The 55,882-nt window shown below is 64.3% G+C and carries 54 protein-coding genes (1 of these 54 cut by a window edge); 27 read left to right on the top strand and 27 right to left on the bottom strand.

Translation table 11 applies throughout. The features are described from left to right. Positions 1–988, top strand: the 3' portion of a protein-coding gene (gene dgoD, locus HBH1_RS12720; protein ID WP_102663046.1) for a galactonate dehydratase. It extends 161 nt beyond the left edge of the window; 988 of the gene's 1,149 nt are visible here — the last part of the coding sequence; the start codon falls outside the window, past its left edge; its stop codon occupies positions 986–988. Between the two features lie 29 nt (positions 989–1,017). Here dgoD and HBH1_RS24910 read toward each other — a convergent pair whose 3' ends face one another. Next, positions 1,018–1,206 (bottom strand): hypothetical protein, encoded by a 189-nt coding sequence (locus HBH1_RS24910; RefSeq protein WP_146012852.1) that lies wholly within the window; start codon positions 1,204–1,206, stop codon positions 1,018–1,020. Here HBH1_RS24910 and HBH1_RS12715 point away from each other — a divergent pair. The 3 genes from HBH1_RS12715 (at position 1,205) to HBH1_RS12705 (ending at position 4,190) form a co-directional block, all read left to right on the top strand. After that, positions 1,205–2,383, top strand: coding sequence for an MFS transporter (locus HBH1_RS12715; RefSeq protein ID WP_102663045.1), 1,179 nt, complete (start codon positions 1,205–1,207; stop codon positions 2,381–2,383). The two genes, HBH1_RS24910 and HBH1_RS12715, sit on opposite strands and share 2 nt — an antisense overlap. 120 nt (positions 2,384–2,503) lie before the next feature. After that, entirely contained in the window at positions 2,504–2,857 is a 354-nt protein-coding gene (locus HBH1_RS12710) for a VOC family protein (RefSeq protein ID WP_102663181.1), read from the top strand. A gap of 25 nt (positions 2,858–2,882) precedes the next feature. Further along, positions 2,883–4,190 carry a glycosyltransferase gene (locus tag HBH1_RS12705; RefSeq protein WP_102663044.1) on the top strand — a complete coding sequence of 436 codons (1,308 nt, stop codon included), beginning with the start codon at positions 2,883–2,885 and terminating at the stop codon, positions 4,188–4,190. A 1-nt stretch (position 4,191) separates the two neighbouring features. On the opposite strand, the gene HBH1_RS12700 is transcribed toward HBH1_RS12705, so the two are convergent. Further along, a complete protein-coding gene (locus HBH1_RS12700; protein WP_006713087.1) occupies positions 4,192–5,103 on the bottom strand; it encodes a LysR family transcriptional regulator in 912 nt (303 codons plus the stop codon). A gap of 240 nt (positions 5,104–5,343) precedes the next feature. Here HBH1_RS12700 and map point away from each other — a divergent pair, with 240 nt between their 5' ends. The 5 genes from map (at position 5,344) to HBH1_RS12675 (ending at position 10,001) form a co-directional block, all read left to right on the top strand. After that, positions 5,344–6,141, top strand: coding sequence for a type I methionyl aminopeptidase (gene map, locus HBH1_RS12695; protein ID WP_102663043.1), 798 nt, complete (start codon positions 5,344–5,346; stop codon positions 6,139–6,141). 268 nt (positions 6,142–6,409) lie between these two features. After that, positions 6,410–6,886, top strand: a complete 477-nt coding sequence (locus tag HBH1_RS12690) for a DUF3455 domain-containing protein (RefSeq protein ID WP_233207608.1) — start codon at positions 6,410–6,412, stop codon at positions 6,884–6,886. 80 nt (positions 6,887–6,966) lie between these two features. Beyond that, positions 6,967–7,512: a sigma-70 family RNA polymerase sigma factor gene (locus HBH1_RS12685; RefSeq protein WP_102663042.1), complete on the top strand. Its 546-nt coding sequence runs from the start codon at positions 6,967–6,969 to the stop codon at positions 7,510–7,512. Next, on the top strand, positions 7,509–8,216 hold the full coding sequence (locus tag HBH1_RS12680; RefSeq protein ID WP_102663041.1) for an anti-sigma factor: 708 nt from the start codon (positions 7,509–7,511) through the stop codon (positions 8,214–8,216). The genes HBH1_RS12685 and HBH1_RS12680 overlap by 4 nt, the downstream gene beginning before the upstream one ends. A 228-nt stretch (positions 8,217–8,444) precedes the next feature. Then, a complete protein-coding gene (locus tag HBH1_RS12675; protein WP_233207597.1) occupies positions 8,445–10,001 on the top strand; it encodes an EAL domain-containing protein in 1,557 nt (518 codons plus the stop codon). 26 nt (positions 10,002–10,027) lie between these two features. Here HBH1_RS12675 and HBH1_RS12670 read toward each other — a convergent pair whose 3' ends face one another. The 10 genes from HBH1_RS12670 to HBH1_RS12625 form a co-directional block, all read right to left on the bottom strand. Then, positions 10,028–10,993: an NAD-dependent epimerase/dehydratase family protein gene (locus HBH1_RS12670; protein ID WP_102663039.1), complete on the bottom strand. Its 966-nt coding sequence runs from the start codon at positions 10,991–10,993 to the stop codon at positions 10,028–10,030. Continuing rightward, the gene (locus tag HBH1_RS12665) at positions 10,990–11,973 is read right to left on the bottom strand and encodes a fumarylacetoacetate hydrolase family protein (RefSeq protein WP_102663038.1); all 984 of its coding nucleotides are present in this window, start codon (positions 11,971–11,973) and stop codon (positions 10,990–10,992) included. Before HBH1_RS12665 ends, HBH1_RS12670 begins: the two co-directional genes overlap by 4 nt. Then, positions 11,970–12,557 (bottom strand): cupin domain-containing protein, encoded by a 588-nt coding sequence (locus tag HBH1_RS12660; protein WP_102663037.1) that lies wholly within the window; start codon positions 12,555–12,557, stop codon positions 11,970–11,972. Before HBH1_RS12660 ends, HBH1_RS12665 begins: the two co-directional genes overlap by 4 nt. A 10-nt stretch (positions 12,558–12,567) precedes the next feature. After that, positions 12,568–13,383, bottom strand: a complete 816-nt coding sequence (locus tag HBH1_RS12655; protein ID WP_006713100.1) for a cyclase family protein — start codon at positions 13,381–13,383, stop codon at positions 12,568–12,570. Continuing rightward, positions 13,380–14,534: an MFS transporter gene (locus HBH1_RS12650; RefSeq protein ID WP_102663036.1), complete on the bottom strand. Its 1,155-nt coding sequence runs from the start codon at positions 14,532–14,534 to the stop codon at positions 13,380–13,382. The genes HBH1_RS12655 and HBH1_RS12650 overlap by 4 nt, the downstream gene beginning before the upstream one ends. A gap of 71 nt (positions 14,535–14,605) precedes the next feature. Then, positions 14,606–15,736 (bottom strand): FAD-dependent oxidoreductase, encoded by a 1,131-nt coding sequence (locus HBH1_RS12645; protein WP_102663035.1) that lies wholly within the window; start codon positions 15,734–15,736, stop codon positions 14,606–14,608. A gap of 29 nt (positions 15,737–15,765) precedes the next feature. Continuing rightward, positions 15,766–16,104: a Rieske (2Fe-2S) protein gene (locus HBH1_RS12640; RefSeq protein ID WP_102663034.1), complete on the bottom strand. Its 339-nt coding sequence runs from the start codon at positions 16,102–16,104 to the stop codon at positions 15,766–15,768. A gap of 20 nt (positions 16,105–16,124) precedes the next feature. Next, positions 16,125–17,051 carry a VOC family protein gene (locus HBH1_RS12635; RefSeq protein ID WP_102663033.1) on the bottom strand — a complete coding sequence of 309 codons (927 nt, stop codon included), beginning with the start codon at positions 17,049–17,051 and terminating at the stop codon, positions 16,125–16,127. A gap of 49 nt (positions 17,052–17,100) precedes the next feature. Continuing rightward, positions 17,101–18,261 carry an alpha/beta hydrolase family protein gene (locus tag HBH1_RS12630; protein ID WP_102663032.1) on the bottom strand — a complete coding sequence of 387 codons (1,161 nt, stop codon included), beginning with the start codon at positions 18,259–18,261 and terminating at the stop codon, positions 17,101–17,103. A 53-nt stretch (positions 18,262–18,314) separates the two neighbouring features. Beyond that, positions 18,315–19,187 (bottom strand): SphA family protein, encoded by an 873-nt coding sequence (locus tag HBH1_RS12625; RefSeq protein WP_199181585.1) that lies wholly within the window; start codon positions 19,185–19,187, stop codon positions 18,315–18,317. Positions 19,188–19,525: 338 nt separating this feature from the next. Between HBH1_RS12625 and HBH1_RS12620 the strand changes: the two genes are divergently transcribed. Beyond that, positions 19,526–20,446, top strand: a complete 921-nt coding sequence (locus HBH1_RS12620) for a LysR family transcriptional regulator (protein WP_102663031.1) — start codon at positions 19,526–19,528, stop codon at positions 20,444–20,446. Positions 20,447–20,657: 211 nt separating this feature from the next. On the opposite strand, the gene HBH1_RS12615 is transcribed toward HBH1_RS12620, so the two are convergent. The 4 genes from HBH1_RS12615 to HBH1_RS12600 all read right to left on the bottom strand — a co-directional run bounded on the left by HBH1_RS12615 (position 20,658) and on the right by HBH1_RS12600 (position 25,987). Next, a complete protein-coding gene (locus HBH1_RS12615; protein WP_102663030.1) occupies positions 20,658–23,036 on the bottom strand; it encodes a TonB-dependent receptor in 2,379 nt (792 codons plus the stop codon). 82 nt (positions 23,037–23,118) lie between these two features. Then, entirely contained in the window at positions 23,119–24,117 is a 999-nt protein-coding gene (locus HBH1_RS12610) for a FecR domain-containing protein (RefSeq protein ID WP_102663029.1), read from the bottom strand. After that, positions 24,107–24,625, bottom strand: a complete 519-nt coding sequence (locus HBH1_RS12605; protein WP_102663028.1) for a sigma-70 family RNA polymerase sigma factor — start codon at positions 24,623–24,625, stop codon at positions 24,107–24,109. Before HBH1_RS12605 ends, HBH1_RS12610 begins: the two co-directional genes overlap by 11 nt. Before the next feature lie 216 nt (positions 24,626–24,841). Then, positions 24,842–25,987, bottom strand: a complete 1,146-nt coding sequence (locus HBH1_RS12600; RefSeq protein WP_102663027.1) for a branched-chain amino acid ABC transporter substrate-binding protein — start codon at positions 25,985–25,987, stop codon at positions 24,842–24,844. Between the two features lie 749 nt (positions 25,988–26,736). Between HBH1_RS12600 and HBH1_RS12595 the strand changes: the two genes are divergently transcribed. The 4 genes from HBH1_RS12595 (at position 26,737) to groL (ending at position 29,790) form a co-directional block, all read left to right on the top strand. Further along, on the top strand, positions 26,737–27,015 hold the full coding sequence (locus HBH1_RS12595) for a type II toxin-antitoxin system RelB/DinJ family antitoxin (protein ID WP_102663026.1): 279 nt from the start codon (positions 26,737–26,739) through the stop codon (positions 27,013–27,015). Next, positions 26,987–27,316 carry a type II toxin-antitoxin system YafQ family toxin gene (locus tag HBH1_RS12590; protein WP_102663025.1) on the top strand — a complete coding sequence of 110 codons (330 nt, stop codon included), beginning with the start codon at positions 26,987–26,989 and terminating at the stop codon, positions 27,314–27,316. The genes HBH1_RS12595 and HBH1_RS12590 overlap by 29 nt, the downstream gene beginning before the upstream one ends. Before the next feature lie 402 nt (positions 27,317–27,718). Then, complete coding sequence (gene groES, locus HBH1_RS12585) at positions 27,719–28,009, top strand: co-chaperone GroES (protein WP_006713122.1); 291 nt, start codon at positions 27,719–27,721, stop codon at positions 28,007–28,009. A gap of 131 nt (positions 28,010–28,140) precedes the next feature. Continuing rightward, positions 28,141–29,790, top strand: a complete 1,650-nt coding sequence (gene groL / locus HBH1_RS12580; RefSeq protein WP_039876549.1) for a chaperonin GroEL — start codon at positions 28,141–28,143, stop codon at positions 29,788–29,790. A 252-nt stretch (positions 29,791–30,042) separates the two neighbouring features. On the opposite strand, the gene HBH1_RS12575 is transcribed toward groL, so the two are convergent. From HBH1_RS12575 to HBH1_RS12565, 3 genes are all read right to left on the bottom strand, one after another. Continuing rightward, positions 30,043–31,254: a porin gene (locus tag HBH1_RS12575; protein WP_102663024.1), complete on the bottom strand. Its 1,212-nt coding sequence runs from the start codon at positions 31,252–31,254 to the stop codon at positions 30,043–30,045. A 229-nt stretch (positions 31,255–31,483) separates the two neighbouring features. Continuing rightward, the gene (locus HBH1_RS12570) at positions 31,484–31,741 is read right to left on the bottom strand and encodes a type II toxin-antitoxin system YoeB family toxin (protein ID WP_146012851.1); all 258 of its coding nucleotides are present in this window, start codon (positions 31,739–31,741) and stop codon (positions 31,484–31,486) included. Continuing rightward, on the bottom strand, positions 31,738–31,980 hold the full coding sequence (locus HBH1_RS12565) for a type II toxin-antitoxin system Phd/YefM family antitoxin (RefSeq protein ID WP_102663022.1): 243 nt from the start codon (positions 31,978–31,980) through the stop codon (positions 31,738–31,740). Before HBH1_RS12565 ends, HBH1_RS12570 begins: the two co-directional genes overlap by 4 nt. A gap of 427 nt (positions 31,981–32,407) precedes the next feature. Here HBH1_RS12565 and HBH1_RS12560 point away from each other — a divergent pair, with 427 nt between their 5' ends. The 3 genes from HBH1_RS12560 (at position 32,408) to HBH1_RS12550 (ending at position 34,973) form a co-directional block, all read left to right on the top strand. Then, the gene (locus tag HBH1_RS12560) at positions 32,408–33,445 is read left to right on the top strand and encodes a methionine ABC transporter ATP-binding protein (RefSeq protein ID WP_102663021.1); all 1,038 of its coding nucleotides are present in this window, start codon (positions 32,408–32,410) and stop codon (positions 33,443–33,445) included. Next, positions 33,435–34,088, top strand: a complete 654-nt coding sequence (locus HBH1_RS12555) for a methionine ABC transporter permease (RefSeq protein ID WP_006713129.1) — start codon at positions 33,435–33,437, stop codon at positions 34,086–34,088. The genes HBH1_RS12560 and HBH1_RS12555 overlap by 11 nt, the downstream gene beginning before the upstream one ends. 87 nt (positions 34,089–34,175) lie before the next feature. Beyond that, positions 34,176–34,973, top strand: coding sequence for a MetQ/NlpA family ABC transporter substrate-binding protein (locus HBH1_RS12550; RefSeq protein ID WP_077236679.1), 798 nt, complete (start codon positions 34,176–34,178; stop codon positions 34,971–34,973). A 137-nt stretch (positions 34,974–35,110) separates the two neighbouring features. On the opposite strand, the gene ylqF is transcribed toward HBH1_RS12550, so the two are convergent. Next, complete coding sequence (gene ylqF, locus HBH1_RS12545) at positions 35,111–36,073, bottom strand: ribosome biogenesis GTPase YlqF (protein WP_102663020.1); 963 nt, start codon at positions 36,071–36,073, stop codon at positions 35,111–35,113. 139 nt (positions 36,074–36,212) lie between these two features. Next, entirely contained in the window at positions 36,213–37,643 is a 1,431-nt protein-coding gene (locus HBH1_RS12540; protein ID WP_255411887.1) for an MFS transporter, read from the bottom strand. A gap of 174 nt (positions 37,644–37,817) precedes the next feature. Between HBH1_RS12540 and HBH1_RS12535 the strand changes: the two genes are divergently transcribed. Next, the gene (locus HBH1_RS12535; RefSeq protein WP_102663018.1) at positions 37,818–38,699 is read left to right on the top strand and encodes a LysR family transcriptional regulator; all 882 of its coding nucleotides are present in this window, start codon (positions 37,818–37,820) and stop codon (positions 38,697–38,699) included. A gap of 40 nt (positions 38,700–38,739) precedes the next feature. Here the strand turns inward: HBH1_RS12535 and HBH1_RS12530 are convergent, their stop codons facing one another. Further along, positions 38,740–39,681 carry a histone deacetylase family protein gene (locus HBH1_RS12530; RefSeq protein ID WP_102663017.1) on the bottom strand — a complete coding sequence of 314 codons (942 nt, stop codon included), beginning with the start codon at positions 39,679–39,681 and terminating at the stop codon, positions 38,740–38,742. 367 nt (positions 39,682–40,048) lie between these two features. On the opposite strand from HBH1_RS12530, the gene mltB reads away from it, so the two are divergent. From mltB to HBH1_RS12515, 3 genes are all read left to right on the top strand, one after another. Next, positions 40,049–41,227, top strand: a complete 1,179-nt coding sequence (gene mltB / locus HBH1_RS12525; protein WP_199181577.1) for a lytic murein transglycosylase B — start codon at positions 40,049–40,051, stop codon at positions 41,225–41,227. A 75-nt stretch (positions 41,228–41,302) separates the two neighbouring features. Then, entirely contained in the window at positions 41,303–43,474 is a 2,172-nt protein-coding gene (locus HBH1_RS12520) for a TonB-dependent siderophore receptor (RefSeq protein ID WP_102663015.1), read from the top strand. Between the two features lie 15 nt (positions 43,475–43,489). After that, positions 43,490–44,701, top strand: a complete 1,212-nt coding sequence (locus tag HBH1_RS12515) for a phosphotransferase enzyme family protein (RefSeq protein WP_102663014.1) — start codon at positions 43,490–43,492, stop codon at positions 44,699–44,701. A gap of 36 nt (positions 44,702–44,737) precedes the next feature. Here the strand turns inward: HBH1_RS12515 and HBH1_RS12510 are convergent, their stop codons facing one another. After that, positions 44,738–45,280 carry a YaeQ family protein gene (locus tag HBH1_RS12510; RefSeq protein WP_102663013.1) on the bottom strand — a complete coding sequence of 181 codons (543 nt, stop codon included), beginning with the start codon at positions 45,278–45,280 and terminating at the stop codon, positions 44,738–44,740. Positions 45,281–45,443: 163 nt separating this feature from the next. Between HBH1_RS12510 and HBH1_RS12505 the strand changes: the two genes are divergently transcribed. Both HBH1_RS12505 and HBH1_RS12500 read left to right on the top strand, forming a co-directional pair. Beyond that, a complete protein-coding gene (locus HBH1_RS12505) occupies positions 45,444–46,040 on the top strand; it encodes a DUF1415 domain-containing protein (RefSeq protein ID WP_102663012.1) in 597 nt (198 codons plus the stop codon). 339 nt (positions 46,041–46,379) lie between these two features. Next, positions 46,380–46,727 carry a hypothetical protein gene (locus HBH1_RS12500; protein WP_006713143.1) on the top strand — a complete coding sequence of 116 codons (348 nt, stop codon included), beginning with the start codon at positions 46,380–46,382 and terminating at the stop codon, positions 46,725–46,727. Positions 46,728–46,819: 92 nt separating this feature from the next. Here the strand turns inward: HBH1_RS12500 and cysM are convergent, their stop codons facing one another. After that, a complete protein-coding gene (cysM, locus tag HBH1_RS12495; RefSeq protein ID WP_006713144.1) occupies positions 46,820–47,722 on the bottom strand; it encodes a cysteine synthase CysM in 903 nt (300 codons plus the stop codon). Positions 47,723–48,034: 312 nt separating this feature from the next. On the opposite strand from cysM, the gene HBH1_RS12490 reads away from it, so the two are divergent. Next, entirely contained in the window at positions 48,035–49,684 is a 1,650-nt protein-coding gene (locus HBH1_RS12490) for an isovaleryl-CoA dehydrogenase (protein WP_102663011.1), read from the top strand. An 18-nt stretch (positions 49,685–49,702) separates the two neighbouring features. On the opposite strand, the gene HBH1_RS12485 is transcribed toward HBH1_RS12490, so the two are convergent. Then, positions 49,703–51,544 carry a hypothetical protein gene (locus tag HBH1_RS12485; RefSeq protein WP_102663010.1) on the bottom strand — a complete coding sequence of 614 codons (1,842 nt, stop codon included), beginning with the start codon at positions 51,542–51,544 and terminating at the stop codon, positions 49,703–49,705. Between the two features lie 197 nt (positions 51,545–51,741). Between HBH1_RS12485 and HBH1_RS12480 the strand changes: the two genes are divergently transcribed. After that, positions 51,742–52,119, top strand: a complete 378-nt coding sequence (locus HBH1_RS12480; protein WP_102663009.1) for a hypothetical protein — start codon at positions 51,742–51,744, stop codon at positions 52,117–52,119. Here the strand turns inward: HBH1_RS12480 and HBH1_RS12475 are convergent. Continuing rightward, a complete protein-coding gene (locus HBH1_RS12475; RefSeq protein ID WP_102663008.1) occupies positions 52,113–52,955 on the bottom strand; it encodes an AraC family transcriptional regulator in 843 nt (280 codons plus the stop codon). The genes HBH1_RS12480 and HBH1_RS12475 overlap by 7 nt on opposite strands. A 91-nt stretch (positions 52,956–53,046) precedes the next feature. Here HBH1_RS12475 and HBH1_RS12470 point away from each other — a divergent pair, with 91 nt between their 5' ends. Beyond that, on the top strand, positions 53,047–54,279 hold the full coding sequence (locus HBH1_RS12470) for an MFS transporter (RefSeq protein ID WP_102663007.1): 1,233 nt from the start codon (positions 53,047–53,049) through the stop codon (positions 54,277–54,279). A 112-nt stretch (positions 54,280–54,391) separates the two neighbouring features. Here HBH1_RS12470 and HBH1_RS12465 read toward each other — a convergent pair whose 3' ends face one another. Continuing rightward, complete coding sequence (locus HBH1_RS12465; RefSeq protein ID WP_102663006.1) at positions 54,392–55,075, bottom strand: PEP-CTERM sorting domain-containing protein; 684 nt, start codon at positions 55,073–55,075, stop codon at positions 54,392–54,394. 578 nt (positions 55,076–55,653) lie between these two features. On the opposite strand from HBH1_RS12465, the gene HBH1_RS12460 reads away from it, so the two are divergent. Continuing rightward, positions 55,654–55,882: DUF3391 domain-containing protein (locus tag HBH1_RS12460; protein WP_146012850.1), on the top strand; the 229-nt coding region annotated here is incomplete at its 3' end.

Here is a 55,882-nt window from a genome sequence, read left to right as displayed (position 1 = left end):
CAAGGACCCGCGCAATATCGAAGACCACTGGACGGTGCTCTATCGCGGTGGTTTCTACCGTGGCGGCGCCATCCACATGAGCGCCCTGGCCGGCATCGACCAGGCCCTGTGGGATATCAAGGGCAAGGCCCTGGGCGTACCGGTACACCAGTTGCTGGGTGGCGCGGTGCGTGACTCCATCCGCGTGTATTCCTGGATCGGCGGCGACCGCCCGGCCGATACCGCTGCAGCGGCCAAGAATGCGGTGGCACGCGGCTTCACCGCCGTGAAGATGAACGGTACCGAAGAACTGCAATTCATCGACAGCCAAGACAAGATCGAACTGACCCTGGCCAACGTCCAGGCCGTGCGCGAAGCGGTCGGCCCCAACGTGGGCATCGGTGTGGACTTCCACGGCCGCGTACACAAGCCCATGGCCAAGGTATTGATCAAGGAACTGGAGCCGTACAAGCTGATGTTCATCGAAGAGCCGGTGCTGTCGGAGAACTACGAGGCCCTCAAGGAAATCGCCCACCTGACCTCGACCCCGATCGCCCTGGGTGAACGCCTGTATTCGCGCTGGGACTTCAAGCGCATCCTCTCCGAGGGTTACGTGGACATCATCCAGCCCGACGTCTCGCACGCCGGCGGCATCACCGAGACCCGCAAGATCGCCATGATGGCCGAGGCCTACGACGTGGCGCTGGCGCTGCACTGCCCGCTGGGCCCGATCGCCCTGGCCTCCTGCCTGCAGGTGGACGCCGGCAGCTACAACGCCTTCATCCAGGAACAGAGCCTGGGCATCCATTACAACGAAAGCAACGACTTGCTGGACTACATCCGCGACAAGAACGTGTTCGCCTATGAAGACGGCTACGTCAAGATCCCGCAAGGCCCGGGCCTGGGCATCGAGATCAACGAAGAATATGTCCGTCAGCGTGCCGAAGTCGGCCACCGCTGGCGCAACCCGATCTGGCGCCACAAGGACGGCAGCTTTGCCGAGTGGTAACAAGCCAAACCCTCCTCCTCGGTAGTCCCTCAGCCCGGTCCGGCGCAAGCTGGCCGGGCTTTTTTCCGGTCGTCCGCCTGCCGACCGGATGACATCGGCTGGCATGGGTGGGCAGATTCATCTGTCTGATCGATGGAGTTGATCTGAATATTCCATTTAACAGATGAATCAAATACTGGCAAAGTCACGCTTTTTGATTTTTCCTGCAGGTTCTTCATGACGCCCGGCACCTCTCCCCGCTCCACTTCCCCTGCCGAATCCGTCCGCAGCCGTAACGCCACCCGCGCCACGATGGCGCAGTTCTTCGTCAACGGCGCCACTTTCGCCACCTGGGGCGTGCTGATTCCCTCGGTGAAGGAGCGTTTCGCGCTGTCCGACGCGGTACTGTCGCTGGCCATGCTGGCCGTGGCCGGGGGCGCGCTGCTGACCATGGGCCAGTCCGGCAAGTGGATCGCGCGCGTCGGTAGCGCCCGTGCCCTGCGCCAGGTCGGCATCCTGTATGCGGCCACGCTGTTGCTGATCCCGCTGGCACCGCAGTTCTGGATGCTGGTGGCGCTGCTGCTGGTGTTCGGCAGCGCCATGGCCGCCTTCGATGTGGCCATGTCGGTACAGGCCGCACTGGTGGAGGGCCAGCGCACGCGGCCCATCATGTCCACCCTGCACGCCATGTTCAGTATCGGCGGCATCGCCGGCTCGGCGCTGGGCGCCCTGCCCGGGCTGTCGCCGCTGGCCCATGCGGCGCTGGTCGGGGCCGGCACGCTGGCGGTGGCCTTGTCCATCGGCCCCTTCGCCCTGCCCGACGCCGTGCATGACGAGGCCGGCGGCGCCAGCGGAACCGATGGCCGGGCGCGCCGCATGGTACTGGTGCTGGGTGGCATCGCCTTCCTGGCGCTGGTATGCGAAGGCGGCATGTATGACTGGGCGGCGGTGTATATGCGCGACGTGGCGCAGTCGCCGGCGGCCTGGGTCAGCTACAGCTATGCGGCGTTTTCCACCGGCATGGCGGCCGGACGGCTGACCGGCGACCGCATCCGTGCCCGCATCGGCGGCCTGCGCACCCTGGCCTGGAGCGGTGCGGCCGGTGCCGCCGGTATCGCCCTGGCGGCGGGCTGGCCGGTACCCCTGGCCACCATGGCCGGGCTGCTGCTGGCGGGCCTGGGCATTGCCAACCTGATGCCGATCTTCTTCCTGGCTGCGGCCCGGGTACCGGGCATGGCGGCCGCCGAGAGCATTGCCGCCGTGGCGCGCTTCGCCTATGTGGGCATGCTGCTGGGGCCGGTCTTCATCGGTGGCGTAGCCGAACATCTGGGCTTGCGGGTGAGCTTCGTGGGCGTATCGCTGGTGATGGTGGTGGTCGCACTGTTCGGCGGCAAGGCGGTACGGCGTTTCATCTGAGGGGCTGCCCGGCCGGCATGCTAAGGTGGCGGTCCCTGCCGGCTGGCGCGGGGCACCATCGCGATGTGCTGCCCGCCTTACCGGCCTACCGATTGCCACTGAATCAGGATGACGCAAACCATGAGCCCCACCCCTGCTGCACTAAGGATCGACAACATCGAATTCAATGTCACCGACATCGCCCGCAGCAAGACTTTCTACGGCAACGTATTCGGCTGGACCTTCACCGACTACGGCCCGACCTACACCGAATTCAGCGACGGTCGCCTCAAGGGCGGCTTCACCACCGGCGAAGCGGTGCGTCCGGGCGGCCCGCTGGTGATCCTCTACGGCGACGACCTGGATGCCATCCAGGGCCGCTTGCTGGCAGCCGGCGCCACCATCACCCGCCCTACCTTCTCCTTCCCGGGCGGCAGACGCTTCCATTTCAGCGACCTGGATGGTTATGAACTGGCGGTCTGGACCAGCCAATGAATGATCGCCTGATCGGAAAATGGCGATGACCCAGGCTGCACACGGCCCCCTGCTGATCCTTGCCACCACCGGCACCACCGGTGACATGCTGCCCTACCTCACCCTGGGGCGCGGCCTGCAGGCGCGTGGGCATCGTGTCCTGATGGTGGTGCCGCGTTTTCACGAAAGGATCTTTGCAGAGGCCGGACTGGACTACCTCGGACTGGGTAGCCATGAGGAATTCCAGGCGGTGCTCGGCAACCCTGACCTGTGGGATGAGCGCAAGGGTTGGCGGGTCATCTGCGAATCCGCAGCGCCCCATCTCGACTGCCTGCACCAGCTCATCGCCCGCCTGCCGGCAGCCGATCCCTGCGTCGTGCTGAGTCACCCTCTGCTGGTTCCGGCAGCGGCCATGGCACGTGCCTTGCGGCCGGATCTTCGCATCGTGGTCACCTATATGGCGCCCTCCAACCTATGCAGCAGCCACGATATGCTGGCCCTGGGTTCGCTACGGCTGCCGGCGTGGGTACCGCTGTCCTGGCGCCAGTGGGCCTGGTCCCTGGTGCATCCCTGGCTGGTCGACCCGGCTGCCCTGCCCAGTCTGAATGCCGCCCGTGCCAGAGTAGGCCTGGGACCCATACCGCATTTCTTCGAGCACGTCCTGCATGCCCCGGACGCCTCGCTGGGGCTATTTCCACCATGGTTCGGCGCGGTTCAGCCGGACTGGCCGCAACCTTTTCTGGCCGGACACTTCCCGCCAGCACCGTTGCCGTCGCTGACGCCGCAGACCCTGCCCCCGGAACTGCTGCACTTTCTCGACGCCGGCGCGGCCCCCATCGTGTTCACTCCGGGCTCCGGACACCAGCATGCGCAGCAGTTCTTCAAGAGCGCGCTGGCTGCCGCCCGAGCGCTGGGCAAGCGGGCCCTGTTGGTGACGGCTCATCCTGGCCATTTGCCGCTGCCCCTTCCCGACGATGTAATGTGGCAACCCTATGTGGCATTCGATGCCCTGCTGCCGCGGGTAGCTGCCATCGTGCATCACGGTGGCATCGGTACAACCGCAGCGGCGATGCGCGCAGGCATCCCGCAACTGGTGGTGCCATTCGCCTACGACCAGTTTGACAATGGCTATCGGGTACAGCGCATGGGAGTAGGCACGGTGCTGAAGGCAAGACGCCTGTCGGCCAGGCACATGCAGCACGCACTGGCGAAGTTGCTGGAGTCAGGAGAAGTGGCGCGGGCCTCTGGCGCAATCGCCCGGACCATGCACGCAACGCAGGAGCAGGAGGAACTGCTGGATCTGGCTGAGCAGGCACTGCTGGGGCCGCTCAAAGCAAGGCCGCTGCAGGCTTGAATCAGGCCCGCCCCTGCTCCCGCGCCTGTTCCATCAGTAATTCGAGAAACGCCGCCGGTGCTGCGTCGAGCACCGGTGCGCCATTGCGGGCGGCACCCTTGTGGGTGACCACCAGCTCCCAGCACAGCTCCACGCCGCGCAGGTTGACCGTGGCCAGCTTGCCCCGGCGCGAGCGCACCACGTCGCGCGGCAACAGGGCCACGCCCAGTCCGTGTACGACCAGGTCCAGCAAGGTCACCAGATCGCTGACCTCGAAGGCCAGGCGACGACGCAACCCGGCTTCGGCAAAGCCGCGATCCACCAGGGCCCGCGTACCCAGGCCGGTCTCGAAATCGACGAAATCCTCGCCGGCCAGCTGTTCCAGTGTCACCGAGCGCGCCTTGGCCAGGCGATGGGTCGGGGTGCAGGCCAGCACCAGGTCTTCGCAGGCGATGATGTGGCTCTGCAGACCCTCGCCACTTTCTTCGATGGGCAGGACGGCCAGGTCCAGCTGGCGCGAAGCCACCTTCTCGTTCAACTCGCCCGCCGCGCCCTGGCACAGCCGGACCTCCACGGCAGGATGACGACGATGGAAGCGTGCCAGCACGGCCGGCAGGTCGACGAAGGAAGGCAGGCTCTGCACCGTGCCGATGGACAGGCGGCCGCGTCGCATGGCATTGACATCGGCCACATCGGTGGCGCCCTGCTCCAGCGCACCCAATGCGCGCCGGGCGCTATCGAGGAAGGCTTCGCCGGCCGCAGTCAGTTCGACCCGGCGCGTGGTGCGCACGAACAGCGGTGCGGCCAGTTCCTCTTCCAGCAGCCGGATGGAAGACGACAGCGCCGATTGCACGATATGGCAGCGCGAGGCGGCCCGGGTAAAACTCTTTTCTTCCGCCAGCGCCACGAATTGGCGCAGTTGCCTCAGTTCCATACGGCCCCTGGTGAGAATCTTGTTGGGAAAATCTGGTTTATCTGTGAAATGGATGGATCAAGTCCAGATCATCGATTCTACCCATAAGTGGATCAGGCCAGGCCAGGGGCGGAAAACATCCGTTGCCTGTCGAAAAATCCCGACGATCGCGCAAACCCGAGGCGGGCGGCGCACGAGACGGATAAAATACACGGCCGAACGACCGCCACGCAGCGCGTGGCACACCGAGATCAGACAAGCATGAGAAAAGTGAAGCTGCGCAGCGCCGCAGAAATCGCCCAGGCCCGCGCGGCCGGGCAACTGGCGGCCGAAGTGCTGCACATCGTGGCCGAGCACGTCCGGGCCGGGGTGAGTACCGACGAACTGGACCGCATCTGCCACGACCATATCGTCAACGTGCAGAAGGCCACGCCGGCCAATGTGGGTTATCACGGTTTCCCCAAGACCATCTGCAGTTCCGTCAACGAAGTGATCTGCCACGGCATTCCCGGTGGCCAGGTGCTGAAGGATGGCGACATCATCAACATCGACGTGGCCGTGATCAAGGACGGCTGGTATGGCGACTGCAGCCGCATGTATTTCGTGGGTTCGCCCAATGCCACGGCGCGCAAGCTGGTCAACACCACCTACGAGGCGATGTGCGCGGGCATCCGCGCGGTGCGCCCGGGCGCCACGCTGGGCGATGTCGGCCATGCCATCCAGACGGTGGCGCAGCGGGATGGCTTTTCCGTGGTGCGGGAATATTGCGGCCATGGCATCGGCACCGTCTATCACGACGAGCCGCAGGTGCTGCACTACGGCCAACGCAATGCCGGCCTGCCACTCAAGGAAGGCATGATCTTCACCATTGAACCGATGTTGAATGCCGGCAAGCGCCATACACAGCAACTGGACGACGGCTGGACCGTGGTGACCGCCGACGGTTCGCTGTCGGCGCAATGGGAACACATGGTGGTGGTCACAGCCAAGGGCTATGAAATCCTCACGCCCTGGCCGGAGGGCAGCGGAGGCTACCCGGCCATTGCCACCCGCAGCTGAGATCCATCCAGGACGGCTTGCAGCCGCCCGAAAAAATAAATTTTCGCGGGACTGCATCCGTTCGGGCGCCTGGTGGGTAGTACTCATGTCAGCAGGAAAAGCTGATCGTGGTACGACCCATTTCAAGAACTTACAGGAGCCCATCATGCAACATTCCATCCCGTCCATCCCCTTCTCGCGCCACCTGTCCGCCCTGCGCCCCGTCCTGGGCCGGACCGCCACCGTCGCTGCCGCCGCGGCCAGCCTCACGCTGGCGGCCTGCGCACCGATGTCGACCATGTATTCGCAGGACAGCCTGCCCGACGCCGTCAAGGTGCCGGCCGGCAACAAGGTGGTGCTGCAGACGGTGGGCGCGGGCGAAATCCTCTATGAATGCCGCCCCAAGAAGGACATGCCCGGCCAGTTCGAATGGACCTTCGTCGGCCCGGATGCGGTGTTGAAGGACCGTAGCGGCATGCAGGTCGGTCGCTACTATGGACCGCCGGCCACCTGGGAGAGCAGCGACGGCTCCAAGGTGACCGCGACCCAGGTGGCGGTGGCGCCGGCCGGCACCGGCAATATCCCGTACCAGCTGGTGAAGGCCAATCCGGCCACCGGCATGGGTGCGATGACCCAGACCACCTACATCCAGCGGGTCGCCACCCGGGGTGGCGTGGCGCCGGCCGAGGCCTGCGACATGAGCAAGGCCGGTGCCAAGCAGAAGGTGGGCTACCAGGCCGATTATATTTTCTGGAAAGCCAACTAAGGCCGGCACGGGGGTCGCTATAATCGACGCCATCCCGGCCGGATGTTCCGGCCGGGCAACAAGCGCCCGGACCCTTTCGCGTGACAGACGCCCCTGCTTTCGACCATGAAGCCGCCCTCCTCGCCTGCGCCGCTGGTGAGCGCGGGGCATTGCAGAGGCTGTACCAGCAGGAGGGGCGCTATCTGCTGGGCGTGGCGCTGTGCATCGTACGCGACCGGGCGCTGGCCGAGGACGTGCTGCACGACGCCTTCCTCAACATCTGGACCCGCGCCGCCAGCTTCGACCCCTCGCGGGGTGCAGCGCGCGGCTGGATCTTCACGGTGGTGCGCCATACGGCGTTGAACCGCCTGCGCGCCCTGCAGCACGAGGTCAATGCCGGCGACGATCTGGAACAACTGGCCGACCACCATGAGCCCGCTGTCCAGGCGCCCGAGTGGCAGGCCGATCTCGGCCGGCTGGAAGACTGCCTGGGGCAGTTGAGCGATGCCAAGCGCGCCAGCATCGTCTACGCCTATGTCGATGGCTGCACCCACACGGAAATCGCCGAACGCCTCAAGGCGCCGCTGGGATCGGTCAAGGCATGGATCAAGCGGGGCCTGGCCGCGCTGCGGGAGTGCATCGGATGAACGAATCACACGACGAACTGCAATGGCTGGCTGGCCAGTATGTGCTGGGCACGCTGGACCTGGCACAGCGCCAGGCGGTGGAACGACGCCTGCCGCAAGAGCCTGCCCTGCGCGCCGCGGTCGATGCCTGGGAAGCCAGACTGCATCCACTGACCGCACTGGCGCCGCCTGAACAACCCTCGCCGGGCCTGTGGCAGCGGATCGAACGCAGCCTGCCGATGCCGGCGCCGGTGCGCCGCCAGGGCGGCTGGCGACAATGGTGGGAGAACGTCAATTTCTGGCGCTGGAGCACCGCTGCGGCGCTGACCTGCTCGGTCTTGCTGGCGCTGCTGGTACTGCGTGCCGAGCCGCCGGCCCGGGCGCCATCCTACATGGTGGTGCTGGTCGCGCCCCAGGACAAGGCCCCGGGCTGGGTGGTCCAGACCGGTGGCAGTGGGCGCCTGAATCTGATCCCCCTGGGCGTGGCCAGCATCCCGCAGGAAAAGGCCCTGCAGTTCTGGACCAAAGGCGCCAACTGGAGCGCACCGGTATCGCTGGGGCTGGTCCAGCCCGGCAGGACGCAGGAGGTGGCGCTGGAAAAGCTGCCTCCGCTGCAGGCCGACCAACTCTTCGAAATCACGCTGGAACCCGGCACCGGCTCGCCCACGGGACGACCGACCGGCCCCATCCTCTATATCGGACGCGCCGTGAAGGTCACGTCCTGAACCACACCGTGGACGTCACAAAAAGGGGAAATCACGGGGGAATGACGGAAAAATGGGGGAGGAATGGCGAGAATTGAGTCCGATACGCATCAGCAGGGGGCCAGGAGCCTACCGCCGGCCGGGAAATCGAAGCGAAATCCGATTCAAAACAACAGCATGCGAAAAAAACCAAATAAGTCATAACGGATTTAAATTAAGCTTGCGCCAGGAATAGTTATTTTTTAATCAATGAATCGCAAAGTCTTCCGTCGCGTATCGGCATGGAAAATCCTGCTCTGGGCCTGTCTTGGCATGCTCATCGGGATGGTCCTGGCACAGCTTGCGCTGACCGTTTCGGAGCTGCGCCACATCGACGCCTCGTCGATGCAGGCCCTGCAGCGCGCCGAAGACGCAGCACGCGCAACGGGGGATGCGCTGCGGCGGGCTGAGGCCAGTCCATTCCAGCAGTGCTCGGACGACGACCTGGCGGTGCTGCGCAATATCGCCTACGCCAACAGCTATGTGGCCGATCTCGGACGCGTCGACCAGGGCATGGTGCGCTGTACCGCGCTATGGGGCCAGTTGGCCCAGCCGTTTGTGCTGCCGGAGCCGCTTTACCAGGCCGGCCGCGGCTTCAAGATCTGGCTGGGGCAGGCCATCGTGCACACTCACGCCCCCAGCAACGTGGTCGGCCTGCAGCGCAGCCTGGCCCTTACCACACCGACCACCTTCGATCTCAATCGCTTCTATCAGGATGTCTCGCTGCGTATCACCAATGGCGACGGCACGCGGGTGCTGGTCGAGCGCGAGGGCGTGCGCTACAACCCGGACGGCGCCATCGGCCTGCTGCCGGGTGTCGACGTGACCCACTGCAATACCGATCTGGCGCTGTGCGCACAGGCGTCGGCGCGCCTGCACTGGTATCCGGCGCTCTATCCGCGGGGCCTCATTGCGCTGCTGGCCGGCAGCTTTGTCGCCGGCGCCCTGGCCTGCCTGCTCCACTTGCGCAGCCGGCGCCACCAGGGGGTGCTGGACCGGTTGCGGCATGGCATTGCCAATGATGAAATCGTGCTGCTGTACCAGCCCATCGTCTGCATCAACGATCTGAGCCTGAAGGGTTATGAAGCGCTGGCCCGCTGGCGCCCGGCCGACGAGCCGGAAATCGGCCCCGAGATCTTCGTGCCGCTGGCGGTGCAGAATCGGCTCTGCACGGCCCTGGCCAAGGTCGTCTTCGCGCGCGCATTGCGCGAGATGCAGGCGCTGCTGCTGGCCAATCCCGATCTCATCCTGGCGATCAATACCGAAGTTGCCGACATCGAAGACGCCAACTTCGTCCGCTTCGCACTGGAGCTCACCGCCAACCATGCGGCCCTGCGCCGGCAATTGCACCTGGAGGTGACCGAGCGCGCCGATATCCGCTCGGCCGCCTTCACCCACAATATCGACTTGCTGAGGCGGGCCGGCTTTGCGATCTGGATCGATGACTTCGGTACGGGCAGCGCCAACCTCTCGCATCTCTCCTATGCCCGCTTCGACGGCATCAAGATCGACCGGCTGTTCACCAGTGCGCTGAGTACCGGTTCGCCGCTGCGTTCGGTGGTACCCAACCTGCTGCGCCTGGCCGGCGAACTGGATCTGCAGGTGGTCATCGAAGGCATCGAGACCGAAGAACAGTTGCAGCTCATTCGCGGCATCGCCCCCGACATCCACGCCCAGGGCTGGTTGTTCAGCAAGGCGCTGGAACTGGATGAAGTGCTGCAGCAGCGCCCGCCGGAAGCCGCCAACGAACTGGGACTGGCGGCCTGACCGCCCCCTGTGGCAGCGACGAGCAGCTATAGCGTATAGGGCGCCAGGGCCCGCCTGACCAGCGTTCGGGCGTCGCCATCATCCTTCAGTCCCAGTTGCCGTGCGCTACGGTCATCGAGCACGGGATATCTGCCGAAGATCGCTTCCACCCCTTCCTGCGGTGCATAGCGCACCAGCGCATGGCCGTCCACGCCATACAGCGTCGACAGCGTGTCCACCAGTTCGCCCATGGAGAGCCGCAGCACCGGCAAGGCCCAGCAGCGTTCGCGATGGGCTTCGATATCCAGCGTCGGGTCCATGGTGGCGGCATGCAGCAGATTCCCCGCACAACACTGCGCCGACATCCACCAGGCGGTGGCCTGCGGGCCGACCGGTAGCGTCACCGGGGCGCCGCCAGCCAGCGCATGCAGCAGTTCGCTCATGAAGGCCGAGACCAGTCCGGAGGTGGCGCGGGGGCGTGCCACGATACCCGGCAGCCGCAAGGAACGACCATCGAGCCGGCCACGACGCGTGGCGTCGGCCAGCAGGATTTCGCAGGCGCGCTTGTGGGCGCCATAGACCAGTGCCGGCTGCGCGGGCGTGGACGGGGTGACCGGGTCGGGCAAGGGTGTGCCATAGACGGCGATGGTGCTGGCATACACCACCACCGGCGCAGCGGCCGCTGTCGGCCTGGCTGCCAGCACCTCGAACAGGTCGAGGGTGGCCTCCAGGTTGACGCGACGGCTCAATGCGGGATCCGCCTCGGCCGCCCCGCCGGGCACAGCGGCCAGGTGAAAGCAGAGATCGGCGCCGAAGCGGGCGATGCGCTCCAGCACCGCAGCGTCCTGCAGCTCGCCTTCGATGCGCACGATATCAGGCGACGTGGGCGGCAAGTGCCGATCCATGGCGGCCAGCTGCGTGATGCGCTGCGCCCCGATCTGCCCCACCTGCTGCAGCAGTTGCATCAGGGTCGCGCCGATGAAGCCGCCGGCACCGGTCACCAATACCTTCATGGCGCCCGCACCACGCGTTGCTGCAGGATACCGAAGGGACCTTCGCGGCCGTCGGCGTAGTGGGCCTGCATGCGCACCTCGTCACCGAAACGCATGAAACCGGTGCGGATCTCGCCCAGGTCGATCTTTTCGATCACGCGCCGCTCGGCGATGCAGGCTGAGCCAGCCGCGCGCGCCACATTGGAGACGGTACCGGAACCGATGATGCAGCCAGCGGTGAGGCGACGACTGTGGGCGGCATGCGCGATCAGCTCGCCGAAGGAGAAATTCATCTCGCCGCCATGTGGCTGGCCGAAGTCCACGCCGTTCCATTGCACCTGCAGGCGCATCTGCACCCTGCCGTCGCGCCATGCCTCGCCCAGTTCGTCGGGGGTGACCGCGATGGGCGCGAAGGCGGTGGAAGGCTTGGCCTGCAGGAAGCCGAAGCCGGTCTTCATCTCATGCGGGCCGAGCGCGCGCAGGCTCCAGTCGTTGAGCTGCAGTACCAGGCGCACGGCCTGCTGCGCCTGTTCCGGGCTGGCGCCCATGGCCACCGGACCGACCATCACAGCGAACTCGCCTTCGAAATCGATGCCTTCGGATTCCGAACACAGGGGCACATCCTGATGCGGGCCAAGGAAGTCATCACTGGCGCCCTGGTACATCACCGGCACCGTATCGAAATGCGGGATCGGGGGCGTCTTGAAGGCTTCTTCCATCAGCCTGCCGTGATTGAGGAAGGCCGAGGCATCCAGCCATTGCGGCGCGCGCGGCAGTGGCGCCATGCACCGCCGGGGGTCGAAGGCGATGGCCCCCTCCACCTGAGCTTCATTGAGGTCCCGGTAACACGCTTCCAGGGGCGCACGCACGTCTTCCCAGCGCGCCATGGCATCGATCAGGGTGGCAGCGATCTGCGGCACCGGCAGGGCACTGCGCCCATCCCGCGCCACCAGGACCAGGGTGCCATCGGCGCTGCCGTCATGCAGGGTGGCAAACTTCATGGCTTATCCCCCCGACCGAGTTGCGCGGCGATGGCCGGGTCATACCGGCCATCCACCAGAATGAAGAGCATGCGGCAGGGCTTGCCCGAGCGGTTGGCCCAGGCATGGTTGGTGCCACGCTGCACGACCACGCTGCCGGGCTTGAGGTCGACTTCGCCACGCTCCAGCACCAGAGTCATCTCTCCTTCGATGACGATGCCATAGTCCACCGATTCGGTCCGGTGCATCAGTGGATGGGGGGAGTCGGCCTGCACGGTGGAGGCAGCGGCTTCGCCGATCTGGCTGAAGGCGTCGTGCATCCTGCTGCTGGCGCTGGCCAGGAATTCTTCGGTGTCGGGCGGAATATCGACGAAGCGCATGCGCGTGCCATGCGCCGGGGGCGAGAGCACCAGAGCGCCCAGGGTGGGATCAGGGCCGTTGTCCACGGGCACGGGCGTGGCGCCGGTGCTCCAGACTTCATGGAACAGCGTGCCGGGAATGGCGGCCACTTCCACCACCGTCGGTAGCGGCCCCTCACTGCTGACGATGGAATGGCCTTGCGCATCGTGGCCGGTGACCACGCGGTAGATGGGAGGAAAATTCATCCGGGTTCCTTCAGGAAGCGTCAAAGATCGCCACCGCCCGCGTCCAGCCGGCACTGGCGCCGCGGATCTTGTGCGGGAAGCAGCTGATGGTGAAACCGTGTGGTGGCAGGGCTTCCAGGTTGTGCAGCTTTTCCAGATGGCAGTAGCCGATGTCGCGACCGGCCTTGTGACCTTCCCAGATCAGGGACTTGTCGCCGGTCTCGGCCACCCGCTGGGCGGTGTAGGAAAACGGTGCATCCCAGCTCCAGGCATCGGTGCCGGTCAGGCGCACGCCACGTTCGAGCAGGTACATGGTGGCTTCATAGCCCATGCCGCAACCGGCGCCGAGATAGTCGCGATGACCATAGCGCGAACCGGCGCGGGTGTTGACCACCACGATGTCCAGCGGCTGCAGCACATGACCGATGCGCTTGAGTTCGGCTTCGACGTCGGCGGCGCTGGCGACGTAGCCATCCGGGAAGTGGCGAAAGTCCAGCTTCACACCCGGCTGGAAACACCATTCCAGCGGCACTTCATCGATGGTGATCGAAGGACGTGCACCGCCATTCTTGGCATCCTGGGTGGAATGGAAGTGCCAGGGTGCATCCAGGTGGGTGCCGTTGTGGGTGGTCAGGGTGACCCATTCGGCCGCTGCCGCCTCGCCATCGGGATAGTCCTCGGGCCGGGTGCCGGGCAGCATGGCCATGAATTCGGGCAAGGTGTCGGCATGCTTCTGGTAGGTGATCTTGGGCGCCAGCGGCGGCGGATCGGAGAGCACGTCGTTTTCGAGATAGATGGACAGGTCGACGAAACGATGTCGGCGACGCGCCTGCAGGGATGCGGTCATGCCAGGGCCTCCTGGGGTTGGATGGCAGCTGCGCGCGGCAGCCGCGAGAAACAGAACGATGCAGCCACGCCCAGCACCACGGCCACCGGGCCCAGGCTGGCGTAGCTCCAGCCTTGCACCAGCGTGCCGCCGAGGATGGGGCCGATGGCCGCGCCCGTCATCAGCATGGCGGGGGTGGCAGCCATGGCGCGGCCACTGCGGTCCAGCCGGGCCATGAGGCCGAAGGCGAAGGTGTGGGTAAAGATCATCACGGCGGCAAACACCGAGGCGGCAGCGGCATAGGGCAGGAAGCGCGCAGACGACATGATCACCACCACCAGCAGCGCCTGGACCAGCGGACCGGCCATCAGCACGCTGCGGGCGGGCAGGCGCTTTTCCAGCAGGGCCGCCAGCGGTGCCGGCAAGAGATTGACGAAGCCCAGCGCGATGAGTACGCCGGTCACCGCCTGCAGGCCGAAGCCGCGATCACTGCCGACACGTTCCAGGAAACTGAAGGTCATCGATTGCACCAGCCCCATGCAGGCGATGCCCGCAATGCCATACCAGACCTGGCGCGGTACGGGAAGACGGGGAGCGGCGACGCGCGCCGTGCCATCGGTCTCGGCACGCGGAAAAGCCAGGGCACAGGCCAGCGCGCCCACGGCCATCACGCCGGCGAAGAGATAGAACAGCGCAGGACCACCCAGGCTGGCGATGATGGGTGGCGCACTGCCCAGGAACACGATGGCGAACACGCCCAGCGCGATACCCACCAGCGCAAAGCCGCGATGCGGATTGCTGCCCCGCGCGAGGGTGCCATGCGTGACACTCAGGGATAGCCCGGTCGTGACACCGCACACCGCATGCAGCAAGGCCAGCAGCAGGTAGTGCTGGGTCTGCGCGGCCGTGGTGAACAGCAACGCCGAAAGCGCAAAGCCGATGGCCGCCTTCCAGCGCGCGGTATCCGGATCGAAGCGCGGTGCCAGCCAGGCGCTGGCCAACACGGCGCCACCCAGGAACAACGAGGCCAGCAGGCCGGCCTGGCGGGGATCGAAGTGGTAGTGCGCCACCAGTGTGCCGACCCAGACCGGCAGCGCAACCAGGTCGATCATGCCGGCGCAGTGCGCCAGCATCAGCGCAGCCAGGGCGCGCTTGGAATAGGTCGTGATCATCTTGTCTCCTCGCGTCGTACGCGGATTGCAAAGCCGTTCATGGTTTCTATTTTTTATGGTGATGGTGGCAGTCAGATGGGTTGCACCAGTGCCGCGTGTGATTCGCGCATGATGCGGGAGTGCTCGTCCTTGTCGCCACCCTCCACCTCGATCTCGCCCAGCCGCGCCGAGTTCTCCACCACCATGCGGCAGCGTTCCCAGCGACGCTCTTCGAAGGCCGACAAGGCCAGCGGCACGCTATCGTTGCGTGCCAGCTCGTCGGCCAGCACCAGGGCATCCTCGATGCCGATGCAGGCGCCCGAGGCCAGGTGCGGCGTGGTGGCATGCACGGCATCGCCGATCAGCACCACGCGTCCCTGATACCAGGGACGCGGCAGCAGCAGGCCTTCCAGCGGACGGAAGATGATGCGGGCGCGGTCATCGAGCTGGTCGCGGATGGTCTTGAGCGCCGGGGCGCTGAAGTCTTCCAGCAAGCCGCGCAGGCGCGCCACGAAGCTGGATGGATCGATGTGGTCGTTGACCGGACGTGGCTCGGTCACGAAGAGGTACATCTCATCCCGGGAGACCGGATTGACGCCGGGCTTGATACGCGGGCCCATCCACATGGTGCAGGTATCGATCTCGGCCGGGCGCGGCAGGATGGCGCGCCACACGGCCTGGCCGCTGTAGCGCGGCTTGGGTGCGTCGGGAAAGAGCTGGGCGCGCAGTTTGGAGTACAGGCCATCGGCGCCGATCACCAGGTCGTAGCGGCGGGTCTGGCCATCGGTGAATTCCACCTCGACCTGGTCGCCCTGCTCACGCAGGGCGGTGAAGGTGCAACCCAGGCGGACATCGGCACCCGCCGCACGGGTGGCATCGGCCAGGATGCGCGCCAGTACCGGTCGCAGGATGGCACCGCCACCCGGCACATCGGGTGCTGCCAGGCGCGGCGTGGGCAGCTCGGCGATCTGCGGGCCGTGCGGCAGGCACAGGCGCACGCCGTCACCGGCCGCGCCTTCGCGCAGGAAGGCCTCCAGTACGCCCAGTTGCTTGAGTGCACGCAGGGTGGCCGGGCCCAGACTGATGCCGGCGCCATAGTTGCGCCACTGGGCATCGAGCTCCACCAGATCGACCTGGGCGCCACGGCGGCACAGATCGATGGCGGCGGACATGCCGGAAAAGCCGCCGCCGATGATGAGGATGCGTTGGGCTGCGAGTGTCATGGTGTCTCCTGAGTCTTTTTCTTGATGGGTTAAACGTGATCGCCGCTGGCCAGGTGCAGGCCACCGTCGTCATCGATGCGCAGCGCGACCGGCGTGAGCGTGTCGCCCAGGCAGGGACCGAGCGTGCACAGTCCGGTGAGCGGATCGAACAGGGCGCCATGGGCGGCACAGACCACGTGCTGCCCGCTGGCGTCGAGATAGGCATCGCGCCGCCACGGCAGCGGTGTGCCGTGATGCGGACAGCAGTCGCGCCAGGCGCGCACCTGCTCGCCCCGGCGCAGCAGGAAGATGGTGGCCTGCCCTGCCCCGTCGGTATCGAAACCGCGTGCGCCGTCCTCGGGCAATTGCGTGACGTGACACAGGTACATGGCCGTCTCTCCCGGTAGGGTCAGTGTGCGGCGCCCGGCGGCGGCGGACCGCTGGGTGCCCATTTCTCGCGATACTGGAACAGGAACAGTTGCGAGGCATCCGCGCCCATCGGCACTTCGCGGGCGGCCCAGGCCTCATCATGCAGGTCCATGTCGGCGTCGTATTCGACGTGGCAGCCCAGCGGCGAATTGAAGTACCAGAACCAGTTGCTGCCGAAACGATGGCGGCCAGGCCCCCAGAAGCTCTGGTAACCCTTTTCGACGAAGCGGGTGCCGGCCAGCAGCACTTCGGTCGGGCCGCCCATGTGGAAGGTGAAGTGTTCGCAGCCTTTCATGAAGGGCGGGGTCTGGATCATGAAGAGGGTATGGTGGTCCTGCGTGCCGGCCGGGCGCAGGAAGGGCCCCACGCCGGTGAAGCGGTCGGTGCAGACGAAGCCCAGGCGCTGGTAGAAGGCCTCGGCCCGGGCGGCGTCCGGCACGAAATACACCACATGCGAGAGCGTACGCGGCAGGGCCGGCAGTTCCGGCGGCAGGCCCAGCTGATTGGGCGCACGCTGCGGATCGCCCGGACCGTTGACGCGTTCGGCCGGCATGACCAGGGAGCGGCGTACGGTCTGCTGGAAGGCCAGCGCAAAGCCCATGTCGTCCACGCTGCGCACCACGCCGTCACGGCGACTGACTTCGCGGTCGCGGCGCAATTCGGTTTCGATGGCGTCCAGGGAGGCGGCATCGGCCACCCCGTAGACGGTTTCGCGCAACAGGCTGGCGGTGCCCATGGCCGACGGGAGGGTAGCGTCGTCGCGGGCACGCAGCACGATGGCGGTGCCATCCAGGGCTTCGAAACGGTCACCGCCGGCGTCGCTCAGGCCATAGTCGAGCAGGTACTGGCGGCAGGCGGGCAGATCGTCCACGCCAAAGACCAGGGCATCGGGTCCAATGATGTTCATGCGGATTTCCTTGTGATTCAGTCTGTGTGTCATCGGTGATCGTTCTGCCTCAGCCCCGGGTGCGACCACCCAGGGTCTCGGCCACCCAGTCGGCAATGACATGGCCGGCATTGATGGAATTGTCGAAACTGGCGTGCTGCACGCCGCCTTCGCGGTCGGTGAAGATCTTCAATTCGCGCTTGGGGCTGTTGACCAGTTGTTCATAGGTGCGATGCGCCCACTTGAGCGGAATCTGGCTGTCCTTTTCGCCGTGGGTGACCAGGAAGGGCACGCGGATCTTTTCGACCACGCCATCCAGGTGCACGTCTTCGGCGATGCGCATGAAGTCGTCGACGTCCTTGGCGCCCCACACCCAGCACACGTGCTGCCAGTAATGCGGCACGGGGAAATCGCCCTCCTTTTCCAGGCGACGCTTCTGCACGTCGCGCCAGTCATGATTGGCGCCCCACACCACGCCGCAGGCAAAGCGCGGCTCCATGGCCACCACGCGCGGGCAGTAGTAGCCGCCCAGCGAAACGCCTTCGCAACCGATGCGTTTGGGGTCCACGTCATCGCGCTGCTCCAGCCAGTCCACCACGTGAGCGGCCCAGTGCTCGGCATCGAAGCGCGCGGTCATGCCGTGCAGGCGCAAGGCTTCGCCGGTGCCGGGCTGGTCGATCACCAACGAGGACACGCCGCGCTCGGCCAGCCAGCCGGGCAGGCCGACCAGGTATTTCATTTCCTTGGTCGAATCCAGGCCGTTGAGCTGGACCAGCACCGGTGCCGGTCCCTGCACACCGAGGGCGCGGGTATAGAGGCCCGAGATCACCTGGCCTTCATAGGGGATCTCGACGCGCTGGCAGTTGTCGCCGGCCAGGGCGATGCCGCGCTGGAACACTTCGAGGAAACGCCGGTACAGTGCCAGCCGGCCCGGCGCGCCGTGGCCCTGCAGGCGTTCGCAGGTCAGCAGATAGCTGGCGGCGCGCTTGTACTTGGCGCCGGCCGAGAGCAGCCGGCCGCGCACTTCGTCCTCGGCGGCCAGGCTGCACAGCTTTTCCGCCATGTCCGCCCAGGTGGCGCGGAAGGCGGCCGTGCCTTCGGCGTCAGGCTGCTTGGCCGCCTCCTGCAGAGGTGCGCACATGGCTTCGATCTCGCCGATGCGCGCCCCCATCTCGATGGCAAGGTCGACGGAAAGATTCCAGACATAATTCGTCGGGAAGTAACGGAACATGGTGAAACTCCTTTGATGATGAGTGATGCGTTGGGTGGGCCGGACCCAGGTCCTCAGTGCGGGCCGCCCAGCCACAACGGCATGGCGAAGTTGATCCAGATGGCATCGCTCTTGGCCGTGTTGGCGGCGTACAGACCGCGCTGGACATTCATGTTGATGCTGAAGGGACCGGCGTTATAGGCGACGGTCGGGCCCATGGCGAAGCTGCGCATGCGATTGCCAGGGATGTCGCTGCCGTTCTGGCGGTCGTCGGTGAACTGGTTCAGGTAGGAACCGGTCACGCCGACCTTCCACTTCCCGAAGTTCCAGCCACCGATGAAATCGGCCACGTAGGCGGTGCCGGAGCGGTAGTTGGTATCGCTGTTCTTGTCGTTGAAGAGCAGGCGGTTGGAGATGCCCAGGTCCAGTCCATCAGGATCGTTGTGGCGTATCGCCAGCACCGGCTGGTACGAGGTATAGCCCACTGCCACACTGGGGCGGGCGGGATTGTAGGAACCGGTCTTGAGTGCGAAGTCGAACCCGAACGTGACATTGGTATGGGCCGCCACATCCCAGCGCAGCAGCAGCGGCGTGACGGTGACGTTGGACAGGCCGTTGTGGTTCTCGCCGTGGCCAGCCACTTCGGTATGCAGCGACACCACCGGCAGCACCAGTTGCGAATACACCTTGGCGCCGAACCATTCCACGCCATAGGAAGCCAGCAGACGCGTGGTAGCGGAGAAGGCTTGGGACTTGAAGGGGATGGGCAGCTTGTTGCCCTTGTTGTCGTACAGACCGTCGGCACTGCTGTAGTTGAATTGCTCCACCGCAAACAGGCCCGGGATGGGCGGCAGCGCAGCGATGTATTCACTGGTGGACCCGGTGGGGAATGGCGAGACGCCACCTTCAAACGCTTGTGCGGACTGCATGGCCGCCGTGCCCAGCATGCCCACGACGGCGCATGTGGCCAGCCGCTGGACTGGTACATATCCTCTCTTCACTTCTGTCTCCTTGTCTCCTACCCTGCCTGGCTTGTTGTCTCGCCATCGCGGCGTCTTTTGGGGGCCAGGCCGAAAGCGGCGCGCAGAGGGCGCCGCCGGCTTGCCGTGCCGGCCCTTTCTTCGATCTGCGGGGGCCGTGCAGCGGATGAGGGAAGCTTAAGTTCGAGCTTGATATTGATCAAATGGATTGTTTTGATTCATGATATGGGCGGCATCAATACATGACCGCGCCCGCACACCCTGTGTACAGAAGGCCGGCACGCCCGAACAACGGAGACACGCCCATGCGCTTCAACAAACTCGACCTCAACCTGCTGGTCGCCCTGGATGCCTTGCTGACCGAACTGAGCATCAGCCGCGCCGCCGAGAAGATTCACCTGAGCCAGTCGGCCATGAGCAATGCGCTGGCACGCCTGCGCGAATATTTCGACGATGAATTGCTGATCCAGGTCGGGCGCCGCATGGAGGCCACGCCACGGGCCGAGGTGCTGCGCGACGCGGTCAATGATGTCCTGCGGCGCATCGAGGGTTCGATCGCCGCCAAGCCGGCTTTCGTGCCGGCGCAATCACAACGGGAATTCCGCATCTCGGTCTCGGACTTCAGCCTGAGTGTGCTGGTGCCGCGGGTGATGGCGCGTGCCTACGCCGAGGGGCCGGGCATCCGCTTTGCGCTGATGCCGCAGGTGCAAGACCCGCCCCGCTCCCTGGACCGTGCCGAGGTCGATCTGCTGATCCTGCCGCAGGAATTCTGCACACCCGACCATCCCGCCGAAGAAGTCTTTCGCGAACGCCACGTGTGCGTGGTCTGGCGCGACAGCCCGCTGGCTGACGGCGAACTGACGCTGGAACGTTACATGAACGCGGGCCACGTGGTGATGGTGCCGCCGGGCGCCAATGCTTCATCAGTGGAAGCGTGGATGACCAACAAACTGGGCTTTGCCAGGCGGGTGGAAGTCACCAGCTTCAGCTTTGCCTCTGCGGTGGCGCTGGTGCAGGGCACGGACCGGATTGCCACCGTGCACGGCCGGCTGGCGCGCAAGCTGGCGCCGCAATGGCCGGTGGTGATCAAGGAGAGTCCGTTGCCGCTGGCGGAGATGCATCAGATGATGCAGTGGCACCGCTATCGCACCAATGATCCGGGCATCGAGTGGCTGCGGCGGATATTCCTGGAAAGCGCGCGGGAGATGGATGCAATACTGGCCTGAGCGGCCTGAGCGGCCTGAGCGGCCTGACTCACTGCAGTGTCAAGCGGACCTGATCCCGCAGAAGATGCCAGCGATATAAATCGTATAAAAAATATTCGTCATCGGACCAGAACAGGCTCAACAGGCTCAAGAAAAAAAGCCCTGCCGCCCGGGGGCGACAGAGCTGTTCTGCAGGCTTGGGCGCTGCGCCTGACGGCGCAAGCGGGTGAGGTCAGAAATCGACCTGCGCCGACAGCACCAGCGTGCGGCCGGACGAGGTGCCCACATAGCCGTTCTGCATCAGCCAGTAGTTCTTGTCGAACAGGTTTTCGATATTGGCGCGGTAGGTCACGACCTGCCCTGCCGCCTTGGTGATGTAGCGAGCACCGATATCGACGCGGGTCCAGCCCGGCACCTTGAGCGTGTTTTCATTGCTGTACCACATCGAACCGGTGCGGGTCACGCGGGTATTGAGCGCCAGGCCTTGCAGCCAGGGCGCGTCCCAGTCCAGCCCGAGGTTGAAGTTGCTGCTGGGGATGGCGCCGACGTCCTTGCCGTCGTTGGTGCCATTGTCGGTGTGGTATTGCTTGGCATCGAAGAAGGTGCCGCTGGCATTGAAGCGCAGGCCGCGCTGCAGTTCACCATAGGCCGCCAGTTCCAGGCCGCGCACGCGGTTGCGACCATCCTGGGTGGTGGTAGTGATGCCATTGACGAGGGTGGTGCTGGAATTGGCCTGCTCGATCTGGAACACGGCGGCAGTAGTGGTCACGCGGCCCCAGTCGATCTTGGCGCCGGTCTCGATCTGCTTGGATTTGTACGGCGCGAACAGCTGGTTGGGATTGCCGTCGCTGGCCGAGGTGAAGCCGCCGGCGCTGAGGGCTGTCGTGTAGTTGGCGTAGAGGGAGACATTCTCCATCGGCTTGACCACCACGCCCAGCACCGGGGAAATGGCGGTCTTGTTGGAGGTCTGGCTATCATCCACCAGGCTGTGCGAATAGACCTGCTGGCGGCGCAGTCCGCCGATCAGGCGCAGGCGGTCATCGGCCAGCGACAGCGTATCGGTCAGGGCCACGCTGGTCAGGCGCACCTGGCTTTGCGGCGTGGGCTGGCCGCGGCTGCCGGTGACGGTGGGCAGGGCCACCGGGTTATACAGGTTGGAGGTGACGCTGCTGGGTTCGGAGAGGTAGAAATAATCGGTCTGCTGGTTCAGCATGTTCACGCCCAGCATCAGGGTGTGCTTGATGCCGCCGGTATTGAAGCGCGCCCGCATGCCGACATCGGCAGAGGTGGAGGTCACCTGCTGGTCGTAATAGCCGTTGTACAGGGTGGCCGTGTCGCCGCGTGCATTGAGGATGGTGGCGCCGGGCCAGCTCTGCGCGGAACTGGCGACGTGGTAGCCGACTGCGCCATAGGCGGTCAGCTGGTCGTTGATGTCGTATTCCAGACGGGTGGTGGCGGCCTTGTCGTCCGATTGCAGCGTGGTGCCGGGATACAGATTGGTCTTGCCCGAGGGCGCGTCCGGCATGACCAGGCTGCTGATGCTGAATTGCGGGCGGAAGTTGCGGGCATCTTCATGCTGGGTATAGGCGTCCAGGCTCCAGCGCACACGACCGCCGTTGTAGTCCAGTCCGACCGACCCCATGCTCTGCTGTTGATTGCTGCCGGACAGGCCGGTATTGCCGTCGGCATAGAGCGCATTGACGCGCACGCCCCATTCCTGGTTCTCACCGAAGCGGCGGCCGAGGTCGGCCTTGAGACCGAACTGCGAATTGGACAGATAGGTGGCCGTCACGCTGGAAATGGGGTCTTCATGGGCGCGCTTGGGAATCAGGTTGACCGCGCCGCCGACGCCGCCGGCCGGCCCCATGCCATACATCAGGGTGCCCGGACCTTTGAGCACTTCGATGCGCTCGACCATGGAGATGGGCATGCGGGTCAGCGGGACCATGCCATACAGGCCATTGAAGGCCACATCGTTGGCCGACATGGTGAAGCCACGGATCTGGTAGCTGTCGCCGAAACCACCGTTGCCATTGGTGTTGCGCACCGAGGCGTCGTTGGCGATGACGTCGCCGATGGCACGCGCCTGCACGTCTTCGATGCCTTGCGAGGTGTAGTTGGTGGTGCTGAACGGGGTATCCATGACGCTGGCGGTGCCGAGCACGCCCAGGCTGCCACCCCGCGCCACCAGGCCGCCGGCATAGGGGGCGGTGGGGTCGGCGCTTTCGGTGATGGTCACGGTGGGCAGGACGGCATTGGCGTTGCTGCCTACGGTGGGGGCCAACAGCGTGTAGCCACCGTCGGCATTCTTGACGGCCTGCAGGCTGGAGCCGCTCAACAGGGCGGCGAAGCCCTCGTCCACGGTGTAGCGCCCGGACAGGCCGGCACTCTGGCGTTCGCGGGTCACGGCGGGGTCGAACGAGAGCAGCACGCCGGCACGGCGCGCAAAGCTGTTCAAGACCTGGTTCAGCGGGCCGGCGGGCAGATCATAGGCCTGGCGCTGGGCGTCGCTGGCCTGGGCCTGGACGGTGGCCATAGGCGTTGCCAGGGCAGCCAGTACGGCCAGTCTGAAGAGGGTCAGACGGGAGGGGAAACGGGTCGTTGTTTTCATGTCGGTCTACGGTGATGGGCGAGCTTGCTATCAGGTAAACCGGACGAGCCGCAAAAAACTGCAGAGGCTGGCCAAAAAATCTTTACGTCGTGCTGCGTGGGGCTGCTGCCCGCGGACGCAGGGTGATCCAGTAGGAAGTCCAGGTATCGATCTGCACCGGCAAGGTACGCGCGATGGCGGCCAGGATGCGCGCCGGCTGGTCCAGCGGGAACACGCCCGAGATGGGCAGCGACGCAACAGCCGGATCGCAGCGCAGCCTGCCGGGCAGGTACCGGTCCAGCTCGGCCACCAGTTCGCCCAGCGGCATGCGGTCGGCGACGATGACGCCGTCGGTCCAGGCCAGCGCCTGCTCATTGGCGGGCGTCAGATTGCCGACCAGGCCATGCCGGTCGAACATGCCCTGCCGCCCGGCATCGATGCGCACGCTGCCAACGCCATCCCTGGCCGTGAAGGCCACCGCACCAGCATAGACGGCCAGTCGCATGCCGGTCTCGCTGTCACGCAACTGGAAGCGGGTACCCAACGCACGCGCCTGCCCCAGGCGGGTGTGGACCATGAACGGACGATAGGAGCGGCCCTCTTCGCGGGCGGTGGTGATGAGCACTTCGCCGCGATGCAGCTTGATCAGGCGCTGCTGGTCGTCGTAGGCAGTGTCGATGGCGGTGGCGCTGTTGAGTTCGAGCACGGTACCGTCGGCCAGCAGCACACGCCGCCGCTCGCCCACCCGGGTGGAATATTCGGCCATCAGCGCCGGCCAGGAGGTGGCCATGCCGGCGCCGGTGGCCACCAGCCCTACCCCGGCAACCAGGCACAGGGCCTTGACGGCGAACCGGCGGTTATGACGACTGCGGGCGTCACCATCGCCGATGCTGCCATGCGCCAGTGTGCGCGGTAGCGTGGCAACCCGCTCGCTCAACGACTGCAGCCGCTGCCAGGCCAGTTCGTGCTGCGGCTGTTCGGCGCGCCAGCGGCGGCAGGCTTCGTGTTCCTGGGCGGTGGCGGTGCCCGATTGCAGCCGCACCATCCAGTCGATGGCGGTCCTGACGATGTCGTCGGCAGGAGCGGTGACGTCAGCGGCCATACTGGACGCTGTAACAGGCGGTGAAGGCACGCTTCATGTATTGCTGTACCGAACTGAGCGAAACCTGCAGGCGCTCGGCGATCTCGGCATAGCCCAGGCCATCCAGTTGTGACAGCAGGAAGGCACTGCGCACCTTGGCCGGCAATGCGGCCAGCATGGCATCGATTTCGTTGAGGGTTTCCAGCACCAGCAATTGCGCCTCGGGCGATGGCAGGTGCTCGGGCGGCAGTTGCGCCAGCATTTCCAGGAAGCTGGCTTCCAGCGCGCAGCGACGGAAATGATCGATCACCAGACCGCGTGCGATGGTCGCCAGCAGGGCCCGCACTTCTTCCAGATAGAAGCTGCGGCGCGACACCATGACCCGCACGAAGGTGTCCTGGGCCAGGTCGGCCGCCAGTTCCGCATCATGGGTGCGACGACGCAGCCAGCCCAGCAGCCATTGGTGATGACCGGTGTAGAGGCCAGCGATGTCTGGGTGACGCGGAGCGGGTTGGACGACGTCGGTCATGACGGCGAAAAATAATGAGAACTGTTCTCATTATAATCCGTAAAGGACGGTGCGCCAACAAACCTTCATTTACGGATGCTGCCTTGTGAAGTATTCGATGGGAAAAACGACAAAGCCCCGGCACGCGGCCGGGGCTTTGACCAGGTTTGTGCAGACCTGGCTTGCTGCCGGCCACCGTAACAGTGGCCGGCAGGAGCAGAACTGCAGCTTCCCTGATTACTTGACCACGCTCAGCAGCGAGCGCTTGCCACCCTTGTAGGTGTACAGGGTCAGGGTACCGTTCAGAATGTCACCCTTGGGGTCGAAGGCGATTTCGCCGGTCACGCCCTTGTGGTGGATCTTGGCCAGTTCCGGCAGGTAGACCTTGGGATCGGAAGAACCGGCCTTCTGCATGGCATCGGCCAGGGTCATCAGCGCATCGTAGGTGTACGGAGCGTAGATCACGACGTCCTGGTTGAACTTCTTCTTGTAGGCAGCCTTGAAGTCGTCCAGCGCCTTCTTGCCTGCTTCGGTCACGCCACCGGCTTCGGCACAGACCACTTCGCTGTCCTTCAGACCGGGGCCGGCCAGGTTGGGCAGTTCGGTGGTGCAGATGCCGTCACCGCCCATGAACTTGGCAGCCACGCCCAACTGATCCATCTGGCGCAGCATCGGGCCGGCCACGGCGTCCATACCGCCGAAGAAGACCAGGTCAGGCTTCTTGGACTTGACCGAGGTCAGGATGGCGTTGAAGTCGGTGGCCTTGTCGGTGGTGTACTGGGTCGCCACCACGGTGGCACCGGCAGCCAGCGCGCTCTTGCGGAATTCCTCGGCCACGCCCTGACCGTAGGCGGTACGGTCGTCGATGACGGCGACGTTCTTGCCCTTGAGTTCATTGACGGCGTAGCGACCCAGAACGCCACCCAGCTGGCCATCGTTGGCCACCACGCGGAAGGCGGTGTTGAAGCCTTGTTGGGTGTACTTGGGGTTGGTGGCCGACGGCGAGATCTGCGGGATGCCGGCATCGAAGTAGATCTTGGAAGCGGGGATGGTGGTGCCCGAGTTCATGTGGCCGACCACGCCCTTGACCTTGGCATCGACCAGGGCCTGGGCCACGGTGGTGGCTTGCTTCGGATCGGAAGCGTCATCCTGGGGAACCAGCTGGAAAGTCACTTTCTTGCCGCCGATCATGAAGCCCTTGGCATTGAGCTCGTCCACGGCCATGCGGGCGCCGTTTTCGTTGTCCTTGCCGATGTGGGCGTTGGGACCGGTCAGGGGAGCGACGTGACCGATCTTGATGACCTCTTGTGCCTGCGCAGCCCCTGCGAATGCGAACGCTGCCACGATGGCGGTGGCGACAGGAATCCCTTTAATTTTTTGCATGAAATGCTCCTATTACTTCCGATAGAGTGATTGAAAACGCAGTTCGTTGTGCCATTTGTTATATGCGCTGACCAATCCTGACATCCGCGAACGAAGGCCCGGACGATCAACACCGCAGCACCCCCAGTTGCTGACTGGATGTTGCTTGCGGACTCTGCTACTGCAAAAAACGAGCCATGCCCCATGGCATCACGACTCGGGAGCCCTCCCCATGGTGTTTCCCGCTTAAAAAGGGACGGAGCCACCTCAGGTAAGCGGCCCGGACGAAACGCCAGGCCAGGCGGGGCAGTTCCTACGACGCGACCCACCCCGCTGGGCAGAATACACCGTAATGGTGCGGCTGGGAGCGGTGCAGGGAGACCTGTACAGTTCTTCAGACAGATCGCACGTTTTATGCACTTTTTTAATACGCGGCATTGGGTTTCGCACCAAATGGGAACGTCAAACCGAAAAAAACTGCACGCCCGCACAAGGGGTCGCAGAGGGAGCGCATTTCTAACCAAAGCATCCATCCCGCGAGATGAGAAAATCGATTTGTCCGCAGCCCTTACTGCTCCCTCGCTGTGTCACGCTTCAGGGTGTAAGCACGACTTGCGCCAGTCAATTTGTCTGCATTCGAAGTAATGACATTGCGAAAATATCGCCTTGCCATTTCGGCTATCTCGGCAGACCTCACCTTAAGCGCGGTTTTACGAAAATCGGCAGGGTGCGATACAATGTATCTCAATCAATCGCAACAGGAGACTGTCATGGCTACCACCACTATGGTTCACGTTCGGGTGGACGAGAACCTCAAGGCGCAGGCTGCAGAAACGCTGGCCTCCATGGGCCTGACCGTCTCCGACGCAATCCGGGTGTTTCTCACCCGTGTCGTCGCCGACAAGGAACTGCCGTTCGCGCTCAAGGCTCCGAACGCCGCCAGTCAGTTGGCCATCGCCGAGGCAAACGAGATCGTCAACAACCGTCGCGCTCGCTTCGCAACCGCTGACGCTCTGCTGAATGACCTCGAAGAAGCCAGCCGCAAGTAAGCGGGCAAGACTGCCTCGCGCGTCGGACTACACCAGGGACTTCCTCAAGGACTGGCAGCGCCTGTCCCATTCCGGTCGATACGACATGAACCGGCTGAAAGAGGCCATGACGCTGCTGATCGCCAACGACGGGCCGCTGCCGCCCGAATGGCTCGATCATTCGCTGGCCGGCGACTGGACAGGTCATCGCGAATGTCACATCGGCGGCGACTTCCTGCTGATCTATACACTGGACGACTCGGGCAAGAGCGGCCTGGTCGTATTCGTGCGCAGTGGGACGCACTCAGACCTGTTCTCGTAGGCTTGCATCCGACCAAGCTTCAACTGACCAGCAACATGCGGCTGGCCACTGCTACGCGCGACGCCTCGGGGCCCTCGATGGGCCAGAGTTCTTGATTTCTTTCAGAATTACCCCCCAGCGCATCAATTTTCACTGCAACTAGACGACAAGTCTTTGATTTCAAAGCGGAATATCGGCGTCATCCTTATTGATCACCAAGAGATCAATTAAGATCGCGAACGCAATTGACGCCTTGAAAAATCCAAAGCCCATCCCTATACTTAGCACTCGTCACGGCAGAGTGCTAACAGCCCGCCGGGCGCAATCCCCTTTTTCTTGCGGTGAGGTTTGCTGCATTTGGAAGAAAACCGTTGCAGGCTTCGCCGCAATCAATGCTAACTTATTGAAAATTAAGGAGTTCTCATGAATCTTCGCCCTTTGCACGATCGCGTCATCGTCAAGCGCCTCGACCAGGAAACCAAGACCGCTTCCGGTATCGTTCTGCCTGATGCAGCGACCGAAAAGCCGGACCAGGGCGAAATCCTGGCCGTCGGCAATGGCAAGATCCTGGAAGATGGCAAGGTCCGCCAACTGGCCGTTAAGGTCGGCGACCGCGTCCTGTTCGGCAAGTATTCCGGCCAGGCCGTGAAGGTCGATGGCCAGGAACTGCTGGTCATGCGCGAAGAAGACCTGTTCGCCGTCGTCGAGAAGTAATTCGGCATTCGGCCCGTCTGTATCTTCATATATAGAGGGCCCTCGGCAACAAGACAGCAGCCGGCGCTTGCCCCAGCTTGCAGCACCAAGCCCGGCGACATGAACTGAACCGAATTTCTGGAGAATCCAACATGGCAGCAAAGCAAGTTATTTTCGGCGATGAAGCACGCGCCAAGATCGTCAACGGCGTCAACATCCTGGCCAACGCGGTCAAGGTCACCCTGGGCCCCAAGGGTCGTAACGTCGTGCTGGAGCGCAGCTTCGGCGCCCCGACCGTGACCAAGGACGGCGTTTCCGTCGCCAAGGAAATCGAACTGAAGGACAAGCTGGAAAACATGGGTGCCCAGCTGGTCAAGGAAGTCGCTTCCAAGACCTCCGACAACGCCGGTGACGGTACCACCACCGCCACCGTGCTGGCCCAGGCCATCGTGCGCGAAGGCTTCAAGTACGTCGCCGCCGGTTTCAACCCGACCGACCTGAAGCGCGGCATTGACAAGGCCGTCACCGCCATCGTCGGCGAAGTGAAGAACCTGTCCAAGCCCACCACCACCTCCAAGGAAATCGCTCAGGTCGGCTCGATCTCGGCCAACTCCGACGCGGACATCGGCGACATCATCGCCAAGGCCATGGAAAAGGTCGGCAAGGAAGGCGTGATCACCGTCGAAGACGGCAAGTCGCTGGAAAACGAACTGGACATCGTCGAAGGTATGCAATTCGACCGCGGCTACCTGTCGCCGTACTTCATCAACAACCAAGAGAAGCAGATCGTCGCCCTGGACAATCCCTTCATCCTGCTGTTCGACAAGAAGATCTCCAACATCCGTGACCTGCTGCCGGTGCTGGAACAAGTCGCCAAGGCTGGCCGTCCGCTGCTGATCGTGGCTGAAGACGTCGAAGGCGAAGCCCTGGCTACCCTGGTGGTCAACAACATCCGTGGCATCCTGAAGACCGCTGCCGTCAAGGCCCCTGGCTTCGGCGACCGCCGCAAGGCCATGCTGGAAGACATCGCCATCCTGACCGGTGGCCAAGTGATCGCCGAAGAAGTCGGCCTGACCCTGGAAAAGGCCACCCTGGCTGAACTGGGCCAAGCCAAGCGCGTCGAGATCGGCAAGGAAAACACCACCATCATCGACGGCGCTGGCGAAGCTGCCGGCATCGAAGCACGCGTGACCATGATCCGCACCCAGATCGGCGAAGCAACCTCCGACTACGATCGTGAAAAGCTGCAAGAGCGCGTGGCCAAGCTGGCCGGCGGTGTTGCACTGATCAAGGTTGGCGCTGCCACCGAAGTCGAAATGAAGGAAAAGAAGGCACGCGTCGAAGATGCACTGCACGCTACCCGTGCTGCCGTTGAAGAAGGCGTCGTGCCTGGCGGTGGCGTGGCCCTGCTGCGCGCTCGCGCCAACGTCAAGGACCTGAAGGGCGACAACCCCGACCAGGAAGCCGGTATCAAGATCGTGCTGCGCGCCATCGAAGAGCCGCTGCGCCAGATCGTCTTCAACGCCGGCGACGAGCCGTCGGTGGTGGTGAACAAGGTGCTGGAAGGTTCGGGCAACTTCGGCTACAACGCCTCCAACGGCACCTACGGTGACCTGGTGGAACTGGGCGTGCTGGATCCGGCCAAGGTGACCCGTTCGGCCCTGCAGAACGCTGCCTCCGTGGCCAGCCTGATCCTGACCACCGACGCCCTGGTGGCCGAAGTGGCAGACGACAAGCCGGCCGGCATGCCTGGCGGCATGGGTGGTATGGGCGGCATGGGCGGTATGGACGGCATGATGTAATTGCCCTCCTGCTGCGGGCCATGGATGACATGGCCTGTGCTGCAAGACGAAAACCCGCATCGGCGACGATGCGGGTTTTTTATTGTGCCGGTGCGACTGGATGGTGGCTGATTCCGCTTTTCGCTGCAGTTCCGGTCAGCCCACTTCCTTGATGGACGCTTGAGGCCGAATTCGCGCAACGAAAAAGACCCGCATCCTTGTGGGATGCGGGTCTTCGAACAGTGCGCCCTTGCAGGCGCGGCGTCCAACGTCTTAGAAGCTGTGGATCATCCCGGCATTCAGACCGGTCTGGCTGCGGTTGGCGCCCGGGATGCGGTCGCTGGCCGTGCCGACGTTGTACATGTCGTTCGAACGCAGGTTACGCAGGACAGCATACGTCGTGGTGCGCTTGGACAGATCATACTTGGCGCCCAGGTTCAACTGCACCAGGCGACCGTTGGAGCCCTTGACGAACTTGGCGCTGGTCAGCTGCACGCTGCTGATCAGCGACAGGGCCGGCAGCAGCTTGTAGTTCACGCCTACATCCAGAGTCTGGCTGGACTCGTTGTTGGGACCGCCGATGGCAAAGTCAGCCTTCTCTGCCGGCTTGTAGGCAGGATCCTTGCGCTTCGGATCGACCAGCATCGCGAAGTTGTAGTCCTTCGGGTTGTAGTCCGGACGTGCTGCGGTCAGCGGCAGTTTCACGCGCGAGTACGAACCGTAGACCTTGGCCGGGCCGAACTGGTAAGAAGCCGCCAGGGTCCAGGTCTTCAGGCAGGTGTCGCCATTCTTGCCGGGGCCGTTGCAGGCTGCCGCGCCATTGACGTCACTGGCATTCTTGGAATCACCCATCTTGCTCTGGAAATAACCCAGGCCGACGTTCAGCGGGCCGTTGGCGTACAGGCCGCCCAGGCCGAAGGATTGACCGGAACCGGTGCGGCCGGCCTCTTCGCCGAAGCCATAGATCAGGCTGCCGGTGAAGCCGTTGAAGTCAGGGGAGTTATAGCGGATGGAGTTGTTGACGCGCTCGCCGTTGGTGCGGTCCAGGTTCAGCGAGTGGATGCGGCTGACACCGCCGCCGAAGTCACCCGGCGAGGTGATACCGCCGATATCATCCAGGACGTCCTTCTGACGACCGGCCAGGATGGTACCGAAGTTGCCCGAAACGCCAACGAAGGCCTGGCGGCCCCACAGCAAGCCCTTCTGACCAGCTTCGCCGGTATCGACGTTGAAGCCGTTCTCGATGTTGAACACGGCCTTCAGGCCGCCGCCCAGGTCTTCGCTACCCTTGATGCCCAGGCGCGAGCCCTTCATCAGGCCGGAATCGAGTGCCACCTGACCGCCGGTTTCCTTGCCGGAAGTGATGATCTTGTTGGTGTAGGACAGGCTGGCATCGACCGCACCATAGACGGTGACAGTGCTTTGTGCATGCGCCGCGCCGGCGAAGGCAGCCAGCACGGCCAGGGCCAGGATGGACTTTTTCATAGAGAGTACTCCGTAGTGGTTTGATTGCTGTTGATTGGCGGGTGCCGGTCGCGATCTCGCGTGGCCACCCCCACACTTCCCGGAAGACGACTTCAAGAAGTTACGGCAAATCTAAACGGTATTTATTTTCTCAATCGATTCATAATTTGAATTGTGTCGATTTATGAGAATATTCTGTATCTTTATAGCAACGATTGGCACCAGAAAGTGCAGTCCCCCTATCGCTGCCTCAGTAATGAAATCGACACTGATGCACGATGACGATCCCCGGCATCTGCTCGATCACGATGCGGTGTTCGCCGCACAGCCGGATGGCCCACAGGCCCGGCAGGCGCAGCGGCAACCGGGTCATTCGCGCGGCCGGCAGCGGGGTGTCGTCCTGCAGCCGTCGCAGCAGTCCCAGCAGTACGCGGGCCGTGGCACGGTCGTGGCGGCGCCACCAGGCCAGGTCCTGCCTGGCCATCGGCGAGAGCCAGAGCCTGTTCACGAAGGGGATGGTCCGGATAGCAACGTGGCCCGCAGCTGCTGCAGGCTGCAGAGGAGCCGCTCGGCATTGAGGTCGTTACCCAGCAGGTGCAGGGCCTCCTGGACACCGCGCCAGACCGATTCCCGCACCAGCACCAGGTTTTCGGCGTTGTCGCGGGTGAGGATGACTTCATCGATATCGGCCAGCTCCAGCAATTCATCGAGCCGACCGTTGAGCGCCTGGACGGGATATGCGTACATGGGAATAGGTGTAGTCGAGGCAGCAGGCGGTACGTAGCGCACCGGCCACCACCGGGCCGAAGAAAACGCAAAAAGATACGCTGCCCCGGAGGGCTGACGACGATCCCGGCAAAAATTGCTGCACCTACTAGAATTTATTCGAAGACCCTCTCGTACCGGGACGGCAGGCAATGCCAGGAAAAGTGCTGGCGCCTCCCTGGAAGCCAGTCTCCAGGCGGCTTCCCGTCGGATGCTAAGACGCAGAGGTTATATGCATAAGCGAAAAATTGTTTTCCCTATATAACCTTGCCGCCTTAAAATAGCGGCTTCTTATAAAAAATATCGATGGCAGTGGAGACCTGTGATCCGGCGACCGCCCGCGCGTCTCCCTGAGGGGCTGTGCCGGGATGCCGGCACCCGGGGGCCCGCTGCCATTTCCGTTCCCATCATGATCGAAATACAAGCTGTCACCCAGCGATTCGGCAATGTCGAAGCGGTGCGCAACGTCGAACTGTCGATCCGCAAAGGCGAGGTCTTCGGCATCATCGGCCGCAGCGGCGCCGGCAAGAGCACGCTGGTACGCACCCTGAACCTGCTGAACCGCCCCACCTCCGGACGCATCATCCTGGACGGCCAGGACCTGACCACCTTGTCCTCGTCCCAGTTGCGCGAGGCCCGCCGTGGCATCGGCATGATCTTCCAGCATTTCAACCTGCTGTCCTCGCGCAGCGTCTACGACAATATCGCCCTGCCGCTGGAACTGGCCGGCAAGAGCAAGTCCGAGATCGCCGCCAAGGTGGAACCGCTGCTGGAACTGGTGGGCCTGACCGCCCTGCGCGACCGTTACCCGGCGCAGATTTCGGGCGGCCAGAAACAGCGCGTGGGCATCGCCCGCGCACTGGCCAACGATCCCAAGGTCCTGCTCTCCGACGAGGCCACCTCCGCGCTGGACCCGGAAACCACCCGCTCCATCCTGGAACTGCTGCGCAAGATCAACAAGGAACTGGGCCTGACCATCGTCCTGATCACCCACCAGATGGAAGTCATCAAGGACATCTGCGACCGCGTGGCGGTGATGGAAGCCGGCGAGGTGATCGAACAGGGCGAGGTGCTGGAGGTGTTCCGCCAGCCGCGCCATGAAGTCACCCGTGCCCTGATCGGCGACGTCATCGCCCACGAACTGCCCAAGGGTGTACTGGCGCGCCTGCGCGAGCGCCTGGACCGCGCCGACGCCGGTCAGGGCACCGACCACCTGTTCCGCTTCGCCTTCACCGGCAACGATGTGGACCAGCCGCATCTGTCGGAAGCGGTGCGCCGCTTCAACCTGAATTTCAACATCCTGCACGGCCAGATCGACGAGATCCAGGGCCAGGCCTTCGGCTCGCTGGCGATCCTCGCCAACGGCACCCAGGAAAACATCAACCAAGCCATGCAATACCTGCGCGAGCAGGGCGTCGTCGTCGAGGAGCTCAACCATGTCATCTGAACTGATCGATCTGTTCGTCAGCTCCTTCGGTGAGACGCTGATGATGGTGGTGATTTCCGGCCTGGTCGGTTCGCTGCTGGGCATCCCGCTGGGCATCGCCCTGCACATCACCGAAGACAAGGGCGTGCTGCCCAATGCGGTCTTCAACCGCGTCGCCGGCCTGCTGGTCAATGCAGTGCGCTCCACCCCCTTCATCATCCTGCTGGTGGCGGTGATCCCGATGACGCGTTTCTTCGTCGGTACCTCCATCGGTACGGCTGCCGCCATCGTGCCGCTGACCATTGCCGCTGCGCCCTTCATCGCCCGCCTGGTCGAGACCGCGCTGCGCGAGGTCGATCATGGCCTGGTAGAGGCCGCGCAAGCCATGGGTGCGAACACCTGGCAGATCATCTACAAGGTCTTGGTACCAGAAGCATTTGCTGGTATCGTCGCCGGTCTCACGATCACCTTCGTCAGCCTGGTCGGCTATTCGGCCATGGCCGGCGCCATCGGTGGTGGTGGCCTGGGTGACCTGGGCATCCGCTACGGCTACCAGCGCTTCCTGCCGGAAGTGATGCTGGCGGTGGTGCTGATCCTGATCGTGTTCGTGCAGTTGGTGCAATCCCTGGGAGACCTGCTGGTGCGCAAGCTCAGTCATCGCTGAGCACGCCAAGAGCGCCACGCGCAACCGGCATCGATAACACCGCGCAGCTATCCGCTGCGCATTTCAAAAAAGCTTGAAAGGAAAGTCATGAAGCGTCGTCAGTTGATTCAATTCATCGCAGGCCTGGGCCTGGCCGCCGGCCTGGTGTCGGCCCCCGCATTCGCGGAAGACCAGATCAAGATGGGCGTGACCGCAGGTCCGCATGCCGAGATCATGGAACAGGTCAAGAAGCTGCTGGAAAAAGACGGCGTGCAGATGAAGGTCATCGAATTCACCGACTACATCCAGCCCAACGCCGCCCTGGCCGCCGGCGACCTGGACGCCAACTCCTACCAGCACCAGCCCTACCTGGATGCGCAGATCAAGGATCGCGGCTACAAGTTCATCAGCGTCGGCACCACCATCACCTTCCCGATGGGCGTGTACTCCAAGAAGGTCAAGTCGCTCAACGACCTCAAGCAAGGCGCCCGTGTCGGCGTGCCCAACGACCCCACCAACGGCGGTCGCGCACTGCTGGTGCTGCAGGCCAAGGGCGTGATCAAGCTCAAGGCCGATGCCGGTCTGAAGGCCACCCCGCTGGACATCGTCGAGAACCCCAAGAAGGTCAAGATCATCGAACTGGATGCCGCCCAGCTGCCGCGTTCGCTGGATGACTTCGACGCTGCCGTCATCAACGGCAACTACGCCGAATCGGCCGGCCTGTCGCCGACCAAGGACGCCATCGCCGTGGAAGCCTCCACCGGCCCCTACGCCAATGTGCTGGCCATCCGCGCCGCCGACAAGGACAAGCCATGGGTCGCCAAGCTGGTCAAGGCCTACCACAGCCCGGAAGTGAAGAAGTTCGTGCTGGAAAAGTACAAGGGTTCCGTGATCACCTCCTGGTAATCCGCCTCCCCTGCATCATCCTTGCAGCAAACGAAAAGGCCAGCTTCGCGCTGGCCTTTTTGCTTTTCCGGAAGGGCAAATCATTTATATGATTTGAGCACGCCGGAAGGAAAGCCGACCGAGCGGCACAGGCGCACTCAGTCCTTGCGCTCCCGGTGATCCGGCGCATTGCGCCAGTCGTAATCCTCTTCCTCGTCTTCCTCATCCTCGGCCGGCAGGGCATCGGGGTTGTCGGTGGAACGGTAGGTCGCCAGCAGCTCGGCGCGCGACGCCGGGGTCTCCAGCGTGATGCGGCCCAGCGCGCCGCTGCGGTAATCCTGCAGGAAGGTATGCGCGGCCTTTTCGAAATCGTAGTCGCCACCCTTGAGACGAAAGCCGCGCTTGGCCGCCACGCCCTCCACCACGGCCACGCCATCCATGCCCTCGGGATTGAAGCCATAGCGCGCCTTGAGCAATTGCGGATAACGCTGCAGCAGCAGGTCGGCCAGGAAGGTGGCCACCTCTTCCTCGATCAGGGCGTTGCTGCCCACCGCATGGCTGGCGGCCAGCATCAGGCCATCGCTGGGGTGCTCGATCTTGGGCCACAGCATGCCCGGGGTATCGGTCAGGACCATGTTGTTGCCCAGATAGAGCCGCTGCTGGGTCTTGGTCACGGCCGGCTCGTCGCCGACTGCTGCCACGCGCTTTTTCAGCAAGGCATTCATCAGCGTGGACTTGCCCACGTTGGGGATGCCCATGATCATCATGCGCAAGGGCTTCAGGGCCGTGCCGCGGTGCGGGGCCACCTGCATGGCCAGCTTGGGCACGCGTGCCACGTCGGAGGGCTTCTTGCACGACAGCGCCACGGCGGTCACGCCCTTCTGGCTGTTGTAGTAGTCGATCCAGGCTTGCGTGGCCACCGGGTCGGCCATGTCGGTCTTGTTGAGGATCTTCAGGCAGGGACGCTGACGCGCATTGCGCAACTGCTCGATCATCGGATTGCAGCTGGCCTGCGGCAGGCGGGCATCGACCACTTCGATGACCATATCGACTTTTTCCATGCTCTCGGCGGCCTTGCGGCGGGCCGAGTTCATGTGACCGGGGAACCATTGGATGGACATGCGGGATTTCTTTCTGGTGCGTATTTCGTTGAAGGCGCTATTTTAAGGCCCTGCCCCGCCAATCCCTAACAAATCCCCAATAAAACAGCCTGCCGCGCACAAGTCGGGGCAGGCTGTTGGACGGGGAACAACACCGCGCTCAGGCGCGCCGGGTCACCCATTGCTCCTTGACAACACCCACGAAACGCCACACCAGCCACAGCGCCAGCCCGTAAGCGGCGGCCATCACGCCAAAGGCCAGGCCATTGCGCAGCCCCCAGCCGTTCACGCTGTGCAGGATGGCGCCCATCAGGGCCACGCCGACCAGTGCACCGATCTGGCGATTGGCGTTCAGGGCCGCCGCCGCGCTGTTGGCGTGGGCCTTGCCGGCCACCTGCATCACCACCGTGGTCATGGCCGGGATGGCCGTGCTGATGCCCAGGTTGGCTGCAGCGCAGACCACGGCCAGCACCCAGTAGGGCGTGTCCGGGCGGAAGCTCATCGCCACCGCAGTAAACACCGTACCCACCGACAAACCCAGCAACAGCGGCACGCGCGGTCCCCAATGCGCGGCCATGCGGCCCGACATCAGGTTGCCGAAGAACACCACGGCCATCATCGGCACCAGTTGCAGGCCGGTCTGCAGGGCATCGGCGCCGCGCCCCTGCTGCAGGAACAGCGCCAGGTAGAACAGGTTGCCGTAGATCCCGAAATTGATCATGAAGCCGATGCCATTGGCGGCCGCAAACTGCGGCGTGGCGAACAGGGCCTTGGGCAGCAGCGGTGCCACGCCACGCAGTTCGTGGCGCACCAGGGCCACGGCGGCCAGCACTGCCACCGCCAGCCCGGCCAGGATGCGCGGCGAGCTCCAGCCATAGACCGGCCCCTGGATCAGCACAAAGGATAGCCCGGCCAGCATCACCACTCCGGCCAGGTGGCTATACAGATGCAGGGCACGGGCCTGCCCGGCCACCTGCGGGATGAGCTTCCTGGCCATCAACAGGCCCACCAGCCCGACCGGCACGTTGATGAGGAAGATACTGCGCCAGCCCAGCCAGTGGATCAGTACGCCCCCCACCAGCGGACCGATGGCGGCGGCCAGGCCGACCGTGGCCGACCACACGCCCAGCATGCGGGCGCGCACGCGGTCATCCTCGTAGACGTGACTGAGCAGGCTCAGCGAACTCGGCATGAAGAAAGCCGCACCCAGCCCCTGCAGCAGGCGTGCTGCCACCAGGAAAGGACCATTGGGCGCGGCCCCACACAGCAACGAGGCCAGCACGAACAGGAAAAGGCCGGTCAGGTACAGCTTGCGCGCGCCGAAGCGGTCGGCCAGCGCACCGCCCACCAGCAGCATCGCGGCAAAGGTCAGGGTATAGCCATCCACGATCCAGACCAGGGTGGACAGCGGTGCATCGAGACTGGTGGAGATATTGGAGAGACCGACGTTGACCACCGTCACGTCCAGCATGGCCATGACGAAACCGATGGCCAGCGCTACCAGTGGCAGCAAGCCAGCCCGATGGGGTAAAGCGGTGACAGGGGGATGGCCGGCGGGTGCCGGGCCAAGGGGACGAGGAACGGAAGACATGACATTCTTTCTGCGCGAACGGCGCAAGGGAGAGCGGCAGACCCGCTGCCGGTACCCCCGGGGCGAGTGACGATGGATGGATTCTAGGCGTTCGCTGCAATGCAATAAAGAGGTATAAAATCAGCGGGCTGATGCAAATCTGCATCAGCTCATCTACCCGGAAAGCACATCCTCATGGACTGGGACAACGCCCGCATCTTTCTCGCCATCTACCGCGTTGGTACCCTGCGCGGTGCAGCCGAGCACCTGGAGATCGACCAGGCCACGGTCGGCCGGCGCCTGGCCGCGCTGGAAAAATCGCTGGGCGCGCGCCTGTTCCTGCGCACCCCGGGTGGCTACGTGCCCACCCCTGCCGGCGAACTGGCCGCCACCGCCGCCAGCCAGATGGAGCAAGGCGCCGAGCAACTGCAGCGGCAGATGCAGGGAATCGACGAGCGCCTGTGCGGCGTGGTGCGGCTGGCCGCCACCGACATCACGGCGCGCCACTTCCTGTTGCCGGCCCTGAAGCGGCTGCGGGAATCCCATCCCACCATCAAGGTGGTGCTCACCACCTCCACCCAGTTGAGCAACCTGACCAAGCGCGAAGCCGACATCGCCGTGCGCACGGTGCGCCCGGACGCGCCGGACCTGATCACGCGCCATCTCAAGCGGCTGCACAAAGGCATGTATGCGTCCAAAGCCTATGTGAAAAAGCGGGGGCGGCCCGAATCCGGCAGCGGTTTGAAGGGGCATGACGTCGTGATCTACCCGTACAGCATCTCGCCGAACAAGTCCGAACAGATCTGTGGTGAATCCATCGTCCATGCCAACGTGGCCATGGAAGTCAGTACCGGGCTGGTGATGTACGACTGCCTGCAGGCGGGATTCGGGATCGGCGAACTGCCCATCCATGTGGGCGACGCTGCCAGCGGGCTGGTGCGCATCTGGCCGGAACGGGCCACGCCCTACGACATGTGGCTGGTCCTGCACAGCGACCTGAACCGTACCGCCCGGGTGCGGGCGGTGGCCGATGCGATCATCGCGGCCTATGAGGCCTACGAGCCCCACCCGGCCTAGCGCGCCAGCAAATCCTCGCCGCGCGCGCGTGGCGCGTGGCTCACTCCAGGTCGGCCAACACCTTCAGGTGGGCCACCACGCTGCGCCCCAGCGCCGAGGGGCTATAACCTCCCTCCAGGCAGCTGACGATGCGGCCCTGGGCGTACTGGTCGGCGATCTTCATGATCTGCCGCGTGATCCAGGCGTAATCGGCCTCGACCAGCCCCATCTGGCCCATGTCGTCTTCGCGATGGGCATCGAAACCGGCCGAGATGAAGATCATCTGCGGCTGGTGCGCATGCAGCGCCGGCAGCCATTTCTCGGTGACCACCTGGCGCACCGCGCTGCCGTCCGAGTAGGCCGGCACCGGTACGTTGACGATGTGCAACTCGGTCGGGCCATCGCCGGAAAAGGGATAGAAAGGATGCTGGAAGAAACTCACCATCAGCACCCGTGGATCATGGGCAAAGATGTCTTCGGTGCCATTGCCGTGATGCACGTCGAAATCGATCACCGCCACCCGCTGCAGCCCGTGCACGTCGATGGCATGCCGGGCCGCCACGGCCACGTTGTTGAACAGGCAGAAACCCATGGCCTTGTCGTGCGTGGCGTGATGTCCGGGCGGACGCACGGCGCAGAAGGCGTTGTCCAGCTCGCCGGCCAGCACCGCATCGGTCGCCGCCACGGCCGCGCCGGCCGCACGCAGGGCCGCATTCCAGCTGTGCCGGTTGATCAGGGTCTCGCCATCGATGGAGTAATAGCGCTCGCCCGACAGGCTCAGCGCATGACTGTGTTCGCGCACGTAATCCACGGCCGCCGCCGTGTGTACCCGCTCCAGCTCGGCCGGATCGGCCAGCGGCGCTTCCCGGCGGTCGAGGAATTGATCGATGCGGCTCAGGATCAACTGATCTTCGATGGCCTCCAGACGAGCGGGGGCCTCGGGGTGCCAGTCGCCCATTTCGTGGCGCTGGCAGTCGGCGTGCGTATAGATGGCGGTGGTCATTATTGCTCTTGTTACTAACAGGCAAGCCGTGGCCGGCCGGGTTGTCTCATCGGGCTGGGGCCTGTTCACATTCAATCTACGAGTGCGAGAGGTCGCCAAGCGTTGACTGCCTAGGCGCAGCGACGCGCCGTAGTGGTGCTACGGCAAGGAGCTGCAACAACGGCAGGCGACGCTTGGCGGCCTCTCCCGGAGGGTTGGCGCCAGATTGAATGTGAACAGGCCCTAGTGTACATCCGCTGTCGCGTATCGTGTACGGGACGCAGCACCCAGCATGCACCAGCACGGGGCAAGGGGTCCGATGCGGTATACTTGCAGGCTTGTCCCGCCCCCTGCTCCGCTGACCAGATCGCTTCACCGCTTGCCGCTCATGCCCATCTCCCTGCCTCGCCTGACTTCGTCCCTCTCCACCCTGTTGCTCGCCGGCCTGTGCGCCCTGGCGCCGGCAGCGCATGCGCAGGACGGCAAGCCTGTGGAAAAGAAAACCCAGAAGAAGCCGGCAGACAAAAAAGCCGGCAGCGACAAAACCAAACCCAAGGCCAAGCCGCCAGCAAAATCGGCAGCGAAGAAGAAAGTCGTGGCAGACGACCAGGGCGAGTTCGTCAACTTCAATGACTGGAAGGACGTCGGCCGCTTCATCGACGAAATGGTCGAGCGCAACCAGTTCCAGCGGGGCGACCTCAACGATCTCTTCGCCAAGACCCGTTATGTGGACAGCGCCATCCAGCTGATCAAGCCGGCCCCCAGCACCAAGCCCAAGAACTGGAGCGCCTATCGCGCCCGCTTCGTGGAACCGGTGCGCATCAATGCCGGCGTCGAGTTCTGGAACACCTATGGCGTGGCGCTGGCGCGGGCCGAGGCGCAATACGGCGTGCCGATGGAAATCATCGTCGGCATCATCGGCGTGGAAACAGTGTACGGCCGCAATACCGGCAACTTCCGCGTCATGGATGCGCTCACCACGCTGGCCTTCGATTATCCCAACACGCCCAATCGCGAGGCCCGCATGGCCTTCTTCCGCGGCGAGCTGGAAAACACCCTGCTGCTGGCTCGCGAGGCCGGCATCGATCCGCTGACGCTGCGCGGCTCCTATGCCGGCGCCATCGGCTGGCCGCAATTCATGCCCGGCAGCATCCGCGAATACGCGGTCGACTTCGATGGCGACGGCAAGATCGACCTGCGCAATTCGCCGGTGGACGCCATCGGCAGCGTAGCCCACTACCTGTCCGTGCATGGCTGGCAGCGCGGCGAACCGGTGGCCTTCCCGGTCACCGTCTCGGCCGACAACCTGCAATGGCAAGCCATGCTCAACCAGGGCCTGGAAGCCAAGTACAGCGAAGACCAGTTGCACGCGGCCGGCATCTCCACCCCGCCGCTGCCGGCCGGTCAGCGCTTCGGCCTGGTCGACCTGCAGAACGGCACCGGCCCGACCGAGTACTGGATCGCCACCAATAACTTCTACGCCATCACACAGTACAATCGCAGCTACTTCTATGCGATGTCGGTGGCCGACCTCGGCCGCGCCGTGGCCGTCGCCCGCAATCGCTGAGCCGGCGACCACGCTGGCCGATACGACGGAGCGCCCGGCGCTCCGGCTCTCCTACCCTCCACGATCAGAACCACCATGAAACGCATTGCACCCCTGGCCTCCACGCTGATGCTGACGCTGGCCGGCACCTCGCTCGGCCTGTCGGCCACTGCCCGCGCCGCCGATGTCGGCGACGACAAGGGCGAAGCGCTGCCCACGGTCAACGTCACCGCCAGCGGGACGACCAGGGATGGCGCGCGCCCTCGATCAGCCGCCGTGGCCGGTTTCGACGATGCACCGCTGCTGGATACCCCGGCCTCGGTGGCCGTGGTCACGGCCGCGCAGATGCGTGACCAGCAATCGCGCCTGCTCTCGGACGTGGTCAAGAACGATGCCGCCATCAACGAGAATTACGCTCCGGTGGGCTATTACGAGAACTTCAGCATCCGTGGCGTGACGCTCGACCCGGCCAGCGCCTATCGCATCGATGGCCTGACGGTGACCGGCGAACAGAATATCGCGCTGGAAAACAAGGAACGCGTCGAATTCCTCAAGGGCGTGGCGGGCCTGCAGGCCGGTGTCAGCAGCGCCGGCGGCATCGTCAATTACGTGACCAAGCGCCCGGCCGATGTGCGCTCGATCACCCTGGGTACCGATTCCTACGGCTCGCGCTACCTGGCCACCGACCTGGGCGTGCTCTTCGGCGAACAGAAACAGTTCGGCCTGCGCATCAACGCCGCGCATGAAGACATCCATTCCTACGTCGACCATGGCGATGGCTGGCGCGACTTTGCCTCGCTGTCGGCGACCTGGGCGCTATCCTCCAAGACCCTGGTGCAGTTCGATGCCGAATACCAGCAGAAGGCACAGCACTCGGTGGCCGGCTACCAACTGCTGGGCGGCACCACCCTGCCCTCGGGCGTCTCGCCCAAGACCATGCTGACGCCGCAATCGTGGGCGCAACCGGTGCGCGACAGTTCGCTGAACTACCGTTTGCGTGTGGATACCGAATTCAATGCCGACTGGCGCGGCTACGTGCAGGCCGGTCGCAGCCGGGCGGTGATCGATGATTACCTGGCTTTCCCGTATGGCAGCGGCAGTTTCGCCTCCACCACCTTCGGAGCCAATGGCGATTTCGATGTCTATGACTATCGCGTCCCCAATGACGAACGTCGCAATGACGAAGCGCAGGCGGTCATGATCGGCAAGTTCGCCACCGGCTGGCTGCAGCACGAGTTGACGCTGGGCCTGGCGATGTCGCGCCGGACCGTGGACAAGCCCGATGGCATCAGCGTGTTGGTGGGCGAGGGCAATATCTATACTGGCACACCGGAACTGGCGCCGGCCACCGATGTTCCCGGCCCGGCCTATCGCAACCTGGACAGCCGCCAGAAGGCACTCTTCTTCAGCGATCGCCTGCAGTTCTCCGAGCGCTGGCAAGCCATCGCCGGCGGCCGCCAGGTGTGGTTGAACGAGCAGGCTTTCGGCGCCGATGGCAGCACCACGCGCACCACCTCGCGCAACCTGTTCCTGCCGCAACTGGCACTGATCTTCAAGCCGCTGCAGAACCTCTTGGTCTATGGCAGCTATGCCGAGACGCTGACCCTGGGCAGCGCCGCGCCGTTCTGGGTCAGCAACTTCCCGACCACCTTGCCGCCTTCGGTGGCACGTCAGCTGGAAACCGGTGTGAAATGGGATGTCTCGCCTGACCTGGCACTGACGGCCGCCCTGTTCCGTATCCGCAAGGCCTACGAATACCAGCAGCCGGATTCCAGCGCCAGCGGCTTTACCTACGTCCAGCAAGGCCGCCAGACCAACACCGGCATCGAGCTGGGCGCCAGCGGCAAGCTCAGCCCGCGCCTGGCCGTTGGTGCCAGCGTGGCCGCTACCCGCGCACGCGCCAGCGATACCGGCACCGCCGCCTACGATGGCCAGCAGGTGGTCAACGTGCCGCGCCTGCGCAGCAGCGTCTATGCCGATTACGCGCTGCCCGGCGTGGAAGGCCTGAACCTGATGGGGAACTGGCTCTACAGCAGCAGCAAGCCCGCCACCCGCGATGGCAGCGTCAGCCTGCCGGCGGTACATGTCTTCAATGCCGGCCTGCGCTACCGCATGCGCATGGGCGGCCATACCGCCACCCTGCGCGCCAACATCGACAACCTCTTCGACAAGCGCTACTGGAAGGATGCCGGCCAGTACCTGGGCGACGGTTATGTGCACCTGGGTGCGCCGCGCACGGCGCGTCTGTCGCTGCAGTACGATTTCTGACCGGTTGCCGCGATCATGCAAGCCGCGTCGCACCATCTCACCCGCGTCATCAGCCATGGCATGGGCGCCGAGCCGGTCATCTCCGACTGGCCGGCGCTGACCTCCGCCGAGGTGGCCCGGGTGCTGCATCACTATCCCGAGGTCGGCCAGCCGCTGCGACTGGAGTGGCATAGCCCGCGCCCGTTCTCGGCGGCCTGCGTGATGCAGACCGCCAGCGGGCCCGTCATCGTCAAGCGCCATCATGCGCGGGTACGCGATGTCGACGCACTGGCCGAGGAACATCGCTTCGTGGCGCACCTGCAGGCGAACGGATTGCCGGTCAGCCCGGCGCTGGTCACCGCCGAGGGCGCCACCGCACTGGCCGACGAATACTGGACCTACGAAGTGTTTCCGCTGGCGCCGGGGGTCGACCTGTATCGTGAGGCGATGTCGTGGACGCCCTTCAGCAGCGGCCAGCATGCGCATTCCGCAGGCCACATGCTGGCACGACTGCACCAGGCCTCGGCCGGCTACGACGCGCCAGCGCGCCCGGCGCGTCCGCTGGTGTCGAGCTTCACCATCTTCTCGCAGGAAGACCCGGTGCGGCCCCTGCAGGCTTACATCGAACAGCGTCCGGCCATCGCCGATTACCTGGAAAACCGGCCCTGGCGGGGCGAGGTGGCACAGCACCTGCTGCCCTGGCACGCCGGATTGAAACCCTATCTGGATGAATTTGCGCCGCTGTGGACCCACAACGACTGGCATGCCTCCAACCTGCTGTGGAGCGATGCCACCGAGCAGGCGCAGGTGCAGACGGTACTGGACTTCGGCCTGTGCGACCGCACCTGCGCGCTGCACGACCTGGCGACCGCCATCGAGCGCAACATCGTCGAATGGCTGGCCATCCCGCAACGCCAGGTGCAGCTGGTGCACCTGGATCTGCTGGATGCGATGCTGGACGGATATGCCTCGGTGCTACCACTGAACGCGCGCCAGACACGCGCACTGGCGGCGCTGCTGCCGCTGGTGCATGCCGAGTTCGCGCTGGCCGAGCTGGATTACTTCCACGGCGTGACGCAGTCGCCGCAGAATGCCTCGCTGGCCTATGACACCTATTTCCTGGGCCACGCTGCGTGGTTCCACACCAGCGAAGGACAGCGCCTGCTGACGCATCTGCAGCATCGCGCCGATGCGCTGGAGCACAAGCCGGATAGCGCTTCCGCTGCGGTCAATCAGGCCGCGCGCTGAGGCACAGGCGCCACGTCGCGCAAGCCTGGTGGAGAATCAGGCAAAATCCTTGATCGTTTCCGGTTCGATCAACACCATGTCTTCATTGGCACCCAGCCAGACCTGACCATCCTGGATCGTGCATTGCAATTGCATGGTGCGTTGGGCCAGCGCCGCCAGGGCCTGGCTGGCCTCGGCCGGGATATTGACCACCTTCAGGTTCTTGGCGCGCTCCACGCGGCTGCCGGTCTGGTTCCACCAGATGTTGGACACGCTGCTGTAGCTATACACCAGCACCCGGTCGGCGCGGCCACAGGCCTTGAGGATGGCGCGGTCATCGGGCTGGCCGACTTCGACCCAGAGTTCGATGGCGCCGGTCAGGTCCTTCTGCCACAGGTCGGGCTCGTCGGTATCGGAGAGTCCCTTGCCGAAGGCCAGTGACTCGCTGGCGTTGAGGGCGAAGGCCAGCACCCGGATCATCATGCGCTCGTCGGTCTCGGAAGGATGGCGGGCAATGGTCAGTGCGTGTTGCTGGTAGTAATGCCGATCCATGTCGGAGATCTGCAGGTCAGCCTTGAAGATGGTGGATTTGAGCGCCATGGAATGTGTCTTGTACTTGCAAAGGAAATGCAGAGCCGCCGTTACGGGGCCGCCGCCAAAGGTTGGCAAGCATAGCCGATCTGGCCGGTGCGTGGGCATTTGTGGCGGCTTGGGCTGGCCCGCGGCTGCCCGTGTCCGCCTGCCCATGCGACAATGCCGCCCCATGAACGCCACCTCCGCCTCCCCTGCCACCGAGCCCCCCTTCAGCGACGACGACGTCATCGCCCTCACCCGCGCCTGGCTGGAACAGGCCGTCATCGGCCTGAATCTTTGTCCCTTTGCCAAGTCGGTCCATGTGAAGGACCAGGTCCGCTACCACGTCAGCCAGGGCCAGGACTGGGACAGCCTGGCGGCCGATCTGGAACAGCAATTGGCCTTTCTGGCAAAGACCGACCCGGAACAGGTGGACACCACCCTCTTCATCATTCCGCTCGCATTAGCTGACTTCCACGAATACAACGACTTCCTGGATTGGGCCGATCGCATCCTGGAACGACTCGAGCTCGACGGCGTGCTGCAGATCGCCAGCTTCCACCCGGACTACCAGTTTGCTGACGCGCAACCCGACGATATCGAGAACTACAGCAATCGCTCGCCTTTTCCCATCCTCCATCTGTTGCGAGAAAACAGCATCGACAGGGCCGTGGAAGCCTACCCTGATGCCTCCGCCATCTTCGATAAAAACAGGGTTACCTTGCGGAAATTGGGGCTAACTGGCTGGAACATGCTGCCATTTGTCGTATCAAAACGGCAACGCTAGCAATTCTTCGAGGAATGCTGTTAATATCTGTTACAAATTCGGGCATGAGTTTCTGCAACTATTGTGGAATAGAATTTTCTGACTGCATGAAAAATGTGCAATTATTTCTATATAGACATAGAATTATTGTTGTGCTGCCTCAAGCGCACTTGGTCAGAGAACAGAGAACTTGATAAGCGTTGTTTTGAAGTCGTTCTTTGATAGGGCTTTCGTTATCCTGCAGAAAAAGGCATCGCCTTGGCTCTCAGATACCGTCAGTCGCGTTTTGCAGTTTTACAAACAATTAATGCATAGGCGCAAAGCCTTCCACAAACATCTGCATAATGGAACGTCCCGATCATGACTACCAACGATACTGCTGAAACCAACTCCATTTCCGATCATGTCAACTACGATCCGAACCATCTGCTGGATGCGTTGATCGAGAAGCTGCACCTGAAGAATGACGCAGCCCTGTCACGCGCGCTGGAAGTGGCACCACCGGTGATCAGCAAGATTCGTCACCGCCGCCTGCCGGTGGGTGCATCGCTCTTGATCCGCATGCATGAAGTCAGCGAGCTGTCCATTCGCGAGCTGCGCGAACTGATGGGTGATCGCCGCGAAAAATTCCGCATCAGCGACAAGCAGTTCAAGCCGAAGCCAGGTGCTGCCCCTGGCGCTGCGCCGACCGCCGGTTCGCCGGAGTAGGCAACGGCCCGGGACCTGGTCCCGACTGTGCGACAAAAACAAAACGGAGCCATTGGCTCCGTTTTGCATTGCGCGTCATGCGTCGGCCGGCATCAGGCCGGGAACACCCCGGTAGAGAGATAGCGGTCGCCGCGATCGCAGACGACGAAGACGATGGTCGCGTTCTCCAGCTGGTGCGACAGCCGCACTGCCACCTCACAGGCACCAGCGGCCGAGATGCCGCAGAACAGCCCCTCGGTCACGGCCAGCTTGCGGGCCATGTTCTCGGCATCGGCCTGACTGACCGATTCGGTCTGGTCCACGCGGGAACGGTCGAAAATCCTGGGCAGGTAGGCCTCGGGCCACTTGCGGATGCCCGGAATGGACGAGCCCTCTTCCGGCTGGGCACCGACGATCTGCACCTGCGGGTTCTTTTCCTTCAGATATTGCGACACCCCCATGATGGTTCCGGTCGTGCCCATGGCACTGACGAAGTGGGTGATGCTGCCCTTGGTATCGCGCCAGATTTCGGGACCGGTGGTCTCGTAGTGGGCCAGCGGATTATCCGGGTTGGCGAACTGGTCCAGGATCAGGCCTTCACCGTTCTTCTGCATCTGCTCAGCCAGGTCGCGGGCGTATTCCATGCCGCCGCTCTTGGGCGTGAGCACGATACGCGCGCCATACGCCGCCATGCTCTGGCGGCGCTCCTCGGAGAGGTTCTCCGGCATCAGCAGCACCATCTTGTAGCCACGCATGGCCGCCACCATCGCCAGCGCGATACCGGTATTGCCGCTGGTGGCTTCGATCAGGGTGTCGCCGGGCTTGATCTGGCCACGCGCCTCGGCGCGGGTGATCATGGAATAGGCGGCACGGTCCTTGACCGAACCCGCCGGGTTGTTGCCTTCGAGCTTGCCGAGGATGATGTTGTTGCGGCGCCGGGCTTCATCGCCGCCGATGCGCGGCAACTGGATCAGCGGGGTATTGCCGATGGTGGATTCGATGGTCGGATAAGACATCTGCTGGGCTTCCTTGCGCAGCCGTGCACACGCACGGGGGCGATCTTTGGTCGAAACAAGCATTCTAATATGACTGCAACGCATGTGCCGGCGACGCCACCTAACAAGATGCTTATATGGATATAGCCAAAACATCGTAGGGATGACCAGGCAGGATCCGGGCGGGGCAGTCGTCGCAAGGGGCAAGGAAGGCAAAAGCCTGCAACGGTTCCCAAGTCCAGCAAATACGCGCACACTGCCACCTATCAAAGTGCACAAAAAAGCGGGCGAAGCCGCCCCGTCAACACAGCTGTGCGCGTTTTCGGAGACGCCATGCACACCCACGAGATCAGCAACCAGGTCCCGGACCTGCACGACTACAACCTCTACCGCAGCGACGCCGCCCTGGTCGCGGCCGTCCGGCGCGAAGGCGCCCACTGGCACGACTGCACCCTGGCCAGCCAGGGCGAGGCGCTCGGCAGCGCCGAGATGATGCAGCTGGCCGAACTGGCCAATCGTCACACCCCCGTATTGCAGACCCACGACCGCACCGGCCATCGCATCGACGTGGTCGAGTTCCACCCGGCCTGGCACACCCTGCTGGAACAGCTGCGCCGCGCGGGCCTGCACGCCCTGCCCTGGATGCAGCCGGGCGACGGCGCCCACGTCGCCCGCGCTGCCGGCTACTTCCTGCACGCGCAGATCGAGGCCGGGTCGCTCTGCCCGACCACCATGACCTTCGCCGCGATCCCGGTGCTGCAGCAGGAACCGGCCCTGTTCGAACAATTGCGCACGCGCCTGTTCTCGCGCGAGCACGACGCCCGCGACCTGCCGATCACGCACAAGCGCTCCATCCTGATCGGCATGGGCATGACCGAGAAACAGGGCGGCTCCGACGTGCGCAGCAATACCGCCATCGCCATGCCGGCCGATCCGCTCAATGACGGCCGCGGCACGGCCTATCTGCTGTCGGGGCACAAGTGGTTCTTCTCGGCGCCGATGTGCGATGCCCACCTGATGCTGGCGCGCACCGAGAACGGCCTGTCCTGTTTCTTCGTGCCGCGCTGGTTGCCCGATGGCACGCGCAACCCCATCCTCGTCCAGCGGCTCAAGGACAAGCTCGGCAATCGCTCCAACAGCAGCAGCGAGATCGAATTCGAGGAAGCCATGGGCATCATGGTCGGTGCCGACGGGCGTGGCATCACCACCATCATCGAGATGGCCAACCATACCCGCCTGGATTGCGTCATCGGCAGCGCCGCGCTGATGCGCCAGGCCCTGGTGCAGGCGATCCACCACGCCCGCCATCGCAGCGCCTTCGGCCGCCTGCTGGCCGAACAGCCGCTCATGCGCAACGTCCTCTGCGACCTGGCCCTGGAAAGCGAAGCCGCCACCATGCTCATGCTGCGCCTGGCGCACGCCTTCGATGCCCCGGACGACCCGTTGCAGCGGGCCTGGAAACGCATCGTCACGCCCGCCGCCAAGTTCTGGATCTGCAAGCGTGCCCTGGAATTCAGCGGCGAATGCATGGAAGTCTGGGGCGGCAACGGCTACGTGGAGACCGGGCCGATGGCGCGCCTGTACCGGGAGGCGCCGGTCAATTCGATCTGGGAGGGTTCGGGCAATGTGATGTGCCTGGATGTGCTGCGCGCCATTGGCCGTGAAACGCAAGGTTTCCAGCTGCTGCTGCAGGAACTGGAGGACGCGGCCGGCGCGCATGATTCGCTGGCGCAGCGCGTGAACGCCCTCAAGCAGATGCTGCAGGCACCCGAGGAAGAACGCGAGGCCTGCGCCCGACGGCTGGTACAGCACCTGGTGCTGGCCCTGCAGGGCATGCTGATGCTGCGCCACGCCCCTGCCGGCTCGGCCGAGGCCTTCCTTGCCAGCCGTGGCGAAGGCGATGGCGGCCGGGTCTACGGCACGCTGGCAGGCCACAGTCTGCCGGCCCAGCAAGCCATCCTGCAGCGCGCCTGGCCGGGCTGATCCCGGCCCCCACCCGGTTCAACCCGGCAGGGATGGCAGCGACGGCATCAGGGGGCTGCGTTCGCCCCAGGCCACGAAGAGCTTGCCACGGCGCGTGCGCAGGCGGCGCTGCTTCATGGCCGAATAGACCAGCTCGGACAGGGTGCGCTGCTCGGCCGCACTCATCGTCAGTGACATGCGGTACATGCGCAGCAGCATCAGGGCATTGTTCATGAAGGCGTTGTCGGCCGCGTCACTGCGCGCCAGCGCCGCCATCTGCGCCGCCAGGGTCAGGTTGCGCGCGCCCTCGGCCGCTGCCGCTGGCAGTGGCTGCCTCATGGAAGGCGCGTCCTGCAGCGCGATGCGTTCCAGCACCATCCGATAAGTGGCTTCCAGCTCGCTGCTCTCTCCCGCACTCTCGCCCAACGGTACTCCGGCCAGGCCGGCCAGCAGTTTTTCCAGGGCGCTGAAGCTGCTCACATGACCGCTCAGGTCGCCGTCACGCCAGCCGCCGCCGGCCGGGTCGAGCAGCCACGCCAGGAAACCATGGTCCAGCCGGGTCATGCTGGCGGCACGGCTGGTCAGCAGGCGCTGGGCGATGGCGGCCTCCTCACTGCTCATGCGGCCTGCCTGCGCCAGCGATGCCGCACCCGCCTGCCCGCTGGAAGCGCCGCCGTAGGAAGCCGGACCGCCGGCGCGTGCCTGCCGATAGGTGGCCAGATCCCGGGCCAGTGCATCCACCTCGTCCAGCGCCATCCCGTTGGCCTGGGCATAGGCATAGGCTTCGGCCAGCAGGCGCCGGTCGCCATAGGCCAGGAAATCGCGGCTGGCCACACCGGCCGTGGCGCGTCGCACCGGCGTGGGTTCATCCTCGCGCCGCAGCACCCCGAAGACCCGTTGCAGCAGGACCAGATAGGCGCTGTCCTGCACGCTGTGGGCGGCATTGTTGACCTGGATCAGGTCGGCCAGGCGCGGAGCGGCGGCGATCAGTTCGGCCAATGACGGCCCCAGGCGCGGCAGCATCAGGCCACGGATGACACCGCCGGCCAAGGCCAGCGGTCCCAGTGGCAGCACCAGCGTTTCCAGCATGCGCGCCAGGTCGATCTGCTGTTGCGGCGGCAACGGCGCCTGCGGCTGCAACTGGTAGAGGTCCAGGTATTGCTGCAGCAACTGGGCGTAGTTGTCGGGATAGGCGGTCTGCTCCAGGGCCGACAGACTGGCGTAGAACACCAGCGCTGCGGTGATGACCGGCTTCCAGTCGCCGCTGTCGAGGGCGCGCTGGAACACCGGCGCCCAGAATTTCTGGTCCAGCTCGGTACGCTGGTTGGCGGCGGCGTAGCGTTCATTGATGGTGTAGGCGCCGCTCTCGTCATAGACGATGGCCGACAGCTCGGCCCGCGACCAGCCGGCAAACGGATTGGGCGCGCGACCATACAGGGCTTCGGTGGCCTGGCGCGCCTGGCTCAGGCGACGCGGATCGGACGAGGGCGGCACTTCGGCATCGGCCGCCGCAATCGCATCGGCCCCACGTCGCGCCGCGACCAGTCTCGCCTCGATGGCGAAGAGCGTATTGCGGGTGATCGGCAGCGTGGCGTCCAGCATCGCCTTCACCGCTGCCGGTGCACTGGCAGTGGCACCCTGCGCCGCTTCGGTGGAATCCACCGCCGCCGTGGTGACATGATCGACCGCCGTGGCCAGGGCCGCCATGAGCTTGCCCTGCGCCGACAGTGTCAGCGTCACGCCCTCATCGGGCGGCGCCAGCAGCGCCGTGGCACTGGCGGCCGTGCTCGCCGGTGGCGTATCGCCCCGGGGATGTTGCTGCGTGGTCAGTTGCGCGACGGCTTCGCGCGCCATGATGGCCAGATCGGTTTCCATCGCCATGTCCGCTCTCCTGGTTCGGAGTTCTCATGACTTGGTTACGGTAGAAAATCGACAATCTTTACACTTGCAAAGCGGCATCATCCAGGCGGGACGCGGCGTCTCGGGCGATCACGTTCTCTGCAGCACGTGGCAGTTCAGGATTTCTCCGATGCGCGGACGACGGGGCAAACGCTACAGTGAAGGCACAGGAGAACATCATGAACAAAGCCTACCCCGTCATCGCCATGATGACGCTCATGCTGGTGCTGCAAGCCCAGCGCAGCGAAACAGCAGCAGCGGCCAACGTCGCTGCGCTCGATATCTCGGTGGTGGTGGCGGAGAAATGCCGCATCGATTTCTCCGAGGGCAGCGCCGACTTCTTCCAGGTCTGCTCGGTGGGCGGGGGCGCCGCCAATGAGCGGGCCCAGCAGGTCACCGGCGCGGTCAGCGCACTGGCACCGCAAGATGATCCTTACTTCCTGGAACGCGACCCCGACCAGCCACAACGGCAAGCCAGCGCATCGGCCGGCCTGCCGGTGGTCAGCACGGCAGCGCCGGGCCGACGCGGCCCGCGGGTGGTGGTCATTCCCTACTGAAGCGCGCTGCGATCCTGCTCCGGCAGGGTGACGCGCCGCCTTTCCTGGCGTGGCTGGTAATGATTGGGTGAACTGCGCAGGGCCTTGCGGAACATGTTGGAAAAGGCGCTCTGGCTGCGATACCCCAGGGCCTGCGCTACCACGCCCACCGCATCGCCACGCGCCAGGCGCACCAGCGCTTCGCTCAGATGCACCTGCTGCACCCAGTGCCGGAACTGCAGGCCGGTTTCACGCGGAAACAGGCGAATCACCGTACGCACGCTGGCCCCACCCACCCCGGCCCAGTCGGCGAGTGCAAACTGCCGGCCCGGCTCGGCCAGGATGGCTTCGCAGATGGCCTGCAGGCGGCGGTCCTGCGGCCAGGGGATGGCCACCGGAATGGACGGCGCCCGCGCCAGCTCCGACATGATCAGAGCCGCCACATGACCGGCGCGGCTCTCCGGCTCATATTCCCTGGGCTCGGCCAGCGAGGCTAGAATCAGTTCGCGCAGCAAGACCGAGACTTCCAGCAAGCGGCACTGTTCACCGATCGCGCGCCCCTCGGCCTGGGCGATGTAGAGGGTGCGCATGCTGACCTTGCTCAGCATGCGGATTTCGTGCTCCACCATGGGCGGCACCCACAGGGCGCGTTGTGGCGGCACCAGCCACACCCCTTGCGGCGTGCGCACCTGCATCACGCCTTCCACTGCGTAGAGCAACTGGCCACGCGCATGCGAGTGGGCCGTCAGCAGGTCGCGATAGGCCAGCTCACGTGCAAACGCCACCACCGCACTGCGTGCCTGCTGGAAACTGTGCACCTCGGCACTGGGACTGACGGGCTTAAGCTGGGCCACCATGGCATTTAATCGCTAACAATTGGCATCATCATCAATAGATGCCAATGATACGCTTGCCTCCTCCTTTTTGTTCACGCGAACTGCTCATGTCATGACAAGTGCTACCGATCCCAACACCTCTGCCGCGTCCGCCGCCGCCACCCAGCCCGCCATCAGCGCTGCCCAGCCGCTGGTGATGAGCATCATCCTGGCCTGCGGCGGCGCCCACCTGATCAACGACATGATCCAGGCCCTGCTGCCCTCGATCTATCCCATGCTCAAGACGGGCTATGGGCTCAGCTTCACCCAGGTCGGGCTGATCACCCTGACCTTCCAGGTCACCGCTTCGCTGCTGCAGCCCTGGATCGGCATGTATACCGACCGCCACCCGCAGCCCTGGCTGCTGCCCACCGGTGCCGTCGCCACCCTGGTCGGCATCGTGCTGCTGGCGCTGGCCGGCAGCTTCAGCGCCTTCCTGGTGGCGGCGGCGCTGATCGGCATCGGCTCCTCCACCTTCCACCCGGAAGCCTCGCGCATCGCCCGCATGGCCTCGGGTGGGCGCTTCGGCCTGGCGCAATCGACCTTCCAGGTCGGCGGCAATGCCGGCTCGGCCTTCGGCCCGCTGCTGGCCGCCGCCATCGTGGTGCCCTACGGGCAAACCCACGTGGCCTGGTTCGTGCTGCTCTCGGTGCTGGCCATCCTGGTGCTGTCGCGGGTCTCGGCCTGGTATCGCAGCCACCTGGCCGCCGGCAAGGGCAAAGGCAAGGTGCTGGCCCGTCATCAGCTGCCGGCCTCGACCGTACGCCGCGCCCTGGTGGTCCTGTCGCTGCTGGTGTTCTCCAAGTACTTCTACATGGCCAGCTTCACCAGCTATTTCACCTTCTACCTGATCGAACGCTTCCAGATGTCGGTGGCGTCCTCGCAGCTCTACCTGTTCCTGTTCCTCGGGGCGGTGGCAGTGGGCACCTTCGTGGGCGGCCCCATCGGCGACCGCATCGGCCGCAAGCGGGTGATCTGGATCTCCATCCTTGGCGCGGCCCCCTTCGCCCTGATGCTGCCGCATGCCAACCTGTTCTGGACGGCGGTGCTGTCGGTGGTGATCGGCCTGATCATTTCCTCGGCCTTCGCCGCCATCGTGGTGTACGCCCAGGAGCTGGTGCCGGGCAAGGTGGGCATGATCGCCGGGGTATTCTTCGGCCTGATGTTCGGCTTCGGTGGCATCGGCGCGGCGCTGCTGGGCCACCTGGCCGACCTCTACGGCATCGCCTGGGTCTATGGCCTGTGCGCCTTCCTGCCGCTGGCCGGGCTGCTGACGGTGCTGCTGCCGGACGTGCGCGAGCACTGACGGCGGAGAAAACCCCTGACCCAAAACAAAAGCGCGCTGGCTTTCAGGCCAGCGCGCTTTTTTTGGACCGCTGCGGTTGGACGGTCGTGACGCTTCAGTCAGTGCCGCCAGATCAAGCCGCGCTCAGAGAGGCGGCGGAGACAGCGCGTGCATCGCCCTGGCGACGACGGCGCCAGGCCATTCCACCTACCAACGCCAGGCCTGCCAACAACATGGCGTAGGTCGACGGTTCCGGTACCGGGGCTACAGTGCGCAGAGCAGCGTTGGAATAGAACATGGTCAGGTTGGAGTAGCCCGGCACCTTGCCGCCATTGTTGGTCCAGTTGATGGCGAAGCTGCCACTCTGGGTCTGGCCGGCGGTGAGCACCAGGTTGTCGAACAGGAAGGAACCGGTGGCATTGCCCGCGTGGATACCCAGCACCAGGTCCATCTGCAGGCTCTTGCTGGAGGTGATGGTCCAGGTCCCGCTCTTGCTGTCGCTGCCCAGGGTGAAGTTGACGCTGATGTTGGAACCCAGCACCGAACCTGGGCTGCCGACGAGCGCGCCGGTCGAGTCGATCTTGTTGAGCAGGTTCCAGGTCCCGCCGCCGAAAGCGCTGCTGAAGAGCGAGCTCGTTCCGGAGGGGCCTGCCTGCGCATTGCCTACGGCAAAGGTGAAGTTGTCGGCCTTGTGAGCACTCAGGGTCACATCGTCGCGGCTGGCATTGGCCACGCTGGGGGCGCTCGGAGCGGCGCTGGCGCCCGAGCTGGCGATTGAACTGGCTACCATAAGGATGGCTGCAATCAGGGTTTTCATGGGTTCCTCTTTGTTGTCAATTCGACATTAATCTGAGAAGGATTTTAATCAAAAGACAACAAAAAGTTTAGCTAAATTTACAATCTTGTTTGCTCCTGACCACAAAGGATTGCCTCGCTGCAGCTTTTTGCCTGCCACCGCTCACCGGCCGGGAAAGTCGGCATCGTCAGCACCGGGTGGATCCGCTCACCGCCCTGCGCGGCGATGGCATTTCTTCCTGCTTTCAATTTTTCGGCGATTTAAGTCTCGCTTAATTTTCGACGCCTACAGTGGGCACATCGGGATCTCCTCTTTCCCCTTGTCCGCTGCGACGACATCCAGCGGATCTTTCAGGCCCGTCCATCCCCCCGGACGGGCCTTTTTTTCGTCCGTTACCCGTGCTTCTGGGTGTGGCGTCTTTGTCGGATTGCCGGCTGCAAGGCATTTGCAGGCAGCTCAACCGTTCACTTATGGTCTTTCGTATGAGATCATTAACAACTGGCAATCCTGACCAGAACTCAACGGCAACCTGCCGCCAGCCCGGGTCAGGGCGGGCCAAGCTAACCTGTTCCCCGGCGCGCCGGAGAGAAGTACGAGAAATGTTAAAGAAAATCAAGACGGAGGATCTGGTCCTCGGCATGTACTTCTGCGGCTTCGAGGCCGCATGGCTGGACCATCCGTTCTGGAAGAACAAGTTCCTGCTCAAGAACGAGAACGAGCTCAAGCAGGCCCATGCCAGTGGCATCGCCTACTGCTGGATCGATATTTCACGCGGCCTGGACGTGGCCGAACAGGCGCCCACGGACGCCCCCGAGGTGGGCGCAGAAC

This window comes from Herbaspirillum sp. BH-1 (assembly GCF_002870055.1).
Classification (GTDB): Bacteria; Pseudomonadota; Gammaproteobacteria; order Burkholderiales; family Burkholderiaceae_D; genus Herbaspirillum; species Herbaspirillum frisingense.
Note: the sequence above shows the minus strand (reverse complement) of the source record. Positions and strands in the feature narration are given on the sequence as shown.

Excerpts from the sequence above, each read along its gene's own strand:
- HBH1_RS12505 (WP_102663012.1), top strand. The coding sequence starts at position 45,444 with ATGAACGCCACCTCCGCCTCCCCTGCCACCGAGCCCCCCTTCAGCGAC.
- HBH1_RS12660 (WP_102663037.1), bottom strand. The coding sequence starts at position 12,557 with ATGAATTTTCCTCCCATCTACCGCGTGGTCACCGGCCACGATGCGCAA.
- HBH1_RS12550 (WP_077236679.1), top strand. The coding sequence starts at position 34,176 with ATGAAGCGTCGTCAGTTGATTCAATTCATCGCAGGCCTGGGCCTGGCC.
- HBH1_RS12470 (WP_102663007.1), top strand. The coding sequence starts at position 53,047 with ATGACAAGTGCTACCGATCCCAACACCTCTGCCGCGTCCGCCGCCGCC.
- HBH1_RS12590 (WP_102663025.1), top strand. The coding sequence starts at position 26,987 with ATGACCTCGAAGAAGCCAGCCGCAAGTAAGCGGGCAAGACTGCCTCGC.
- HBH1_RS12650 (WP_102663036.1), bottom strand. The coding sequence starts at position 14,534 with ATGATCACGACCTATTCCAAGCGCGCCCTGGCTGCGCTGATGCTGGCG.
- HBH1_RS12680 (WP_102663041.1), top strand. The coding sequence starts at position 7,509 with ATGAACGAATCACACGACGAACTGCAATGGCTGGCTGGCCAGTATGTG.
- HBH1_RS12700 (WP_006713087.1), bottom strand. The coding sequence starts at position 5,103 with ATGGAACTGAGGCAACTGCGCCAATTCGTGGCGCTGGCGGAAGAAAAG.
- groL (WP_039876549.1), top strand. The coding sequence starts at position 28,141 with ATGGCAGCAAAGCAAGTTATTTTCGGCGATGAAGCACGCGCCAAGATC.
- HBH1_RS12540 (WP_255411887.1), bottom strand. The coding sequence starts at position 37,643 with ATGTCTTCCGTTCCTCGTCCCCTTGGCCCGGCACCCGCCGGCCATCCC.
- HBH1_RS12500 (WP_006713143.1), top strand. The coding sequence starts at position 46,380 with ATGACTACCAACGATACTGCTGAAACCAACTCCATTTCCGATCATGTC.
- HBH1_RS12480 (WP_102663009.1), top strand. The coding sequence starts at position 51,742 with ATGAACAAAGCCTACCCCGTCATCGCCATGATGACGCTCATGCTGGTG.
- HBH1_RS12515 (WP_102663014.1), top strand. The coding sequence starts at position 43,490 with ATGCAAGCCGCGTCGCACCATCTCACCCGCGTCATCAGCCATGGCATG.
- HBH1_RS12555 (WP_006713129.1), top strand. The coding sequence starts at position 33,435 with ATGTCATCTGAACTGATCGATCTGTTCGTCAGCTCCTTCGGTGAGACG.
- HBH1_RS12610 (WP_102663029.1), bottom strand. The coding sequence starts at position 24,117 with ATGGCCGCTGACGTCACCGCTCCTGCCGACGACATCGTCAGGACCGCC.
- HBH1_RS12705 (WP_102663044.1), top strand. The coding sequence starts at position 2,883 with ATGACCCAGGCTGCACACGGCCCCCTGCTGATCCTTGCCACCACCGGC.
- HBH1_RS12575 (WP_102663024.1), bottom strand. The coding sequence starts at position 31,254 with ATGAAAAAGTCCATCCTGGCCCTGGCCGTGCTGGCTGCCTTCGCCGGC.
- HBH1_RS12640 (WP_102663034.1), bottom strand. The coding sequence starts at position 16,104 with ATGTACCTGTGTCACGTCACGCAATTGCCCGAGGACGGCGCACGCGGT.
- cysM (WP_006713144.1), bottom strand. The coding sequence starts at position 47,722 with ATGTCTTATCCGACCATCGAATCCACCATCGGCAATACCCCGCTGATC.
- HBH1_RS12625 (WP_199181585.1), bottom strand. The coding sequence starts at position 19,187 with ATGCTGGGCACGGCGGCCATGCAGTCCGCACAAGCGTTTGAAGGTGGC.
- HBH1_RS12535 (WP_102663018.1), top strand. The coding sequence starts at position 37,818 with ATGGACTGGGACAACGCCCGCATCTTTCTCGCCATCTACCGCGTTGGT.
- HBH1_RS12565 (WP_102663022.1), bottom strand. The coding sequence starts at position 31,980 with ATGTACGCATATCCCGTCCAGGCGCTCAACGGTCGGCTCGATGAATTG.
- HBH1_RS12605 (WP_102663028.1), bottom strand. The coding sequence starts at position 24,625 with ATGACCGACGTCGTCCAACCCGCTCCGCGTCACCCAGACATCGCTGGC.
- HBH1_RS12670 (WP_102663039.1), bottom strand. The coding sequence starts at position 10,993 with ATGAAGGTATTGGTGACCGGTGCCGGCGGCTTCATCGGCGCGACCCTG.
- HBH1_RS12595 (WP_102663026.1), top strand. The coding sequence starts at position 26,737 with ATGGCTACCACCACTATGGTTCACGTTCGGGTGGACGAGAACCTCAAG.
- HBH1_RS12690 (WP_233207608.1), top strand. The coding sequence starts at position 6,410 with ATGTCGACCATGTATTCGCAGGACAGCCTGCCCGACGCCGTCAAGGTG.
- HBH1_RS12665 (WP_102663038.1), bottom strand. The coding sequence starts at position 11,973 with ATGAAGTTTGCCACCCTGCATGACGGCAGCGCCGATGGCACCCTGGTC.
- HBH1_RS12655 (WP_006713100.1), bottom strand. The coding sequence starts at position 13,383 with ATGACCGCATCCCTGCAGGCGCGTCGCCGACATCGTTTCGTCGACCTG.
- HBH1_RS12510 (WP_102663013.1), bottom strand. The coding sequence starts at position 45,280 with ATGGCGCTCAAATCCACCATCTTCAAGGCTGACCTGCAGATCTCCGAC.
- HBH1_RS12630 (WP_102663032.1), bottom strand. The coding sequence starts at position 18,261 with ATGTTCCGTTACTTCCCGACGAATTATGTCTGGAATCTTTCCGTCGAC.
- HBH1_RS12475 (WP_102663008.1), bottom strand. The coding sequence starts at position 52,955 with ATGGTGGCCCAGCTTAAGCCCGTCAGTCCCAGTGCCGAGGTGCACAGT.
- HBH1_RS12520 (WP_102663015.1), top strand. The coding sequence starts at position 41,303 with ATGAAACGCATTGCACCCCTGGCCTCCACGCTGATGCTGACGCTGGCC.
- HBH1_RS12465 (WP_102663006.1), bottom strand. The coding sequence starts at position 55,075 with ATGAAAACCCTGATTGCAGCCATCCTTATGGTAGCCAGTTCAATCGCC.
- HBH1_RS12710 (WP_102663181.1), top strand. The coding sequence starts at position 2,504 with ATGAGCCCCACCCCTGCTGCACTAAGGATCGACAACATCGAATTCAAT.
- groES (WP_006713122.1), top strand. The coding sequence starts at position 27,719 with ATGAATCTTCGCCCTTTGCACGATCGCGTCATCGTCAAGCGCCTCGAC.
- mltB (WP_199181577.1), top strand. The coding sequence starts at position 40,049 with ATGCCCATCTCCCTGCCTCGCCTGACTTCGTCCCTCTCCACCCTGTTG.
- HBH1_RS12560 (WP_102663021.1), top strand. The coding sequence starts at position 32,408 with ATGATCGAAATACAAGCTGTCACCCAGCGATTCGGCAATGTCGAAGCG.
- HBH1_RS24910 (WP_146012852.1), bottom strand. The coding sequence starts at position 1,206 with ATGAAGAACCTGCAGGAAAAATCAAAAAGCGTGACTTTGCCAGTATTT.
- map (WP_102663043.1), top strand. The coding sequence starts at position 5,344 with ATGAGAAAAGTGAAGCTGCGCAGCGCCGCAGAAATCGCCCAGGCCCGC.
- HBH1_RS12485 (WP_102663010.1), bottom strand. The coding sequence starts at position 51,544 with ATGGCGATGGAAACCGATCTGGCCATCATGGCGCGCGAAGCCGTCGCG.
- HBH1_RS12600 (WP_102663027.1), bottom strand. The coding sequence starts at position 25,987 with ATGCAAAAAATTAAAGGGATTCCTGTCGCCACCGCCATCGTGGCAGCG.
- HBH1_RS12620 (WP_102663031.1), top strand. The coding sequence starts at position 19,526 with ATGCGCTTCAACAAACTCGACCTCAACCTGCTGGTCGCCCTGGATGCC.
- HBH1_RS12675 (WP_233207597.1), top strand. The coding sequence starts at position 8,445 with ATGAATCGCAAAGTCTTCCGTCGCGTATCGGCATGGAAAATCCTGCTC.
- HBH1_RS12530 (WP_102663017.1), bottom strand. The coding sequence starts at position 39,681 with ATGACCACCGCCATCTATACGCACGCCGACTGCCAGCGCCACGAAATG.
- HBH1_RS12715 (WP_102663045.1), top strand. The coding sequence starts at position 1,205 with ATGACGCCCGGCACCTCTCCCCGCTCCACTTCCCCTGCCGAATCCGTC.
- HBH1_RS12645 (WP_102663035.1), bottom strand. The coding sequence starts at position 15,736 with ATGACACTCGCAGCCCAACGCATCCTCATCATCGGCGGCGGCTTTTCC.
- HBH1_RS12615 (WP_102663030.1), bottom strand. The coding sequence starts at position 23,036 with ATGAAAACAACGACCCGTTTCCCCTCCCGTCTGACCCTCTTCAGACTG.
- HBH1_RS12490 (WP_102663011.1), top strand. The coding sequence starts at position 48,035 with ATGCACACCCACGAGATCAGCAACCAGGTCCCGGACCTGCACGACTAC.
- HBH1_RS12635 (WP_102663033.1), bottom strand. The coding sequence starts at position 17,051 with ATGAACATCATTGGACCCGATGCCCTGGTCTTTGGCGTGGACGATCTG.
- ylqF (WP_102663020.1), bottom strand. The coding sequence starts at position 36,073 with ATGTCCATCCAATGGTTCCCCGGTCACATGAACTCGGCCCGCCGCAAG.